Source organism: uncultured Lacinutrix sp. (genome assembly GCF_947500325.1).
In the GTDB taxonomy this organism is placed as follows: Bacteria; Bacteroidota; Bacteroidia; order Flavobacteriales; family Flavobacteriaceae; genus Lacinutrix.
Genome location: NZ_CANMRQ010000004.1, coordinates 115,344 through 173,014 on the forward strand (window position 1 = coordinate 115,344; position 57,671 = coordinate 173,014).

A 57,671-nucleotide genomic window follows, 5' to 3' on the forward strand; every position below is an offset into this window, starting at 1 on the left:
AATGATGTATATAAGTGCGAATGTTTGTGAAGCTTTTTTAAATTAAGTTTTTCTCCAATGTATTCAAAAGCACCAGCTTTTAAAATTGCAGCGTTTGGTTCGTATAAATAATTAAGTGGTTTAGAAAATTCATTAGTAGCTAATGATTCTTCATTTAAATAGAAATTAAAATGAACTTTGCTTTGCTTTAAGATGTTTACAGTTTTAATTTCAATGTTATTAATAAAATCATGTTCCAAAATCCAAAGCAGCTCTTTAACTTCATTGTTTACAGCAACTACATGAATGGCTTTTACATGTTTTAATTCTTTAATTCCTGAAGCAATATCAAGTAGAGGAGATGTTTTTACTATCACATTTTTTGAATACTTAAAATAAGCATCTAGGAATTTAGGTACATTTGGTAAACAGTCACTTAATAAAAATACTTTTCCTTTTATGTTATCTCGTCTTGAAGGATCAATATAAATCCAATCAAAAGTCTTATTAGTGTTTTTTAATACATCAATTCCATTTACTGAAATACAATTAATATTTTTAACATTAAGCTGCTTGTAGTTGTGAGCTACAATATTAGAAAGATTTTCGTTTATCTCGCAGTGAGTAACTTCTTTAATTGATTTAGAAAAATAAAAACAGTCGACTCCAAAACCACCAGTTAGATCTATCAAGCTACTCCCTGTTACTAAAGTTGCTTTGTGTTTTGCTGTAACCTCTGATGATGTTTGTTCTATATTAAGCTTGTTTGGATAGTAAATATTTTTAGCACTAAACCAAGTTGGTAATTTCTTTTTACAACGTTTTTTAGCTTCAATTTGTTCAATAATTTCTGCTGTATCAACTAAACTGTCTGGTGTTCCTTTTAAGATTAATCTGGTAATTTCAGAATTTATATTTTTATTTATAAACTCTTGATTTTTAGTATTTAAAATTAAGTTATTCAAAGTGTTACTTAAATTCCTTTTGTAAGTTTTTTTACAATTTTATTTTCAGATAAAAACTCTTTTAATATTACTTTTATTGCAGTGTAAGCTGGTATAGCAACTATCAAACCTATAACACCAAATAATACGCCAGCAATTAGGATTACTAAGAATATTTCTAACGGGTGTGATTTTACACTTTTAGAAAAAATAATTGGTTGACTAAAGAAGTTATCTACTAATTGAGCGATAACAAAACCAATCATAACATAAATTGTTTTTGGCAATATAACTTCACTAAAACTTTCTCCTAAATTACTTGTCATACTTAAAACAAGCATTAATATAGCACTTACCAATGGGCCAACATATGGTATTAAGTTCAATAGTGCACATAAAAATGCAATGACAACAGCATTTTTAATACCAAAAATTAATAAAACTACAGTGTAAATAATAAATAGAATCAATATTTGAAATATTAAACCAACAAAGTATCTAGACAATAAGTCTTTAATTTTTGTAGTAGAATTTTTCCATCTAGACTCTTTTCCATCTGGTACAAACGTCATAATACCGTTTTCAAACAATTTACTATCCTTTAAAAAGAAAAAAGATATAAATAAAACAGAAAACAAGCCTATACTAAAACTACCTAATCCACTGACCAATCCATTTAAAAAATTTGGAATAAGAGAGTAGTCTATTTTTCCAAGTAAATTTGAGTCTTTTATAGATTGTTCTACGTCAATTCTTTTAAGATCAAAATAATCAATAATTTCTTTATAAAGTCCTTCTATATTAATTTGTAGTTTATCAATATCTAAAAGAGCTAAATTTTGACCTTGCTCAACAATTAATGGTATAAATAATAACACTAAGCCAACTAAAAGCCCAATAAGAAGCACCATTGTAACTATAACCGCTAACGTGTTTCTAAACTTTAAACGACGTCGTAAAAAAAGAACAATCGGTCTTCCTATTAGAGAAATTACTGCTGCAATAGCTATATATACTATTATTGACTGTATTTTAAATAAAAAGAAAAGCACTAAAAAAGTACCAAGTAGAATACCTATAGCTTTAATAATACCAGTAGAAATAGTGTTAGAGTTCATTTAGTAAATATATAAATAAATTAAAGCATTTGTTTTGTAATTTCATAAAGCGCAATAGTCGTTGCTTGTACTACGTTCATGCTACTATTTTGTCCATACATATCTACATGAATTATAGCGTCACTTTGATTTAAAATAGCTTCAGATACTCCAAAATTTTCATCACCAATAACTAATATTATTGGTTTTTGTACGGAAAATTCATAATCATGAATAGATTCGCTTGTATCTGTTATCTCTAATGAGATAATTTGATAATCTTCTGCTTTGTATTCTGTAATAACTTCTAAGGCATTATTTGAAATTGTGTAGTCAACAACTTTATCAGTAGCTCTAGACGTTTTTGTCATTTTTCGCCCTAACGGAATAGCATTACCGCAAAATATTACTTTCTCTACACCAAAAGCATCTGCCGTACGAAACAAACTACCAATATTTGGTGCATTTGCAACATTTTCGCAAACCAAAACTATTGGGAAGTTTCTTTTTTTGAAATTTGTATTGTAATGATTGAGTTGCAAGTTTAAATTTTATTAAAAATGAACAGAGTTTTTATTTATACAATTTTGAGATAAATGAGTCTTGAATGCTCCAATATGACAATTAGGCTCATAATGATAATTATCAATACCAGTCGTATAAGTATGACTACTTATTGAATGCAACGATAGAGATACAAAAGTAAAGGCTAATATTATTGCTGTAACTTTATATTTGAGAGAAAATAGCTTCATACTAATTAATTTTCAAAAGCATATTTAACAATATTTGCTCCCATTTGTAACGCTTTTAGCCTAATATCTTCTGGATCATTATGTACTTCTTGATCTTCCCAACCATCTCCTAAATCACTTTCTACAGTTAGTAAAACAACCAAACGAGAATCATGAAATAAACCTAAGGCTTGCGGTCTTTTACCATCATGTTCATGAATTTTAGGCAAACCTTTGGCAAATTTAAATGCTGTATTAAAAATGGCATGATTTACAGGTAATTCTTTTAATTCTTGATTTGGAAATATTTTTTTAAGCTCTTTTACAACATAGTTTTTCATGCCGTAATTATCATCTATATGTAAAAAACCACCACTTTCAAGATAAGTTCTTAAGTTCTCAGACTCTTCTTCATTAAAAAACACATTGCCATGCCCAGTCATATGTAATAGTGGGTACTGAAAGATGTCTGTACTACCAACCTCAACTGTTTCAGGTTTTTCATTCATTTCGGTTTCAATACTCGCATTACAAAATTTAATCAAATTGGGCAACGCAGTAGGATTAGAATACCAATCACCACCACCTTTATATTTCAAAACTGCTAGATCTTGTGCTATTACTTTTGATGAAAGTAAACTAAATAGTATGATAAAACTTGTAAGTTTAAATGTGTTTTTAAGACTATAAATCATATCTCAAAAATAAAAATTATTGTTATGCAAAACACGCTTTTAGTAATTATTATAATGTTATTTACGTTTCAACCTTCAAAACCTGAAACTTTCGAACCTATTACTGTTTTAGAATTGTTTACATCCCAAGGTTGTTCTAGTTGCCCTAAAGCTGATGAATTATTAGGTAACGTTAAAAACAAAAGTAATAGAGTGGTGGCTTTGTCATATCATGTAGATTATTGGAATTATATTGGTTGGAATGATCCATTTAGCAATAAATATAATACTGAGAAGCAACGAGAATATGGAGAGAAATTTTACTCTAGCAGGATATATACGCCGCAACTAGTTATAAATGGTAGAGAGCACTTTGTAGGTTCTAATTCAAGAACCTTGAATGATAAATTAGAAGCTTATGAGAAGCTAAAAGCTAAAAATAGTGTAACGCTTTCCAATATAAAGCAGATAAATAAAATGATAAATTTTAACTATTCTATAAACGGATCTATTAAAGATAAAAAGATCCGTTTTATATTAGTAATCGATGAGCGTATTACAAAAGTTAAACGAGGTGAAAATAGAAATAGAGTTATCAAAAATGAAAATATTGTTGTAAATGAAATTATTGAAACAATAGAAGATGCAGAAGGAGAAATTTCAATAGAAATTCCTAAAATTGTTGAGCAGCAAGATAATCTTAGAATTGTTGCTATTATTCAAACTAAAACATTAGATATAACTGGTGCTACTCAAAAAACGTTATAATTCGTTTACAAAAGCTACAGAGTGACAAGCTACAATGGCTGCAGTTTCTGTTCTTAAACGTGTTGCTCCTAATGTTACAGGAGTAAAATTGCAATGTAATGCCTGCTCAATTTCTTTAGTACTAAAATCACCTTCAGGTCCAATTAAAATTGTAATGTCTTGCTTTGGTTTTATTTCCTTTTTTAGAGACTTTTTATTAGTTTCTTCACAATGCGCAATAAATAAATCGCCAGAAAACTCTTGTTTTATATAGTTTTTAAAAGAAATGGCTTCATTCAATTTTGGCAAATAACAGCTTAGAGATTGTTTCATTGCAGATTGCAATATTTTTTCGAGCCTATCAGTTTTTATAACCTTACGTTCACTGTGATCGCATATAATAGGAGTAACACTAGTAACACCAATTTCTGTAGCTTTTTCTAAAAACCATTCATAGCGATCATTCATTTTTGTAGGAGCTACTGCTATATGAAGGTTATACTCTAATGGTTTTTGAGTTTTTGAAGACACTATAGTTACAACACAATTTTTAATGTCTGCAATTATAATTTCAGCAGAAAACAAATCGCCTTCTCCATTGGTTATATTCAATATATCTCCAACTTTTTTACGCAATACTTTTACAATATGTTTACTTTCTTCTTTTGTAAAAGTAAATTGTGGCTGTGAATTTGTTATTTCAGGACTGTAAAATAATTGCATTAATCAATATTTTCTGAGACTTTTAAAACACTAACTTCTTTTATTTCTTGAATGCGATGTGTTTTTTTTATAATGTAATACCCGTTATCTTTTTCAGTTTTTACGTCATAAATATCATCTAAGTTATGTTTTAAGTCATTGGCTTCATTTTCAATCTCTATTGGTAATTCCCCATCCTTAACCCAACCAGAATCACCGCCTTTAAGCGCGTTATCTGCCATAGAATAACGTTTCGCTAAATCTTCAAATTTAACACCTTTATTATATTTAACCATTATTTTTTTGCGCAGGTCATAAATCTTATCAATTGATAGTTTTGCGCCATCTAAATAAATATAACTTATACGATAATGAGGCACATTAGCTTTACTAATAACTTTATAATGTGTTTTTTTAAACTGTTCTTTTTCGATTTTAGTAAATCCAGTTGGCATTTCTAATAATTCTTTTGCCAATTTAGATTTGTGTTTTTCGGTATTAAATACTAATAATTTATTTTTTCTAGATTTTTTTGATTCTAGATATTCTTCGGCTTGTGCTTCTGTTTCAATCATTTTAAGCTCTTTTTTTACAGATGTTTGAGCAGATATGAATACTGTAAAGCATAGCGATATAACAAGTAGTAGTTTGTTCATTTATATTAGGAATTATTTAGGTTTATTGAACAAAAAAACAAAAAAACAACGTTGATATTTAAATTATTGATAAGGTTATTAACAAGGATTTTAACAACTTGATTATTTATTAGCTCTCAACGAAATAAAACGTACTAAAAATACTAATCCACTATAAATTAATAATCTTTCAATTATTCCAAGAAAGAGAATAAAGACAAGGTTATATTCAACACCATCAATTTCAAAATTATTTGGTGCATAATCACGATGCCAAGACGTAATAAAAATAATATAACGTTCAAGGTTTGGACCTGAAGCTAATACAATTATAAATATTATTAATATTAATATAAAGTTTAAAAAGTTTTTTCTTTGAAACCTCTTAAACCAAAACAATTGTATTAATAAACAAAAAATGAAAGGTCTTAATAGCATTATCCAATATGCCCACCAATATGGTCCAGTTGCTCTGTTAGAAAAAAATGTATTTTCTTCTGTCGAGTAAAAATATATGGTACTAAAAAGGTAATAAAAGAAATAAAATATAGCTATTATACGAATCGTTTTTATAGAGTAATTATAAAAAGAATCATTCAATAATTTTACCTTTTTAGATTTAAATAGTGACAAAATATAGCTTAATACTGAGCTATAACAGAAACCGTATACTAGAATATTAAAAAACCATATTATTGTTTCGTTACTCACCTAATTTGTATTTAGCATGTTCAAGACCTAATTCTATATAATGTAATAATTCTAATTCTGTTTTAATACCATCTTGAGAAACATAGATATATTCTTTCATTGGTTTTTTCACAAAATCCATTGGTCTTACATGTTTTTTAGATAATTCATCATCAATTTTAGCTTCAATAACTCTAACCATTAAATCATTATTGACAGCGCCGATAGTCATTTTTCCTTTATACAAAAAGACTAAACCTCCAAACATTCTTTTTTCTGTAAGTACATCTGGGAAATAACGAAGTTGTTCTCTAATTCGCGTAGCTACTTGATCGTTGAAGGGCATAAATATTATTCGGCAAAAATAATATCTATTTTTGGAAGCATTGTTTTCATAGGTAAAATATTTAAGCTGGTATATATTGATTCAGAATCATCTAATACACCAGAACCTAGAATCTTAATGTGCTCATTTTCATATGGTAAAAAATCATAACTAGGGGAATTAAGCATCATGCCTATTGTTTGTTCAATATAAGTAACATTGTTTTGAATTCTAAGAATTGAGTATGGAGTATTTGGTTGCAAACAAATATAATCTGATAATGGAGAATAACTTATTGCATTCTGTGAAAATAAATGACTTCCTGAATACACAATAGTATTGGTTATATGATTATATATTTTTATCTCATATTGAATGTTAGGATCACTATGAAAACTTTGGTACCCAATACTACAAATTTGTTTTAATTCTGAAACTTCAAAACTGTAAGCATGCACTGGAACATCAAAAGTTGATTCTTCAATTATGGCTGAATTACTATTTAATAACTCTTCATATAAATCTTTAAAAGGGCTATTACTGTCTGTATTGCAAATTATGTCAGAAGTATCTTGACATGGTAACTCAGTAAAGGTTCTTTGCGACTCAGAATTATCATCAAATATATCATCATCTAAACATGATAAAAATAGAAGAAAAAGTAGTGAAATTGAAAGGAAAGTAGTTTTGTTTTTCATAGTCTTTATTTTTGATAACTATAAAAAAGATGCTGAAAAACCGAAATGGTTGCGTTAAAAACAGAGAATTATATCTTCAATCTTGCAGAAGCCATTACATTTTGATCTGCAAAATCACTTTCTAAATACTTTAAATAACCAACAATAGCAATCATACCTGCATTATCAGTAGTATATTCAAATTTAGGGACATATGTAGTCCATCCAAATTTTTGTTCTCCATCTTTTAAAGCTTTTCTAATACCAGAATTTGCAGAAACGCCACCGCCAATAGCAATATGACTAATACCTGTTTGTTTTGCAGCTAATTTTAACTTATCTATTAAAATTCCTATAATAGTATATTGAATTGAAGCGCAAATATCATTTAAGTTTTCCTCAATGAAATTTGCATTCTTTTTTATTTCTCGTTGAATAAAATAGAGTACAGCAGTTTTAAATCCTGAAAAGCTAAAGTTAAGACCATCAACCTTTGGTTTAGTAAAAGCAAACGCTTTGGGGTTTCCTAATTGCGCTCGTTTATCAATTTCTGGTCCGGCTGGATAACCCAATCCAAGAATTTTACCACTTTTATCATAAGCTTCACCAACGGCATCGTCAATAGTTTCTCCTATAACTTCCATTTTAAAATAATCATCAACTCTTACTATTTGTGTATGTCCTCCAGAAATAGTCATTCCTAAAAAAGGAAAAGTAGGTTGATTAAAACCTTCTTCTTTTATAAAATGAGCTAGAATATGAGCTTGCATATGGTTAACATCTATTAATGGAATACTTAAACCAAAAGCTAACGATTTCGCAAAAGAAGTACCAACTAATAATGATCCCATTAAACCTGGGCCACTTGTAAAGGCTATGGCACTTAATTGCGCTTTAGTAATATTAGCTTTTTTTAATGCTTGATGTACAACGGGAACAATGTTTTGTTGGTGTGCTCGAGAGGCCAATTCAGGTACAACACCACCAAATTCTTCATGTATTTTTTGACTGGCAACAACATTGCTTAAAATAACGTTATTACATATAACGGACGCAGATGTATCATCACAAGATGACTCAATACCAAGGATGTAAATATTTTGTGAGGACATTAATAAATATTAGGCATAATAATTGTTAATTTTGATTCCGAAATCAAATCTATCAAAAGCTTGTATTTCGTGTTTACAAAATTACTATAATTATTTTATAAGCTATTTCAATAGAAATAGTTTGTGCTGTATATTGTCATAACTTTATATTATATCAAGAAATTTCTTAAAATAGTAGGAAAACTAATAGCAATACTATTGCTAATCTTCATCATTTTGGTGTTGTTACTATCTATACCTGCTATTCAAACAAAGTTAGGAGCTTATGTTACTAATATTTTAAATGAAGATTACAAAACAAACATTAATGTAGGTAAAGTAGGTCTTCAATTTAATGGCGATGTAGAATTAAAAGAAATTTTAATAAAAGACTATAAGAATGATACACTTATAAGTGTTTTAGAATTAAATACTTCTATTCTCAATTTTAAAAACTTATATAACAGCAAACTAAATTTTGGAGATATTGATCTAGAAGACTTAATTTTTAATATCAAAACCTATAAAGGAGAAAGAGATACTAATTTAGATATTTTTGTTGCGCGTTTCGATGAAGAAAACCCAAGTGAGACAAAAAGCAATTTCCTTTTATCTTCAAGCGATGTATCTATCTATAATGGTGTTTTTAGATTAATAGATGAAAATAAAGAGACACCTCAAATTTTAGAATTCACCAATTTAGATATTAATGCTACTAATTTTCTAATTAATGGTAGTAATGTTAGTGCTAGAATAAATACTTTAGGCTTTAATGATAGTAGAGGTTTAGAAATGGAAAACCTATCTACTAATTTTGGTTACACATTAACCAAAATGACCTTTGATGATTTAAATATAAAAACGAAAAACTCTTCTTTAAAAGGTAATTTAGTGTTTTCATACGATAGAGAAGACTTTTCAGATTTTGAAAATAAAGTACAAGTCAAGGCTAGTTTTAAAAACGCAAATGTTTCTCTAAATGAATTAAATACTTTTTATGATGAGTTTGGAGCCAATCAATATGCAAAATTTAATACAGATGTAAGTGGTACTTTAAACGATTTAAATCTTGAAAATTTAAGATTAACAACTAGTAATAACACTAAAGTTTATGGTGATATTAGTTTTAAAAACTTACTTAATAGTGAAGAAAACAATTTTGCTATGCGAGGTGATTTTAAAAACTTAACATCTAACTATCGTGATTTAAAAAAATTACTACCAAATGTTTTAGGAGAAACAATACCATCCATTTTTGATAAACTTGGGAACTTTACAATTTATGGAAACACAGATATTACACCAACAAAAATTGATGCAGATTTAGATATAAACACACATCTAGGTTTTGCTAAATCAAAATTAAGCCTTTCTAACATTGATGATATAGATTATGCTTCATACACAGGTAATATTATTTTCGATGAGTTTGATATTGGTTCTTTTTTAGAAGATCCAAATCTTGGAAAAATGTCATCTAATCTTGATGTTAATGGTTTAGGCTTTAAAAAGGAAGATTTAAGTGCCAATTTAAATGGGGAAGTATATTCTATAACTTATAATGACTATAGTTATCAAGACATTGTTGTTGATGGAGAGTATAAACAAAATGTTTTTAATGGGAAATTAAAGGCGAACGATAAAAACTTAAAGTTAAACTTTAATGGTTTAGCAGATTTATCTCAAACTATTTATTCTTTTGATTTTGTGGCCGATGTTGAATATGCAAATTTAAAAGTACTTAACCTTTATACCAGAGATAAAAAATCTTTGTTTAAAGGGATTATAGATATGAAGATGAAAGGCACAACTATTGATGATGCTGCGGGAACTATTTCATTTAAAAAAACAAATTATAAAAATGAAATTGATGACTATTATTTTGAAGATTTTGCTATAACATCATCTTTTAAAGGAAAAGAACATTATATAGATGTTAATTCACCAGATATAGTAAAAGGAAGACTTAGTGGTGAATTCGAATTTAAAGACATTGCAAGTTTGTTTGAAAATTCAATTAAAAGTATATATACTAACAAGGCACCTAATGTAATTGAAACAAATCAATACATAGATTTTAATTTTAAAATATATAATAAAATAGTAGAGGTATTTTATCCAGATTTAAAACTTGGAAAAAATACATTTATAAAAGGTCGTGTTGAAACAGATGAAAAAGAGTTTAAACTTACTTTTAAATCTCCAAAAATTGAATTACTAGATTATTTTGCAAAAGATATAGAGCTTCAAGTCAATAATAAAAACCCGCTATTCAATACCTATGTAGAAATTGATAGTATTAAAACTAATTTTTATAGTGCCTCTAAATTTAACTTAATTAATGTAACATTAAATGATACGCTTTATATGCGTTCAGAATTTAAAGGCGGTAAGAATAATAGTGACGATTACAACTTAAGTTTTTATCACACTATAAATTCTGAAGACAATTCTGTTTTTGGTTTTAAAAAGAGCGAAGTTACTTTTAAAAATAATAAATGGCTTATTAATGAAAAAGGGGATAAGTATAATAAAATTGTTTTAGAAAATGGCTTTAAGGATGTAGACATTCAACAAATTATTATGAGTCATCAAGGGGAACAAATTAACCTCGGTGGTAATATGAAAGGTTCAGATTTTAAAGATATAAAACTTGACTTTAAAGATGTTGACTTACAAAAAATAACACCAAGAGTAGACAGTTTATCATTAGCAGGTAATGTAAATGGAGCTCTAGAATTACTTCAACAAGATGGTAAATATCTGCCCAGTTCAACAATTACAATTGATGACTTCACTGTAAACAGAACTAAATTTGGTTCTTTTGATGCAGTTATTGTAGGTAATGATAAATTAACTAATTATAAAGTTGTAAGTACTATAAAAGATGATGTTACACAAAGTTTTCAAGCTATTGGAGATATAAATGTTTCAGATGATAATGCTTCAATTAATTTAGATTTATCTTTCAATAAATTTAATTTAAATATACTATCTCCATTATTAGAACCTGTTTTAAGTAACGTTCGAGGTGATGTTACTGGAAAAGCAAAAGTAATAGGCAAGTTAAATCAACCAAATTTTGAAGGAGAATTAACTATAGATAATGGAGGATTAAAAGTGCCGTATCTTAATGTTGATTTTGATTTTAAAGATAATGCTTCAGTTTCATTAAATAAACAACAGTTTAAATTCAATAGTATTAATATTACAGATGTAAAACATAAAACAAAAGGAGTTTTAGACGGAACAATTAATCATGTAAACTTCTCTAATTGGCGTTTAGATTTAGACATTAACACCGATAGATTACTGGTATTAGATACTAAGTTTAATGAAGATGCATTGTATTATGGCACAGGTTATATAAGTGGGACTGCACGTATTTTTGGACCAACTGAAGCCTTAAGAATAGATGCAGAAGCATCAACAGAAAAAGGAACAGAATTTTATATTCCTTTAAGTGATGTTGAATCATTTGGAGATAACTCATTTATTCATTTTTTAACACCAGATGAAAAATTAGCAAAAAAAGAAGGTAAAGAGGTTAATCTTAATACGATATCTGGATTAGAAATGAGTTTCGATTTAGATGTAAATGAAAATGCACTTATCGAAATTGTAATGGACAGGAAATCGGGAAGTACAATTAAAGGTAGAGGATCAGGTTATTTAAACTTCAATATCAATACAAATGATAAATTTAATATGTATGGCGATTTTGTTGTTTGGGAAGGTTATTACAATTTCCTTTATGGAGGTGTAGTAGAAAAAAAGTTTTTGGTTACGCCTTATGAAAGTGTACTACGTTGGGATGGAAATCCATTAAAAGCACAAATAGATATTGAAGCGGTTTATAAAACAAGGACTAATCCTTCTCCGCTACTGGATGCAGGGATCTCACAAACTATTCCAGTTGAACTAGAAATTAAATTAACAGGAAACCTAGAAAAACCAGAACCAGAATTTGCTTTCGAATTTCCAAATATAAGTTCTACACTAAAATCAGAAATCAATTACAGACTAGATTCTAAAGAAGATAGGGATAATCAAGCTTTATATTTATTAGCAACTGGTGGATTTAATAGAGAATTTAGAGAAATTAGCTTAACAGGTACTCTAACAGAGCGTTTAAATGGTTTAATTAATGGTTTTTTTACAGATAGTGATAGTAAAATAAATATTGGATTGAATTATGAAGCTGGACAAAAACGTCTGGATTATGAGTCAGACGATAGATTAGGTGTTACACTACAAACAAAAATAACCGATCGCGTGCTTATTAACGGAAAAGTTGGTGTACCTGTTGGTGGTGCAACAGAGTCTGTAATTGCTGGTGATGTACAAATAGATTTCCTTTTAAATGAAGAAGGAACATTAACAGCTAAAGTATTTAATAGAGAAAATAGTATTAGAAACTTTGGTGACGAGATTGGTTATACTCAAGGCTTAGGTATAGCATACTCTGTAGATTTCGATACTTTTGGAGAATTACTAAGAAAAATCTTTGGTAAAAAAGAAGAAGAAAGTGCTGTTGAAGAAAAACCAAAAGAAGAAGAAAAAGATGATTCTCCTTTTTCAGACGATAATATTGGATTCAAAAAAGAGTAAAAAGTTGTCATTTTAACCTTATTTTTTCACTTCAAAAAAAATATTTTATTTTTTTTTACCAACTCAAACGTTTTAGTAAAGACAGCACTGTTAATTTTTGAAAAAACCCTAGGTTTATATGGTTTTACTTTCTTAGTTTTACTTTTCTAATTAACAAATTACATGTCGAAAACAATAAAAAAAATAGGTGTAATGACATCAGGAGGAGACTCCCCAGGAATGAATGCAGCCATTCGTTCTGTAGCTAGAACTTGTGCTTTTCATAAAATAGAATGTGTAGGAATTTATCGTGGTTATGAAGGTATGATAGAAGGTGATTTCAAGGATCTAACCGCTCGTAATGTTAAAGGCATAATTAATAAAGGAGGTACTGTTTTAAAATCTGCAAGATCTAAAGAATTTAGAACTGCTGAAGGTCGTAAGAAAGCATATGAGACTTTAAAGGCAAAAGAAATAGATGCTTTAGTTGTTATTGGTGGAGATGGTACATTTACAGGAGCTTTAATTTTTAATCAAGAATATGGCTTTCCTGTTATGGGAATACCTGGTACTATTGATAATGATATTTTTGGAACATCTCACACATTAGGTTATGATACTGCTTTAAACACAGTAGTAGATAGTATAGATAAAATACGTGATACAGCTAGTTCTCATAACAGGTTATTTTTTGTTGAAGTTATGGGGCGTGATGTAGGTCATATTGCACTTAATGTTGGTATTGGAGCTGGAGCTGAAGAAATACTTATTCCTGAAGAAGATTTAGGGTTAGACCGTTTGCTAGAGTCTTTAAGGCGAAGTAAAAAATCAGGAAAATCTTCAAGTATAGTTGTTGTTGCAGAAGGAGATAAGATTGGAAAAAACGTTTTCGAACTTAAAGATTATGTTGAAGAACATATGACTGAATATGAAGTTCGTGTTTCTGTTTTAGGTCACATGCAACGTGGCGGATCACCTTCTTGTTTCGATCGTGTGTTAGCTAGTAGAATGGGAGTGAAAGCCGTAGAAAGCCTCTTAGAAGGAGAATCTAATTATATGGTAGGGTTATTAAGCGATAAAATAGCACTTACACCTTTAGAAAAAGCAGTTAAAGGGAAGTCTAAAATAAATAAAGAATTAATACGTGTGTCAGATATTATGACCACTTAATATTGAAAATTGAATTATGTCAAAATTAAAATTAGGAATTAACGGATTTGGAAGAATAGGTCGTATTGTATTTAGAGCGACAGTAAAACGTGATAATGTAGATGTTGTTGCCATTAATGATTTGTTAGATGTAGAGCATTTAGCATACTTATTAGAATACGATTCTGTTCATGGAAAATTTGACGGTACTATAGAAGTTAAAGATGGAAACTTAGTTGTAAATGGAAAGACGATTAGAGTGACTGCAGAAAGAGATCCTAAAAACCTAAAATGGGATCAGGCTGGAGCAGAAGTTATTGCAGAATGTACAGGTATTTTTACAACATTAGAAACAGCTAATTATCATATTGAAGGAGGTGCTAAAAAAGTAGTGATTTCAGCACCTAGTAAAGATGCGCCTATGTTTGTAATGGGAGTAAATGATAATAAATTAAATGCTAATGATACAATCGTATCTAATGCTTCTTGTACTACAAACTGTTTAGCTCCATTAGCTAAAGTGATTGAAGATAATTTTGGCATTGAAGAAGCTTTAATGACAACGATTCACGCAGCTACTTCAACGCAGTATACAGTAGATTCACCATCACGTAAAAACTATCGTTTAGGTCGTAGTGCAATAAATAATATTATTCCAACATCTACAGGCGCGGCAAAAGCAGTAGGTAAAGTTATTCCAGAACTAGATGGTAAACTAACAGGTATGGCCTTTAGAGTTCCTATTGCTGATGTTTCTGTTGTAGATTTAACAGTAAAAACTAAGAAAGCAACATCATTAGAAGAGATAAAGCTAGCAATGAAAAACGCATCCGAAGGTGCAATGGAAGGAGTTATAGGTTATACAGAAGATGCTGTTGTATCTCAAGATTTTGTTAGTGAAATAAAAACAAGTGTCTTTGATGCAGATGCATCGATAGAGTTAAATTCTACGTTTTATAAATTGGTATCTTGGTACGATAATGAATTTGGATATTCAAACAAATTGGTTGACTTAGCTGAAAAAGTAAATAGTTTATAAGCTTAATATATAATACCACATTGAGCGCAGTCTAATTGTCTTTTTTAACTTTTTACTGCGCTTTTTTATTTTAATAATTAAACTAACTTTAAAACATGATATTAATAGTTGATAGTGGTTCTACAAAATGCGATTGGATTGCAGTAGATAATAATGGGAAACAAGTGCTAGAAAAAATTAGAACTAAAGGTTTAAATCCTGCTATACTTTCTGAAAAAAAATTAAAAAAAACCATTAAAAAAAGCAAAGAACTTAAAGAGAATAGAGAAAACGTTACAAATGTATTTTTTTATGGTGCTGGATGTGGTACAGAGAAACCAAGATTAATGCTAAAGGTTGTATTGCAAGAGTTTTTTTCAAAAGCAAATGTTACAGTTAATGAAGATACTATGGCTGCTGTATATTCTACTATTTCTACAAAAGACGAGGCTGCAGTCGTTTGTATTTTAGGGACTGGATCTAACTGTAGCTATTATGATGGCAAAATATTACATCAAGAAGTAGAGTCTTTAGGTTATAGTATAATGGATGATGCTTCTGGAAACTATTATGGTAAGCAATTATTACGTGATTATTATTTTAACCACATGCCAGAAACTTTAAAAATAGCTTTTGCAGACAAATACAATGTTGAAGCAGATTACATAAAATATAATCTTTATAAACAACCTAATCCTAATGCTTTTTTAGCCAGTTTTGCAGAGTTCATGATTTTAAATAAGGATTCAGAATACATGGTTAATTTAATTAAAGAAGGTATTCGGGTGTTTGCAAAAAACATGATTTTACAATTTAAAGAAGAACTAAAAACTGTACCTGTACATTTCGCAGGTTCTATTGCTTTTTTCTGCCAAGACGAAATTAAAGCAATTGGCGAGGAATTAAATTTTAAAGTTGGTAATTTTGAACGCAGACCAATTGAAGGATTAGTCTCTTTTCATATAGCAAATTTGTAAGTAACTATATAGTGATAGAAGAGTTTAGAATATATTTATTTCTTTTAAGAAAAATATAAAATATCGCTTTTATGAAAAGAATATTTGCTTTATTTTTTATTACAATCATTTTGTACAATTGTACATCTAATAAAGAAGTTCTATATAATTTTGAATCTGAAACATTAAAAATAGTACCAATAAGTAATACTATTTTTAAACATATTTCATACTTAAAAACTGATGATTTTGGTAATGTAGCATGTAATGGTATGATATATTTTAATAAAAATGAGGCTATTGTGTTTGATACGCCTACAGATGGTATTGCTTCATTAGAGCTTATAAAATGGATACATAAAGTTCAAAAAAAGAAAATTAAAGCAGTTGTAGTAACGCATTTTCATAGTGATTGTTTGGGAGGATTAGAACAATTTCATAAGATAGATACAAAATCATATGCTAATAATAAGACTATTGATTTAGCTAAACAAAATAACATAAAAACCTTACCCAAAAATGGTTTTAATAATATGATAGAAATTAAAGTGGGTAAAGAAATTATTTTTGCAAAATTCTTTGGCGAAGGTCATACTATAGATAATGTTGTTGGGTATATTCCCAATGAAAAAACATTATTTGGAGGATGTTTAATTAAAACCATGAATGCAAGTAAAGGCTATCTAGGAGATGCTAATACTAATGAATGGTCTAAAACAGTAGAAGTAATAAAAAAAGAAATTCCAGATTTAAATATTATAATCCCTGGACATGGTAAACATGGAGGAACCGAACTTTTAGATTATACAATTCGATTATTTAAAAAGCTTTAATAAGCTATTTAAATCAAACATAAATTTCCTTATATAATAATATTCTCCTAAATAAAATAAGAATTATCTTGCAAGCCTAAAATCAAACTAAATGCCAACGCAGAAGCAAGTGAATTCCATTAATAATACAAAATATGACACAATAATTATAGGCTCTGGAGTTGGTGGCTTAGCCGCAGCAATTTGTTTGTCTAGAGCAGGTAAAAAAGTATTAGTCTTAGAACAACATGATGTTCCTGGTGGTTGGTGCCATAGTTTTTATCTTAATGGAGATCGGTTTACACCCGGAGTTCACTATGTGGGATTAGTTGGTGATGGTTTATCTACAAGTGAATTATATGAAGGCTTAGGAATCGCGAATGACATGGCTTTCTATCGTCAAAACCCAGATGCTTTCGAGCACTGTTGGATTGGAGATGAACGTTTTGATTATCCAGCAGATTTTAAAACATTTGAAAACCGTTTGATTGAACGTTTTCCTCAAGAAAAGAAAAACATAATCAAATATTTAAAACTAGTTACAAATGTTGGTAAACAATTGGGCTTACTACCAAAAGTGCGAGGTTTATGGCAACAAATCACAATTCCATTTCGTACAAAGCATATGGGGAAATATGCCCCGTTTAGTTTAAAACGAGTTATTGGATGGCATATTAAAGATCCATTATTACAACGCATATTAAATATTCAATTTGGAGATCATGGCTTAGCACCTGCAAAAGCCAGCTTTGTTTTACATGCAGCTATTATGTACCACTATCATGTTGGTGGATTTTACCCAATGGGTGGTGGTGGCGCTATTGTAAAAGCGATGACTAATGCTATAAAAACAAGAGACGGCGTTATTAAAACAAGTACGCCAGTTAAGCGCATTTTAATAGAAAATGGAAAGAAAAGAAAAAAAGCAATAGGAGTAGAGTTGGCCAATGGAGATCAAATATTTGCAAAACAGATTATATCTAATGCAGATCCTGGAATTACATATCAAAAATTAATTGGTGAAGACTATTTAAGCAATAAACTGAAGAGAAAATTAGATAAAACCAAATACTCTTGTACATCGTTAATGCTATTTTTAACTGTTGATATGGATGTTAGAAAAGCGGGCTTAGACTCTGGAAATATATGGCGAATTCCTAATGAAGATATGGATTATTTGTATGATGACATGCAAAAGAAAAACATATTAGAAGGAGAAGAGTTTTCAGGTATGTTTATTAGTTGCACAACACTTAAAGACCCTATTAGTTATAATGGAAAGCATCATACTTTAGAAGCTATTACATATATTAATTATGATGCTTTTGAAGATTTTAAAGATGAAAATATAGAACGTTCTGAAAAGTATTTACAATTTAAAGAAAAAATTATCGCTAAATTTCTTGTTACTTTAGAAAAAGTAATACCAGGTATATCTAATCATATAGTGCAAATGGAATTAGGGACACCTTTAACTAATGAATATTATATTAACTCAACTAGAGGTAGTGTTTATGGTACAGAGAAGAGCTTAAAGCATATAGGACCTTTTGCTTACAAATCTAAAAGTGAAATTGAGAATTTGTATATGTGTGGAGCAAGTATTGTTTCCCATGGCGTTGCAGGAGCTAGCTACTCTGGAGTACAAACAGCAGCAGCAATTTTAGGTTGCCGTCAAGATGACCTAATAAAACCTAATCCAGATCAAAAATTACGTGTTTTTGAAGCCGAAGATGATAGTAATTACCCAGATTGGATGAGAAAAAAGATACAAATGAAACATTCAAAAGCTAAAGCAAGAATATAAGTTGGTTTCGCTTATTTTATAGCAATCATACTAATCTCAACATTAACAAACTTTGGCAGATTAGCGACTTCAACTGTCTCTCTTGCTGGTGCTGTATCATTATCAAAATACTGAGAATAAACAGCGTTTATTTCAGCGAAATTATTCATGTCACTAATAAAAATTGAAGTCTTAACTACGTTTTCAAAAGTCATATCGGCAGCAGTTAAAACTGCTTTCATATTTTCCATGACCTGTTTAGTTTCAGTAGCAATATCATCTAAAATTAATACTCCAGTTTCTGGATGTAGCGCTATTTGACCAGAGGTATATAATGTGTTACCACTTAACACGGCTTGATTGTATGGTCCAATTGGAGCAGGAGCTTTTGTAGTAGATATTATTTTTTTCATAATAACTTTTATTAGTTTTTAATTTCTGTATAAACAGAAACATATATTTATACATTATAAACGCTGGTCTGGTTGACGACGTTTTTCATATTTTAAATCTTTAAGCAGATTCGACTTAATACCTATAAAGAAATTCCATGAAGTACGTGTACTAAAAGGAATCCAACTAAAATTCATTCTCCAACTTAACAAATCGCGCTCAAAACGTAATTGAGTATAGGTAAACCCTTGATTTTTAAAGTCATAACCAGAAGAAGCACCAACTGTCCAACGCGGTGCAACTTCTAAATCTCCAGAAAACATTAGAGAATGTGAAGATATTTCATTTTGACGTGAAGAATTAGCATAATTTACAGCATAAGCTAATCGTAAACTCCAAGGTATTTTATAGTTATATAATTCACCTGGTTTTTCTTCTTCATCTTCTTCATCATTAAAACGTTGGTCTGCAAAATCCTGAGAACGCCCAAATAAATCATCATTTCGGCCACCACTTTGTAATGTTTCATTTCTACTACTTTGACTCGTATTAGATCCTTTATCACTACCATCACTACTTAAACTATAACTTAAGGTTAGATTAGCACTTGTTAATCTAAATAAACTACCTCCATTATTGATATTAAATTTATCAACACGCCTATTGTTATTATCTAAAGCATATGGATCAAGTGTTGCTCCGAAATTTACATTCATTTTATTTTTGAATAACTGAGTACCACCAGACATACGTACAGGGCTCCACTTTAAAGAGTCTCCGGCTACATTATATGATGTAGAAAAGTTTAAATTATTTAATAATATTATCTTTTTAGGTTCAACTTTTGTGCTGTCACGATCACGTACTTTGGCTTCAAAATTATTAGATAAAGACAAACCTACAGCACTTGAAAACGTTTTATTAGGAGCGCCAAATAAGCTACCATCAAAACGTGAAAATTCAACCTCTTCTATAGGATTTCCATTTATATCTGTCACTTCATAAGTATCATAATATTTATCAAAAGCAGGATTTATATTATAACTTATAGATGGCCTCATAACGTGTCGAATTTTTTGAATACGTTTGCCTTCATCATTTTTATCAAAATCGAATAAACCGTAAATAGTAGTACCAATACTAGACCCAAAACTATAGGTTCTAAATGAATCAAAGCCGTTTAAGTCCTCTGTAACTTCTTGATTAGTATCAGCGTCATAAAAGCGATTAATAGTGTTTAAAGTCCATGTTTCATCATAATTAGCAGAAGCGCTAACACTAAAATATTTAAAAACTTTAAAGTTTGTTGTTAAAGGAATACTATGACGCATACCTATTCTAGCGGCATCAAACATTTCGCTTTTAAAGAATAAAGAGTCTGTTGTTTGAATTCTATTTTCACCGCGTACATTGTATTGTACATTTATGTTGTGTATTGCACCTTTCTTAGAACCAACTTTAGGAGCAAAAGGATATATTCTACTAACACTTGCTTGGAGTGTTGGTAAAGTCATGTTTATTGCTTCCGTTTGTGTATTTTGTGAATGAGTAGCGGTTAAGCTCATATTCACTTGAGGTTCGCCTTGAAAAGTTTTAGAGTATGAAATGGATGATGATAATGTATTATTTAAAAAACTAGCAGCATTTACTTGATTTACAGATTGTTGGTAGTAGTTACTACTTCCTAAGTTAACAGAAGCAGAAAATCTAGAACTAGGATTCGATTTTGCATCCTGTTGATGAGACCATCTCAAATTATAAATAGTATTTTTTGAATAGTCTGGAAAACCTCGTTCACTATTAATTAGATTTTCGTACCTAAATCCTATATTACCACTATATCTATAACGCGTTTTATATTTAGATTCAAAACGTAAACCATAACTACCATTAGTATAATAATCACCTAAAACTGCTAAGTCAACATAATCGCTAATTGCAAAATAATACCCTCCATTTTGTAAAAAGTATCCACGATCATTTTGTTCGCCAAAACTTGGAATAATTACTCCTGAAGTTTGTTTGTTAGACATTGGTAAAAAACCAAACGGAATACCTATTGGAGTAGGAACATCATATATAAATAAGTTTGTTAAACCAGTAACAACTTTTTTACCTGGCACAAATTTAGCTTTACGCATTAAAAAGTAATATTCAGGGTCGTCTAAATTTTTAGATGTTGTATATTTTCCTCGTTTTAAAAAATAAACAGAATCATTTTCTTTTTTAGTGAGTTCTGCTTTAATAGTTCCTCCTTGTTGCTCTGTTATAGAATTCCAAATTAATGCTTTTTTAGTATTTGTATTAAAGCGAATAGAATCTGGTTCTACAATATTTTCACCTTGTTTAAAAACTGGGCGTTGAGAAAATTCTCCTGTCGAATCTTTAATTCTACCTGCATAAACTTCATTTTTACTATAATCAATTACAATAATTCCAGCTTTAATTTCCATATCTTGATATGTAATTTCAGCTTCATTGTATAAATACATTTTTTGTTCTTTCCTATTAAATATAGTATGATCTTTAGCTTTATAAGAAACTATAGCTTCTAATAATCCTTTCTTTTTAGGCTTTATAGAATCATTAACGATAGAATCTTTAGATTTCTCATCAATAACGCTTTCGTTTAAGACCTTAGGCTTTAAAAGTGAGTCTATTGAAACCTTAACTGGTTCTTCTTTTTTTTCTGCGGGAATGGTTACACTTTTATTAGGTGTATCCTGAGAGAAGCAAAAAGTGTTGATAAACACTGTAAAACTTAGGGCAAAAAGTATGTTTATTCTATTTGTATGCAATGCTTTTAAATGTATTTTTGCTAAAGTATGGCTCGGTTTTTGAATTGCCAAAATTACATATATTTTTTATGATTAATTTATTATTCTGTAAAATTTAAAAAACCACACTAAACGCTTTAAAAATGGGTTATAACAATATGCAAACGCTACTAAAATCAATTTTCGTATCTATTATAATAGTATTAACAGTTACATTTTCTGCTACCGTTAATGCTCAAATGAATAATGAAAAATTTGTTGTAGTCTTAGATGCTGGCCATGGTGGACGAGAACCAGGTAAAGTTGCAAAATCAGGACTTAAAGAAAAAGATATTACTTTAAAAATAGCTTTAGCCGTTGGAAAAGAACTTGAAAAGAATAAAGATATAAAGGTTGTCTATACTAGAAAAACAGATGTGTTTGTAGATTTATTTGTTAGAGGAAAAATAGCAAATGATGCTAATGCCGATTTATTTGTTTCTTTACATTGTAATGCTCATCATTCTCAAGCATCAGGTTCTGAAACTTATGTTTTGGGACTACATAGAAATAAAACTAATTTTGAAGTTGCAAAAAGGGAGAATTCTGTTATTTTTTCTGAAGAGAATCACGAAGAAAACTATAAAGGCTTTGATCCAAATTCACCTGAATCTTTTGTTGGGTTAACAATAATGCAAGAAGAATATCTAGACCAGAGTATTCTTTTAGCAAAAAACATACAAGATAATTTTACTAATAAGTTAAAACGTAAAAATAGAGGCGTAAAACAGGCAGGGTTTATTGTGCTTCATCAAACTGTCATGCCTAGCGTATTAGTTGAATCGGGTTTTATAACAAATAAGTATGAAGGTAAATATTTAAACTCTAAAAAAGGACAAGCAGAAATAGCAACAGCTATTTCTAACGCAATTCTTAAATATAAAAAAATGATAGATGCAAGCTTTACTGAAGATACTTATATAATTGAAGAGGACACGATTGCAACTAATGATACACCTGTTGTTTTAGAAGAAAAAATAATAAAGAACACTGTCTTTAAGGTTCAAATTGCTGCTGGCTCTAAAAAAATAGAACCCAAACCATATAATTTTAAAGGTTTAGAGGAAGTTTCTAGAGAAAAAGAAGATGATTTATATAAATATTATTACGGCTACACATCAGACATAAACAAAATAAAGAGTATGCAATTAGATGCTAAAAATAAAGGATTTAAAAGTGCGTATATTGTAGCTTATAAAGATGGGAAACGCATAAGTTTAGAAAAAGCCTTAAATGATGGCGCTAAATAGCCTTATTCTTATAAAATTTATTATATTTTTGTTACCAACCAGAACAACCTATACATGTCAAGAGAAGTAAAAACAGCCATATTAGTTATTCTAGGAATAGCATTGTTCATTTTTGGATTTAATTACCTTAAAGGAGAAAACCTTTTAGAATCTGATAATACATTTTATACATCCTTTGAGTATAATGGACTAACAACATCATCGCCTGTTACAATTAAAGGGAATAATATAGGTAGAATTTCAGATATACAATATGATTTTGAAACAGGAAAAACCAAAGTAGCCTTTCAAGTAGATGATAAATTAAAATTTCCTACAGATAGTAAAATTAGATTATATGAAATGGGATTAATGGGAGGGAATGCAATTGCTATAATTCCTGGTCAAAGTAATAAAGTGGCTAAACCTGGTGATTTCATTGAAAGTGAAGTTGAAACTGGTTTAGTATCTAATCTATCGAAAAATTTTTCTGGATTAACTGATGATTTAGATGTTACTTTAAAAGCAGCAGACTCTTTGTTGTTAAATTTAAATGCTATTGTTGAAGATGATTCAGAAAAAGGATTAAAAAGTGCAATAGGAGAACTTAATGCTACACTAAAATCATTTAAAGGATTATCTCAATCATTTAATAAAGTGATTGCAAACAATGAAGATGATTTAAAAACAGTATTAACAAACTTTAATAAAGTTAGTGAAGATCTAGCTGTTTTATCTAATGGATTAAAAGATGTAAAGATTGACGAAACTGTTAAAAGTTTAGATAAAACATTAGCAAATGTAGATGGCCTAATTACAGATTTAAACAAAGGAGAAGGCACATTAGGTCTGTTATTAAAAGATGATAAATTATATAACAATTTAGAAGTTGCATCATACCAATTAAAAGAATTATTACAGGACTTTAAACTAAATCCTAAACGTTATGTAAATGTTTCTGTATTTGGTAAAAAAGCAAAACCATACGTTGAACCAGAAGACGAAAGAGAATAAACTATCCATAAATGAACTACTTACCAAATATCATTTTTGCTATTGCACTATTTTTAGGCATTGGCTATTTTGCAAAAAATGTAAAAAAACTTATTAGAAATATAAAACTAGGACAGCCAAAAGACGTTAATGATAATAAATCGCAACGTTGGAAAAACATGGCTATGATTGCTTTAGGGCAAAGTAAAATGGTTAAACGACCTGTTTCTGGCTTTTTCCACATTATAGTCTATGTAGGTTTTGTAATTATTAATATAGAAGTTTTAGAAATTATTATAGATGGCCTTTTTGGAACTCACCGTATAGGATTAAAAGTATTACCTGAATCACTTTATGGTTTTTTAATTGGTAGTTTTGAAGTATTAGCAGCATTAGTATTTATAGCTGTAGTAATATTTTGGATAAGGAGAAATATTATTAAGATAAAACGTTTTATGAGCTCTGAAATGAAAGGATGGCCAAAAAACGATGGTAATTTTATTTTATACTTTGAAATGGTGTTGATGACACTTTTTTTAGTTATGAATGCTACAGATTCTTCGTTTCAAGACTTAGGTTCAGGAAATATAATTAGCCAATATATAGCTCCAATGTTTAGTAGTTTATCTGAAAGTACTTTACACCTTATTGAACGTGGAGCATGGTGGTTACATATTTTAGGTATTTTAGTATTCTTAAATTATTTATATTTCTCTAAACATTTACACATATTATTAGCATTTCCAAACACTTATTATGGTAAGTTAACACCTAAAGGTCAATTTGAAAACAACGATACTGTTACTAAGGAAGTTATGCTAATGATGGATCCTGACGCTGATCCATTTGCAGCACCAGCTGAAGGAGAAACTGAGGAAGCACCAGCTAAATTTGGTGCTAGTGATGTTCAAGATTTAAGTTGGGTGAATTTAATGAATGCATATACGTGTACAGAATGTGGTCGCTGTACTAGTCAATGCCCAGCAAATCTTACGGGTAAAAAATTATCTCCAAGAAAAATAATGATGGATACCAGAGACCGTTTGGAAGAGGTTGGTAAGAATATTGATAAAAATAAAGGTGTTTTTGTAGATGATGGAAAACAATTGCTAAATGATTATATTACAAAGGAAGAGTTATGGGCTTGTACCACTTGTAATGCATGTGTAGAAGCATGTCCTGTAAGTATAGATCCATTAAATATTATTATGCAAATGCGTAGCTATTTAGTAATGGAGGAATCGGCAGCTCCTATGGAACTTAATAATATGATGACAAATATAGAGAATAATGGAGCGCCATGGCCTTATAATCAAATGGATAGATTGAATTGGAAAGATGAGTAGAAAAATATTGAAACATAGTTATTTTTGCACTGTAATAATCCTATTTATTGCTCAAATATCTATTGCTCAATCATATAAAAAAGACTCTATTCAAATAAAAGCATATACAGAAATAACATATAACAATAATAAAGTAGAATCAATTAAATTAAAAAAAGTATTTTGTGATTATTGTTCTGAATTTCAATTAGAAAGCATTGGAGAAGAAGCACTATACAGAGCTAATGCTGAAAAATATTTACCTGAAAATAAATTAAAAAAAGGAAAAAAACGATTAGCTATATATATAAGGATATCTAAAGTAGATTTTGCTGCTATAAAAAATCCAGAGTTAATAGAAGATCAAAAGCTAATAAAGAATAAAAAAACGGGGCAATTAAATCATTCTCATACTGATGACAAATAAATTAATAACAGTACAAGTTTCAAAAATTTTAACGTTATGCTTTTTAGTTTTTGGATTTATATCCAAAAGCTACTCACAAGACGTTAAAAATAAAGAGTTAGATAGTTTGGCTGTTAAAATGTTTAAGACTATTAATGATAAAGACTATAATTCTATTTTAGAAATGACTCATCCAAAGGTTTTTGATATAGTACCAAAGGAAACAATGGCTACTGTTCTAAAATCAACATTTGAAGGCAATGAGGAGTTTTCAATTGATATGCCAAAAGAAATACCTCAATACAAAATATCCTCAGTTTATAAAGACATAGATAATAATTCAGATTATGCATTTTTATCATACGACTTAAAAATGACTATGTCTTTTAATAATCAAGAATTTGATGAAGAGAGCAAGGAAATGATGAAAAACATGATGTTAATGAAAGGTATGGAGGCAGAGTTTATTTCTAATAATACTTTAAAAGTCCTTATGCTAAATAGGTTAACCATTTTAGTTAAAGATAAAGCAACAAATAATAAATGGGTTATGGTAAATTATGACCCTGATTCACCATTGTTTTTTAAAATATTATCAGTTAATATTATAGAAAAAGCGAAGGAATACAATCAAGGTTTAATGATAGAGAGTAAAAAGGAGCAAAAAAACTAAAATAAAATGAGTGAACAACTTATAGTGCCTACAATGGCAGAATTTATGGCAGAAGGAAAAGAACCAGATATTTTATTTTGGGTAGGATCTGCAGGTAGTTATGATGATAGAGCAAAAAAAATAACAAAAGCTTTTGTTAAAATTCTAAATAAAGCTCAAGTAAACTTTGCAGTTTTAGGAAGTGAAGAAAGCTCTACAGGAGATGTAGCTAAAAGAGCAGGTAATGAGTTTCTTTTCCAAATGCAAGCTGTAACTAATATCGAAATATTAAATGCATATAATATAAAACGTATTGTAACTTGTGATCCACATTCTTTTAATTGTTTAAAAAATGAATATCCAGGTTTAGGTGGTAATTATGAGGTAATTCATCACACACAATTTATTAATCAATTAATTGATTCTGGAAAACTTAAAACCGGAAACACTAATTTTAATGGAAAGCGTATTACTTTTCATGACCCATGTTACTTAGGGAGAGCCAATAAAGTATACGATTCACCAAGAAATGTGTTATCTAATTTAAATGCGAATTTAGTAGAAATGAAACGTAGTAGATCTACGGCTCTATGTTGTGGAGCTGGTGGAGCTCAAATGTTTAAAGAACCAGAACAAGGAGATTTAGATATTAACATTTTGCGAACACAAGATGCTTTAGAAACTAAACCAGATATCATTGCTACAGCTTGTCCATACTGCAATACTATGATGACTGATGGTGTAAAAGGAAAAGAAAAAGAGAATGAAGTTGCTGTAATGGATATAGCAGAATTAATTGCAAGTGCTCAGGGATTATAATTATGGGGATAGGTAAAAAATTAAAAGTAAGAATTATATTTGGTGTAGTTTCTGGATTGTTTTTTGCAATAACAATGTGGTTATTAGATTCTTATTATGATGATGAAACTTTCAACATTAATAAGTTTCTTTTTCATTTCATTTTTTTCGGCATATTTCAAGGTATAATTTCAGGTTTTTATATTAAAAAAGATAAACCAGAATAGAACTTTAGTAAATTATATACTGGAGCAGTAAACTTAAAAACAAAGTATGTTTACTAATAATCAAATAGATATCAATTCAATTCCTAAATTAGAAGATATATCTTTAAATCCCATTTCTAAAAAATATTTAAATATTTTGTATTTAAATATTTTGCTACTTTACTCATCCTTTATAGGAATCATAGTAATAATTAATGTTTTAGTAAAAAAAGACTGGGCCAAAGATTATTTTTGGCATGCCCTTTTCTTTTTGTTAATTTCCTTTTTGTTTCAATGCGTTATTACTTATTTAGGATTTAATAAACGAGCTTATGCATTAAGAACGCAAGATGTTATTCACACTAAGGGCTTATTAGTACATCAAAGAACCACAGTGCCTTTTATAAGAATTCAGCATTTAGAAACAAAACAATCATTTGTCGCAAAAAAACTAAAATTAGCGTCCTTATATGTATATACCGCAGGTGAAGCTGGTGGAGATTTATCTATAAAAGGACTACCAATAGATGAAGCAAATAGAATCAACGAGTTTCTAAATAATAAAATTAATGAGCGACTTTAATTTTATAGAACCATCTAGACAATCTACAAGAGGTATAGCTGTCTTATTTGGGGTTAATGCTTATAAGTTTATAAAAAAACTATTTATACTTATACTAACGTTTTCATATGCTATTATAAAAAAAGGAGAGGTTTTTGGTTTATCGTTAACAAAGATGTTATTAATAGTATTTACTATTATAGTATTAATCGTTTTGCGCTCTATTCTACAGTATTTAAATTTTAAATTTCATATAGTTGGAGAAGATTTTATGCTATCAAAAGGTATTCTTAATAAAGAAAAAATTACAGTATCAAAATCCAAAATTCAAAATATTTATATAAAACAGAATATTCTTCAACAAATTATTAACGTTGTACAGTTAGATATAGAAACTGCTGGAGACGCAAACGCAGAAGTAAACATTACTGCATTAAGTAGAGCAAAAGCATTAGCTTTAAAAGAAGAATTATTATCTCATATAAATCAGACAGAAAAAAACATTAATAAAAGCGCAATTGATGAAAACAATATCTATTACAAAGCGTCAGTAAAAAAACTTTTATTAGAAGGTTTTAGTCAAAATCATGGTAGAAGTTTCCTCTTAATTGCTGGTTTTTTTGGCGGTTTATATTCATCATACAATGATTTATTAGGGGAACTAAAAATAGGAGATAAGATAGATGATTTTATGATTGAAAATCAAGATTCCATTGGTTTTTTAATTCTACTATTTTTCGGCATTTTTATATTTACATTACTGTTTTCTGTAATTTTTTCATTAATTAACACATTCTTACTTAATTACAATTTACAGGTTATAGAACATAAAAAAACAATAGAAATACAAAAAGGGTTATTAAATAAAGTGGCAATACATTTATCCCCATCAAGGATTCAAAATATTGTAATTTCAAATAATAGGTTGAAACGTTATTTCGGATTAAATACATTAGTAATAAAACAAGCAATGGTAGATAAAAGGTTATTAAAACATTTTTCTATTGTTGGTTTAGGAAAGGAACAAGTAACATATTTAACAAAAAAACTAATCAAGAAATTCAAGGTAATTTCTAAAAAAGAGAAACCAGAAAAATATTATATTAGAATTCTTATATATAAATCTTTCTTATCTATTATTTTCTTTAACACTATTAGCTATTTTGTTTTAGAAAATTATTTTTTATTAATTAATATAATACTATTACCCGTAATATCAATTTTAATTCATTGGAGGTATAAAAAAGCATATTATAGTATAAATGACGAAATTTTATTAGTTGGAAGTGGTTCTGTATCAACAATTACACAATTATTAGAAATACATAAAATTCAGGCAGTAGCTACCAAACAAAGTATATTTCAAAAAATCAGAAAAATAACAACCGTTAAAGTGTTTACAGCCTCTAAAGAAACTACTATCTTATATATAAAAGAGGATAAAGCGAATACAATTATAAATTTCTTATTATTTCAAATAGAGTCTGGACGTAAAGATTGGATGTAAAACCGTATTTTTGTAACTTATTTTATATATAGATAGATAATGTTAGTAGATTTTAAAACACTTCCTGAAGAATCAAGAATATGGATATATCAAGCCAATCGTTCATTTTCAGAAACTGAATTAGAAGAGATAAAGGAAAAATTGAATACTTTTATTACAAATTGGACTGCTCATGGAAGTGATTTACAGTCAGGTTACGAGATTAGATACAAACGATTTATCATATTAGCAGTTAATCAAAACTCACAAGCAGCAACTGGTTGTAGTATTGATGCTTCTGTTCATTTTATTCAACAATTAGAGAAGGAATATAATGTAGATTTAATGGATAAGATGAATGTTTCTTATAAGCAAGGAGAATACGTAGCCTACAAAACACTGTCAGATTTTAGAACTATGGCTAAACAAAAAGCCGTTTCAAAAAATACAATTGTCTTTAATAATTTAGTTACAAATATTGCAGAGTTTAATGAAAATTGGGAAGTCCCAGCTAGCGATAGTTGGCATAATAGATTCCTTAATTAGAAACTCTAGACTTATATTGTTTTAGATTTTAAATAATTTACAGATTTATTAAATTATAACTGTAATTATTACACATATTGAACTAATAATAATTTCTATATTTCAATAAAAAAAGCCACTTTTACAAATCATTTATTGTAACGTAAATTTATACAAGTGGCTACAGACATTTTCTTACTCAATATTTCAGGACAGGATAAACCTGGTTTAACATCTGCACTTACAAATGTATTATCAGAATATGAAGCTAAAGTGTTAGATATAGGTCAAGCTAATATTCATGACACTTTATCTTTAGGTATATTGTTTGAAATAAAATCTGGTAAAAAATCTGCTTCGGTATTAAAAGATTTACTTTTCAAATCTTATGAGTTAGGTATTAACGCAAAGTTTACGCCTATTACACTTGATGATTATGAAAATTGGGTTACGCTTCAAGGGAAAGACAGATATATTGTTACCATTTTAGGAGAAAAACTAACAGCAAAGCAAATTTCAGAAGTTACTAAAGTAATTTCTGAAAAAGATTTAAATATAGATTCTATAAAGAGGCTAACAGGGCGCACATCGCTTATTAAGGAGGAAGAAGACCCAAAAGCTTCAATTCAATTATCTATTAGAGGTAAAATAAAAAGCAAAGTAGAATTTACAGAAAAATTCATGCAAATTTCTAGAGATTTAGATGTTGATATTGCTTTTCAAGAAGATAATATTTACAGAAGAAATAGAAGATTAGTCTGTTTTGATATGGATTCTACCTTAATTCAAACAGAGGTTATAGATGAATTAGCAGAATTAGCTGTTGTAGGTAAAGAGGTAAAAGCAATTACAGAGATGGCAATGCAGGGTGAAATTGATTTTAATGAAAGTTTTATAAGGAGAATGAAACTTTTAAAAGGATTAAGTGAAGAAGTTCTCCATGGTGTTGCAGTAAACCTACCTATTACAAAAGGAGCAAGAAGACTAATTACTACTTTAAAAAAATATGGATTTAAAACTGCAATTCTATCTGGAGGCTTTACATACTTTGGTAATTATTTACAAAAAGAACTAGGTATAGACTATGTGTATGCTAACCAACTTGAAATTAAAAATGGTGCTTTAACAGGAGGTTATCTTGGGGAGATTGTAGATGGTAATAAAAAAGCTGAATATCTTAAAGAAATTGCACAAAAAGAAGGTTTACATATTAGTCAAACCATAGCTGTTGGAGATGGAGCTAATGATTTAGCAATGCTAAATCTTGCGGGTTTAGGTATAGCTTTTCATGCAAAACCAAAAGTTAAAGATAATGCTCAAAGCTCTATTTCTAGTATTGGATTAGATGGCGTGTTGTATTTATTAGGCTATCATGACAAACATATAGATTTGTTAGAATAGTATTCCTTTAAATTGTTATTAAAAAGGTTAATTATTTCTTTATAAATCTATCCTAAAACCTTTAATAAGAATTGGAAAAATAATAACTTGGCATAGTTTTTAGTTGTTATATAATTACGGCGACTATAATACCTTAAAATCTATGCGTAAATTACTTTTTTTACTTACTTTTATATTAGTTTCAACTTCATTGCATGCTCAGGAAACTACAAATCCTCTATTAGCAAAAAACGTTGTATCACAAAAAAAATGGGTAGATAGTATATATAATTCTTTGACTTTAAAAGATAAAATTGCACAGCTATACATGGTGCAAGTCTTTTCTAATCAAACAGCAAAAGAAAAAGAAAAAGTAACGCGCTTGATTAAAGAGCATCATATTGGTGGTATCATATACTCTAAAGGTGGGCCAGTTAGACAAGCAAAACTTAATAACGAATTACAATCAGCCTCTAAAATACCTTTGTTAATAGGTATGGATGCAGAATGGGGATTAAGTATGCGCTTAGACTCTACATATTCTTTTCCTTGGAATATGACTCTTGGAGCTATTAAAAATGAACAACTCATTGAGCAAACAGGGAGGCAATTAGGTGAACATTGTAAGCGCTTAGGTGTTCATTTCAATTTTGCGCCAGTTGTTGATATAAATACAAATCCAAATAATCCTATTATTGGTAATCGCTCTTTTGGTGAAGATAGAGATAATGTTACCAATAAAGCTTCAGCTTTTATGAGAGGTATGCAAAGTGCAGGCGTTTTGGCAAATGCAAAACATTTTCCTGGTCATGGAGACACAGAAGACGACTCACACTTGACTTTACCAACTGTTTCATTTAATGAAAAAAGAATTGATTCTATAGAATTATACCCATATAAGAAACTAATAAAAGAAGGTCTATCAAGTGTTATGGTAGCTCACTTAAATATTCCAAGTTTAGAACCTCGTCAAGATTATCCTTCTTCGCTTTCTAAAAATATTGTTACAACCATTCTAAAAGAACGTTTAGGTTTTAAAGGACTAATATTTACTGATGCATTAACAATGAAAGGTGCAGCAAATTTCAAATTTGAAGAGCTTGATGGTAGTACAAATAGTAGTAAAAACACTGTAGGTAATATTGATTTAGCAGCTTTTATGGCTGGAAACGATGTTATGCTAATGTCAGAAAATGTAGCAGAAGGTATCTCAAAACTTGAAAAAGCATATTATAAGAAATTAATTACTGAAGAACGATTAGCGCATTCTGTAAAAAAGGTTTTGCAAGCTAAATATAAAGTAGGTCTATCAAAATACAAGCCAATTAGCACTTATAACTTAGTTAATGATTTAAATCGTATGCGAGATGATACTTTGTATGAAGAGCTTATGGAAGAAGCTATAACTATTGCTCATGATTCTACAAATTTATTACCATTACGTCATTTAGAAACAAAAAAAATAGCTTACGTAAAATTAGGAGACGATGATGGTAAACCATTTTATAACACATTAAAAAAGTATGCAGAAGTACATGAAATTAAAGCGAATACTTTAGATGATTTAATTAAAAAACTACAAAATTACAATACAGTTATTGTTGGCTTTCACAAGTCGAATGCAAGTCCTTGGAAAAGCTACAAATTTAAAGACAAAGAATTGACATGGTTATATGAAATAGCTAGAACAAACACTGTGATTTTAGACGTTTTTGCTAAACCATATACTTTATTAGATATTAAATCTATGACTAATATTGAAAGTGTAGTGGTAAGCTATCAAAATAGTAAAATAGCTCAAGAAACATCTGCAGAGATTATTTTTGGTGCATTAGGAGCTAAAGGAAAATTACCTGTTTCTGCTGGCCCATTTTTTAATTTGGGTGTTGGAAAACAAACACATACTTTAGATCGTTTAGGTTATAGTTTCCCAGAACGTGTTGGGTTAAGCTCCTATAGATTAGAAAAAATAGACTCTATAGCAAACCATGCAGTAAATGCAGGTATGACACCTGGAATACAGCTAATAGTTGCAAGAAAAGGAAAAGTAGTTTATAATAAAAACTTTGGAAAACATACTTATAATGGTAAAGAAAAAGTAAAAGAAGAAGATATATATGATGTAGCTTCTTTAACAAAAATTGTAGCTACACTTCCTTTATTAATGGAATTAGAGGAGCAAGGTATAGTATCATTAGATTCTAAATTATCTGAGTTAATTCCAGAATATAAAAAATCTAATAAAAAGAATGTAACTATTAAAAAAATGCTATCACATTACGCACAATTAAAACCTTGGATTCCTTTTTATTATGCAACTTTAGATTCTGTAACAAAACAACCTTCATCAAAATACTATCGTAAATCGAAAACAGATAAGTTTAGCATTAAAGTAGCTAATAACTTATGGATGCGCAAAGACTATAAAGATTCTATACCAAAACTTATTGAAGAAACAGACTTGCTTTCACGATTGAGATATCGTTACAGTGATTTACCTTATTATATTTTAAAACAGTATATAGAAGACCATTATGGCAAACCATTAAATGAATTGGTGCAAGACCACTTTTATAAATCATTGGGTGCAAATCATACTATTTACAATCCATATAAAACAATTAGTAATAGAAACATTGTTCCTACAGAGGAAGATGATTATTTCCGTTACCAAAAAATACATGGTTACGTTCATGATATGGGAGCAGCAATGCAAGATGGTGTTGGAGGACATGCTGGTGTTTTTAGTAATGCCAATGATATTGCTAAAATTATGCAAATGTATTTACAAAAGGGATATTATGGAGGCGTACAATATTTAAAACCCGAAACAGTAGATAAATTTAATACTTGTTATTATTGCCATAAAAAAGTACGAAGAGGTATTGGTTTCGATAAACCTCAATTAGGAGAATCTGGACCAACCTGTGGTTGTTTGTCTATGAAAAGTTTTGGACACTCAGGATTTACAGGCACCTATACTTGGGCAGATCCAGATGAAGAATTAGTTTATGTTTTTCTAGCTAATAGAACATATCCTACATCTAAAGGAAAAAACATGTTATTACGTGAAAATATTAGAACTAATATTCAAGAAGCAATTTACGAAGCAATTATAAGGTAATCAATCAAAAATAAAGTGTTATTTGAGTAAGTAGCTATTTGCTAATTCGACTTTAAACACTTAAAACCAAAAGAATGAGAATAGGCATAGTATGCTACCCAACATTTGGAGGTAGTGGAGTAGTGGCAACAGAGTTAGGATTAGAGTTATCTAAGCGCGGACACAATATTCACTTTATAACTTATAACCAACCTGTTAGATTAGAATTATTAGGTAATAATGTACACTACCATGAAGTAAACGTACCTGAGTATCCCTTATTTCACTATCAACCATACGAATTAGCTTTATCTAGTAAATTGGTAGATATGGTTAAACTGCATAAAATAGAATTGTTACATGTACACTATGCTATACCGCATGCCTATGCTGCTTATATGGCACAAAAAATGTTAAGAGAAGAAGATATTTACGTTCCTATTGTTACAACTCTACATGGTACAGATATTACACTTGTAGGTAACCATCCTTTTTACAAACCAGCAGTAACGTTTAGTATAAATAAATCAGATGCTGTAACTGCAGTCTCTCAAAGTTTAAAAGAAGATACGCTACGTTTATTTGACATAAAAAAAGAAATTAATGTTATCACTAATTTTATTGACATAAAGAAGTTTAAACATGACTTCACCGATTGTCAACGTGATATGATGGCCACTCAAGATGAAAAAATCATTACTCATATTAGTAACATGAGATCTGTAAAACGCATACCAGATGTAATTAAAACATTCTATAACGTTCAAAAAGAAATACCAGCAAAGTTAATGATGGTTGGAGAAGGACCAGAGCGAGAACCTGCAGAACGATTATGTCGTGAGCTTGGTATTTCAGAAAAAGTAGTGTTTTTTGGGAATAGTAATGAAATTGATCGTATACTTTGCTTTAGCGATTTGTTCTTACTACCAAGTGAGACAGAAAGCTTTGGGTTATCTGCATTAGAAGCTATGGCTTCTAACGTTCCTGTTATATCAAGTAATACTGGAGGTATACCAGAAGTTAATTTAGAAGGGTTTTCTGGCTATTTAAGTAATGTTGGTGATGTAGAATCTATGAGCAATAATGCTTTAGCTATATTAAGAAACGAAAGAAAACTTAATGAATTTAAATTAAATGCTAAAATACAAGCAAGCAAATTTGCTATTGAAAATATAGTACCTAAGTACGAAGCATTATATGAAGAAACATTAAAAACGTGCTTGTTTTCAGAAAAATTATAATCATGCCTACTGAATATTTTTTTTAAAAAGTATTTTTGATATAATATTTTTTAACTTTCTTTTCTAAATAATAAAATATCATGAATAGAAAGTCTTTTTTAAAATTAACTGCCCGAGCTGGATTGTTTTTAGGTATCACACCTTCTTTAATTAGTTGTAATACAGAAAATAAAGTTGATGCAAATGAATTGGATTCACTGCTAACATCAAGAAAAGCCTCTGGTACTGCTGTTAATTTAAAATGTAAACCTATAAGTAAAGTAAGAGTTGGTATGATAGGTATGGGAAATCGCGGAAGTGTTCTCATTCAAATGTTTGAATATTTAATAAAAAACAATCATGCAGAAATTATAGGACTTTCAGATTTAAGTGAAAAAAAACTTCAAAAAAACAATGACTACTTAAAAACTATTCAAAAAAATGATGCCAGCTTATATTTTGGACATAAAGATGAATGGAAAAAATTAGCCAATCGAGATGATATAGACTTATTAATTATTGCCACTCCATGGGAATACCATACAGAAATGTCTATTTATGGCATGGAACACGGGAAACATGTTGCTTGTGAACAACCTATGGCTATGACATTAAAAGATTGCTGGAAACTTATTGAGGTAGCAGAACGTACAAAGAAACACTGTATGTATATGGAGAATTGCTGTTTTAATGGAGAAGAATTATGGGTGTTAAACATGATTAATCAAGGTGTTTTTGGAGATTTAAATCATGCTGAAGGTGCGTATATCCATGATTTAAGAAAACACATGATGGATGAAACTTATTATGAAGATCAATGGCGAATAAAACATCATCAAACTAAAAATGAAAATCTTTATACAGGTCATGGTTTAGGACCTGTGAGTTTTTATATGGATATTGGCAGAGGTGATAATTATGATCATTTGGTAAGTATGAGTTCAAGAGAACAAAGCTTAAGTGATGCAGCTAGAAAGGAAAATTTTTGGACAAATAAATTTACTTGTGGTGATATGAACACTACGCTTATAAAAACTAAAAATGGAAAGACTATTATGTTGCAATTCGACACTCATACTGGTAGACCATATTCACGCTTAAATACAATAACAGGAACCAAAGCAGTGCATCAAGGCTATCCATCTCGCCTATATATAGGGCATGAAAATTTGCAATGGGGTCATAGTTGGTTAAATAAAGATGATTATAAAACTTATAGGGACAAATATGATCACCCGCTTTGGAAAAAGTTAAAAGAACAGATTGATGCAAATGCAGTAGGTCACGGAGGAATGGATTTTGTCATGATTTATAGGCTAATACGTTGTCTAAATCAAGGATTACCATTAGATATTAATTTATACGATAGTGTGCTTTGGAGCGCAATAACACCTTTGTCAGGACTGTCTGTTGCTAATAATAGTAAGAGCATTAATATTCCCGATTTTACAGGAGGCACCTGGCAAAAGCATCGAGAAAACGAATTATTAAGAGATATTATTTAATTTAAAAGCTGTTTTAGTAATCTGTTTAATACTATCGTAGTTATTAATAACACTTTTTAATAAATAAAATTGATTATTTGCGCGAACTAGATTATGGTTTTCATAATTGGTTTTATAGTATATATCGTTATTTAAATAATCTGTTAAAAAACGTAATCCCATTATAAATACTATGGTTTTAACACCTAAAGGCAAATATTCTATTTCTTTATCTGTAAATAATTTTGAGGTATAAAATGCATACCCTTTACAAAACGCTTCGTAGTAATCTAATTGTATTTCTATAGATTCATATTCATTACTATCTTCTTCTTTATTTGTGCAAATAGAACGAATAGAGTCTCCAAAATCAAAATGAACTATTCCTGGCATTACAGTATCTAAATCTATCACTGCAAGTCCTTTTTGATCTTTATCAAATAAGACATTTGCTAATTTAGCATCATTATGAGTAATTCTAATAGGAAACGTATTTTTAGATTTTAATTCTGCAAGCCTACACATTTCTTTTTTATGTTCTAATACAAATTTAATAGCATTGTCTGCATTTAATTTCCTGTCGTTAGACGCTAAACTTAAAGCTTTTTCAAATTGGTTAATTCTTATGGGAATATTGTGAAAATTTGGAAGCGTTTCTTTTATTTTATTCTTAACTATATTCTTTGTAAGCATCATAAAGCTACCATATAATTTCCCAGCTTCAAAAACAACTTTAGCATTTGGAGCTTTATCATAAGTAATAGAATTTGCTATATAATTTTGCATATTCCAATACTGTTCATTTTTATCTTTATAATAATAATATCCAGTATTAGTTTTGTAAAAACGAGTACATTTTACAGGTGTATTTAAAGCTTCAACTTGAGCTTCTATATATTGACTACTATATACTTTATTGTTTATTATATCAATAGTATTTTTAAATACAAAACCATTTAATTTTTGTAATACGTAATGTTGATTAGTATTTGTATTAACTAAATAAGTGTCATTTATATGTCCTGAATTTAAATTGTTTATTTCAAGAATAGTACCTTCAATATTGAATTGATTAGCTATTACTATTATATTTTCTACCATAATATTTCTGGATAAACATTCAAATTAATTAAACGCTTAATTTCTTTACTTATGTCTTCTGCATCAGCAAAATAAGTAATTCCGTACCATTTAGAATTTGTTGGAAGCATTTTATATTGCATTAATTTTTTATTAATGCTATAATCAACAATAGAAGTAATGTAGAACTCATTATTAATTATGTTTTCTTCTTTTTTCAAAAATTTTTCAAACTCAGATTCAGCTACTTTAAAAACTTCGGTTGTAAACCCCCAGAAATTCATTGAAACAATGGTGTTTTTATTAATCCTTGTTTTTTTATTTTCTTCTTTATTGTAAAATATTACCCCATGTTCTTTTGCGATTTGAGTTCTTTCAATAATTTTTTTTAACCAGCTATCACTATCTATATAACATTCCCCTCTTGAAACAGTGCCGTTTTTGGATAAAGTGTTTTCTAGTTGATACCCAATAAAATAATTACTATTATTAATATTAGTATACAAATTGTTATACATAAGTTTGAAAGCTTTTTGGCCATAAAAATCATCTGCATTTATAAGCGCAAAATTACCTTTTACTATCTCTTTTAATGATAATAAAGCGCTTCCTGTTCCAAAAGGTTTGTTTCTTAAAGGATATAGTCCCTTATCGTCCTGTATTACAAACTTTACCGTTATCTTTTTTGGTAATTGATTTTTATAACGCTTTTTAAATACAGACAATGTCTCTTGCCGAACAATAAAGACGATAGTATTAAACCCAACACTCATGGCATCATATATTGAAAAATCCATAATAGAATAATTGCTGGAATTTATAGTGTGTAGTTGTTTTAAACTTCCAAATCTAGTTCCTAAACCTGCAGCCATTATTGCTATTACTTTTGCTTCATCCATAATTTTGATTAATAAATAAACAAAAAAAACAGTTCTAATGAACTGTTTTAACCTTATTTTTCTGTTTAAAATAAGCTTTAGGAATTTATTTCTATCGTTTTTTTTAAAACTGATATCGAACACTTAATGCAACATCAAAGTCTAAATCGTATGTAGAGTCACCAAAAGAAACTTCTGGTCTTACATCTAATGATACCAATAATGGAATTTCAAAATTATACTCTACACCTATATCTCCTGTCGCTAAAATGAATGTTTCTGTATAATCTCTTCTAAAATCATCTCTAAAATAACCATCATCATATCTAAACGAAGCAGCACCAGCACCAGCGCCAGCATACCAATTAAATCCACCATCAATATTCCATACCCATTGATATAAACCTACTAATTTTACACCATTAAAGTTTCTTCCAGAGCGAAGGCCCAAATCAAATTCTAATCTGTTATTATTTTTAATAGCTCTTTGATATGATACTTCGGCTCCAAATCCGTTACCATCACCTAATCTTAGACCAATAGCATTCTTAGATATTTCTTGAGCAGAAATAGTAAATAAAAACCCAAACGTAGCGATTAATAAAAAAACTGTTTTTTTCATATAAAGTCATTTAATTTAAATATTAATTTAATATACGTACGATTTTAAAATAATGGATATGTTGGTAATATAATTATACTCAAAATCATATCGTATTGTATTATTCTGTTAATACTAAAACTAATAAAATAACTATTTATTTTAAATGCAAAAGGCCAGTAGTAAAATTACTACCGACCTTTAAACTAACTAAACAACCAATTCTATATAATATTATTTTGCAATAGAAACATCAATTCTTCTGTTTTTTGCTCTACCTTCTGGTGTTGCATTATCAGCGATTGGTTCTATTGAGCCCATACCTTTTGTTTCTAATCTTGAAGCTTCGATTCCTTTTCCTACTAATTTTGCTTTAATAGAAAAAGCTCTATCTGCAGATAACTTATTATTCCCTTCTGCAGATCCTGTATTATCTGTATGTCCTCTTAAAAGTACTTTTACATCTGGATATGCTTTCATGATTGCTGCAACATTTTCAATCTGATTAATCGATTTATCACTTAATGATGCAGAACCAGTATTAAAATATAGTCTATCAAAAGCATAAAACTTTCCTGTTTCAAGTTTACCTTCTTTTATATAATTTAAAAATTTATCTTCAAAACCACCTTCAGGGATATTTAATTTTGTTCCATTAGGTAAAGCCCATTCAAAAAAGCTACCAATTGCTTCTCCAAAAGCATTTACTATATTTCCAGAAGAATCAACTATACCACCAGCTACATTACTAATAGCATTACCAGTAGCATCAACTGCATTTCCTGCAGCGTCAACAGTTTTATCTATAACATTGCCAGCCGCATCTACTGCGTTCCCTGCTGCATCAACAGTAGAATTTGCAGCATCTTTTACTGTTCCTGTTGTTTGGCTAGCAGCATCTTTTACATTATCTAAAACACTTTTATCACTATCACATCCTTTTATTAAAAAGAAAGCAAATAATAGCGCTAATAATCCTATAGCCCATGGTAATATTCTTTTAATTAAAGAACCACCTGCATTTACAGCTCCAGAAGCAACATCTGCAGCAGCTCCTGCTACTTTTCCTGCACCATCATAAGCTGCTTTTCCAGTATCACTTGCTAGCCCTGCTGCACTATCAACTACTTTGCTAGCACCATCATAAGCCGCTTTACCAGTATCACCAGCAAAACCTAATGCTCCACTAGCTAAATCTCCTAATTTATTTGAAATTCCTGAAAAAGAACCTAGTCCTAATAAGGATGCCAAACCTGCAGGCGCAAATTTATCTAAGACACTACCTTGATTAGATAATAAGCCAACAAAAGAACCTAAATCTAATCCAGATGCTTTTTGTTTTCCTAAAACACCTCCAATAATAGAACCTGCAACACTTAATAAAGAAGAAGAAGAATTTTTTCCAATTCCAGAAACAGAACTAACCATATCTATAACTCCGGCTGCCTTGTCACCTAAAACCATTTTTACTAAATCTAAACCTTTAGATAAGAAACCAACAGATTCATCACCTCCAGCACTTAAATTAGCTAAACTTGCTAATTCGCTTCCATCACCAAGCATATTGAATATAGATGAAGCACCTTCGTTTGATGAAGCTTTATCCATTATTCCGCCTAATAATGCAGGAGCAGCAGCCATTAAACCTTTTTGAACTGAACTTGAGTCATCTCCTCCAAGTAATCCAGAAACATTGTTTAATACACCATCTGTTAATTGATCTTTAAATAAATCTAGTAAATTAATTGCCATTTTATATAATATAATTTGAGTTAATAAGTGACAAATGTATTTATTGTGTTAATTTTTAAGGTTTTATACAAATTTCTCAAATTAGATATTCTATGAAATGTATCTTTTTATCGATTAAATACAGTTTTTATTAACAAATAATAATGCCTATGTATGTCTAAAAATCGCAAAAAAACCCATGATGCAAGAAAAAAACACAAAAAAACACCTAAAATGAGGTGTTTTTTTGTTTAATAATAAAGAATTTTAACAATGTAAAAATTGTAAATATTATTAATTACAATTTAACGTCTGTGCTTTCAAAAATCTTATCAGCAGAATTTGCTATAAAACCTTTAAATAATGTTCCTTCTTTTAGATATCTGTATGCAAATTCATAATAGCATGATGGGATATTTTTGTTTCCTTCTTCGAACTCAATATCTATTTTGTCTGCAAGAATACTAGATTGTTCTAAATATAGTTCAGGATTACCTTTTATTTCGCCTCCAGAAGTATTCATTTTAAAATTATTTGCTTTTAAAAATGTATTAACTTCTTTAAGTGAGTTAAAAGAATTTAAAGCATTAACATTTATTGTAAAATGATTGGCACAAAACCCATTTACATATAACCAAGCTGCATATTCAGATTCTCCCAATAAGGACGTATATAATTCATATGATGGTAAATTCCATAAACGGCCAGAAAATATAAGTGATTCTGGATTAATATTTTCAAAATTCACACTATTTAAAGTGTTTTTAATAATTGATTGTGTTTTTATAGAAAATTCACTAGTTATTAATTGACTTATAAATACTAGTGGCGCATCTTTATTAGTTTTATGCTCATAATGTTTGGCATATAATTTCTTTTTAGGAAAATGGTAATCGTTTTTATACTCATATCCATTATTAATAAAAGCAGTTGCTAAAACATCAATATTTACTCTAGGATCATCAAAAGTTCTAAATGCAACATGGTCATTAGAAATAGTATCTCCTAGAGATTCAAATAAATGTTTAACTTTTTTTGCAGAAGGCGTACGTTCTACGTATTCATTCCATAATTTTTCAAATAAAGCATTGGTTGTCATAATATTGATTTTAAATAAGACAAAATTAAATCAATTTAACCTTGTAATTAACATAAAACAATTACTTTTGTTTTAATTGAAGCGATATTTTTAAAAACAAACTGATATTCGTTTTTAAAATAATTAATTTGATTTTTTCAATCAAAATTTCTATAAAAAATGAGTCAACTTGATTATATAGACCAACAAATAATATCTGCATTAAAAGCAGACGCAAGAAAAGCCTATTCTAAAATAGCTGAAGATTTAAAAATTTCTAACTCTTTAGTGCATCAGCGCATAAAAAAAATGAAAGACGATGGTGTTATTGAGAAAGCTGACTTAGTTTTAAATGAGAAAAAAATAGGATATAGCACTAAATCCTATGTTGGTATTCGTTTAAAAGAAGCTCGTATGGCTGCAGAAGTAGTCTCTTTATTAGAAAATATAGCAGAAATAAAAGAATGTAATTATGTGTCTGGAAAATATGCCATTTTCGTTTTAATTTATGCAAAAGACAATGATCATTTAAGACAAATTTTATATAATCAAGTACATGAAATTGATGGTGTTGCTGGTACAGATTCCTTTATCTGCTTTACAACCAATTTTAATAGATCTATACCGGTAATTTCTAATGCAAAGTAATGGATATTAAAAAGCTCAAAGCATTACACCAAACCTTAGAGGGTACGTTACATTATAACGAACTAATGAAAACCCTATATGCTACAGATGCTTCTGTATATAGAATGCTCCCAACAGCAGTGGCATATCCAAAAAATAAACAAGACTTAAAAGCACTTATTGTTTTTGCTAAAGAAAATAGAACCTCATTAATACCTAGAACAGCAGGAACATCGTTAGCTGGCCAATGTGTTGGCAAAGGTATTGTTGTAGATGTTTCAAAATATTTTACAAATATTATTGAGGTAAATGAATCTAAACAAACAGTTGTTGTACAACCTGGAGTAGTAAGAGATGAGCTTAATAATTACTTAAAACCATTTGGTTTATTTTTTGGCCCAAACACATCTACTTCTAATAGATGTATGATTGGAGGTATGGTAGGCAATAACTCTTCAGGAACAACTTCAATACAATTTGGAGTTACTAGAGATAAAGTTATAGAATTACAAACTATTCTTAGTGATGGTAGTGAGGCAGTGTTTTCTGACCTAACTGCAGAAGCGCTTCAATACAAGAAGAAATTAAATACTTTAGAAGGACAGATATATAATTCTATTTTTAAAGAATTGTCTTCTGAAACTAATCAGAAAAACATTCGAGATCATTTTCCAAAACAAGAAATACATAGAAGAAATACAGGTTATGCGGTTGATGAATTACTAAATACTAATATTTTTTCTGACACTCATAAAGACGCATTTAATATATCTAAATTATTAACAGGTAGTGAAGGTACACTAGCTTTCACTACACAAATCACACTTAAGTTAGATAAGTTACCTCCAGAAGAAGGCGTAATGGTCGCAACTCATTTTGAAAGTATAGAAAACTGCTTAAAAGCTGTTGAACCCGCTATGAAGCACAATTTATTTACTTGTGAAATGATGGACAAAACTATTTTAGATTGCACTAAAAGAAATAAAACACAAGAAGACAACAGGGCATTTATTGTAGGTGATCCTGAAGCTATTTTAATGTGTGAAGTTAGAGCTGAAACATTAGAAAAAGCCAAAACAAAAGCCAAAGCACTAATACAAACTATTGAGGATTCAGAATTAAGTTACGCTAATCCCATTCTTATAGGAAATGCTATAAACAAAGCTAACAACTTGCGAAGTGCAGGCTTAGGTTTACTTGGTAATATTATTGGAGATAAAAAAGCAGTTGCATGTATAGAAGACACAGCAGTTGCATTACCCGATTTGGCAAATTATATTTCTGAGTTCACACAATTAATGAAAGACTATAACCAGAATGCTGTTTATTATGCACATGCTGGTGCTGGAGAGCTACATCTACGCCCAATATTAGATCTAAAACAAAAAGAAGACGTTGCTTTGTTTAGAAAAATTACAACAGATGTTGCAAAACTAGTTAAGAAATATGATGGTTCTTTTAGTGGAGAACATGGTGATGGAATTGTACGTGCAGAGTTTATTCCATATATGATTGGTAATGATAATTACGAATTGTTAAAACGAATTAAATCTACTTTTGATCCAAATAACGTCTTTAATCCAGGAAAAATTATAGATGCCTACCCAATGGATGAGAATCTTAGGTATTTACCAAACAGAGAAGAGCCAGAGATTAAAACATTTATGGATTTTTCTGCTTCTGAAGGGATTTTGAGAGAAGCAGAAAAATGCAATGGAGCAGGAGATTGTAGAAAGTTACCTGAATTTGGAGGCACAATGTGTCCTAGCTATCGGGCTACTAGAAATGAAAAGGACACTACTAGAGCAAGAGCAAATACACTTCGAGAATTTTTAACACAATCTGAGAAGTCTAATAAATTTAACCACAAAGAATTAAAAGATGTTTTCGATTTATGCTTAAGTTGTAAGGCTTGTGCTACAGAATGTCCTAGTAGTGTTGATGTTGCAACCTTAAAAGCAGAGTTCCAATACCAATATCAAAAAGAAAATGGAGTATCTATAAGAACAAAACTGTTTGCATACAATAATACTCTTAATAATTTAGGTAGTAATTTTCCTTGGTTAACTAATTTCATATTTTCTAATCCATTAACATCAAAAATTATAAAGAAAAGCTTAGGCGTTGCTAAAGAAAGATCACTACCTTTAATCTCAAGAAAAAGTTTAAACAAAGAACTCAAACTAATTAATAATCAAACAATTAAAAACAAACACATAAAGACTGTGTATTTGTTTAACGATGAGTTTACAAATCATTTAGACACTCAAATAGGAGTAGATACTATTCATCTATTAAGTGTGTTGAATTATGATGTAAAACTTATTAAAAATAGTGAATCTGGTCGTGCCTTTTTATCTAAAGGACTTCTTAGGCAAGCTAAAAAAGTGGCAAATAAAAACATTGCACTATATAAAGATATTGTTTCAGAAGACACACCACTTATTGGTATTGAACCATCAGCTATATTAACTTTTAAGGACGAGTACATCAAACTAGCTAATGATATTGTTTCTGCCAAAAAAATAGCAAAAAACACCTTTTTAATTGATGAATTCTTAAGTAATGAAATAGCTATTGGTAATATTAAAGCGTCTCAATTTACTTCTAATATAAAAACAATTAAATTTCATGGACATTGCCATCAAAAAGCAATGAGCAATCAAATTCATAGTTTTAATATCTTAAACTTACCAAAAAACTATAAAGTTACTATTATTCCTAGTGGTTGTTGCGGAATGGCAGGTAGTTTTGGTTATGAAAAAGAGCACTACAAAATAAGTATGAAAGTAGGAGAGCAGGCTTTATTTCCTGCAATTCGAAAAGCAACAAATGACACTATAATATCTGCTACAGGCACAAGTTGTAGACATCAAATTAAAGACGGTACTAGTAGAGAAGCTTTACATCCAGTAAGTATTTTAAGGGATGCGTTATTGTGATTCCCTAATATCGTTAGGGTCTATTATAGTTATTGCTGCTATTAAATCTTTAATTTCCATTGCTTTGATATCGCTATCTGCAAAAAATGGAGCACGTTTATCTTGACTGTAATTGTATATTTTCCAACGTTTAAACTGGTATTCTAATGCTGTAAAATTCTCAATCCAATCACCAGAATTTAAATAGGTCGTTTGGCCATATTTATTTTTCTTGATTAATATTTTAGGTTGATGTATATGTCCGCACACAACATAATCATAACCGTTTTCTATTGCTAATTCTACTGCTACATTTTCAAAATTACTTATATATTTAACAGCACTTTTAACGCTATTCTTAATTTTTTTAGATAAAGAATATTTCTCTCTACCAAGCATTACTAAAAACCAATTAAACAAACGGTTAATTAAAATTAAAAAATCATAACCATAACCACCTAATTTGGCTATCCATTTTGCATTCTGTATAGAAGCATCAAAGACATCTCCATGAAAAAACCAAGCTTTTTTACCATCAAGATTTAACACTAGTTTATTAACTATAGAAATATTACCTATTGTTGTATCGGTAAATTTTCGCAGCATTTCATCGTGATTACCAGTAATATAAATAACTTCAACGCCATTAGCAGCGAAGTTCATAATTTTCTTTATTACTCTCAAATGCGATTTTGGAAAATAACGCTTGTTAAATTGCCAAATATCGATGATATCTCCATTAAGAATTAAGGTCTTTGGATTTATGCTATCTAAATAGGTAAGCAACTGTTTTGCATGACATCCATAAGTTCCCAGATGAATATCTGAGATAACAACAACTTCGATTTTTCTTTTAATTTTCAAAACCTGCTAAATTTTTAACAAATATTGAAATCTATTATTAATTGGATATTATCAAGTTATTATATTAATAATAGCATTATGTTATGTCAATGTAATGTATGTAGGTTTTATGTTAGTTTAATATTATTCATTTACCATATAATCATTTAATGATTGACCATTTATTTCATAAACTTCTGTTGAAATTATTGAAGATATTAAAAATCCATTGTCTTCAAGAATAGATATTGTATCTGGGTTAATTTGATATTCAATAAGAGCAGAACTAATGTATAAACCCAAATCTTTTAAAAAATAACTAGTAATTACCATAGTGTCTTGCGGTGCTAAAACTTCAATATCACCACTTCCATCAGGATGTGGAGTTTTAATACTAAGGTTCATTGTTATTTCAGAAATAAGGACATTATTTAGTAACTCTCCATTTATGGTGGTTGATTCTAAAACATCGGTTACTTTACTTGTAATAGTATAATCAATTGTAAAGTTTGCAGTAAAATTGTTTTGTGTTAATGTGCTAGATACCACAGATAACTCGCTATTTATATCTGCATTTAAATCATATAGAGCAAAATCATTTAAAGGAATTTCTAGGCCTAAAAACATATTTTGCATATGTCTTGGAGGATCTATCTTTCCATTTAAATGTAAAGTAGATTCAGTTTTTTTTAAATCTCCACTAGTAAGTAACTTATTCACTACACCATGAAGTATCGTTTCATTGGAATTTACATTAATTATTGAAGCTTCTGAATTAGAAATAAATATCGATTCTAATGGGTGAATTATAATATAATTAGAAGGTATCGTTCCGCTGTTTGAAGGCGAGTATCTCCAATAGTTATCAAGTTCTGACGGAAAGTAATCTCCAGTTATTTGGGGAGTTATTGTTTGGTCAGGATCATTACTAGAACATGAACTTATAATGGAAATAATAAATAAAACAAATAATGTGTTTTTAAAAATAGTCATATAATTTTAGTTTGTACTAAATAGATGCTAAATTCAAAAAAAGGTTGCGTTTAAGTTTGAAAAAATATAATTTGTCATGTTATATAAAACAAATAACATATTTATAGATTGTCTTTTTTACTCTGTAACCATGTGATTTGTAAGTACTTGACTATTAGAAGACGAACTGGATTCTGGAATATCTATAGTAACTCCAGCTGCTTCTAAAGCTGTAATAGCAGCAGCACTTATTTCGTACATTGTATTCGTTTGAGAATTAACTAAACCAATATCTTTTGCAAAATAATTATTAGACACTAATACATCTTGAGCATCAAGAATACTAACATCTACACTAATTGGTCCAACAGGGATTGATGTAGATACACTAAGATTTAATTTTAATTGTGTAGATGTTACATCATTATAATTTTGTCCATTAAGATTTAATGTTTCAGAAAAACCCTGAGCAATTGTAGACAAAGTGTAATTTATAGTAATTGGAAATCCATTAAAATCTTGCTGTAAAGTATTGGCGACTGTAGATAACACATCTCCAGTATTTGCATTTACATTATACAAAATCACATTATCTAAATTAATTTCAAAATCGGTAATATCACTAATACCTTGAGGCAACTGCAAAACTCCATTTAATACCAAAGTAGCATCTGTTCTTGTTAACTCTCCACTAGTTAGCAAACCATTCATAGCTCCATTCGCAATCATGTTATCGTTTACACCCAAAGTAAAATTAGAAGCCGTTTGTGTTGCTACATATAAGCTATCATTGGCTACTATAGTCTCACCAGTTGCATCATCAATATTTTCCACTGTATATTTCCAATAATCATTTACTGTAGATGGAAAATAATTACCAGTAACGTTTGTTCCTGGAGCGTTTTCATCTTGAATTATAGACTCATCTGAACATGATACTATAGCAATGACACAAAATATTGACGCAAAAGTGTTTTTTATAAATTTCATGGGTATTCTTTTTTTTGTAAATGTAAAAGATTTGAAAGAAAATCTAATAAAGTATTACACAATTTTTGTTTCTATTATATTACATTTACATTAGCAATTAAAATAGATTTTATGGCTGGAAATTCTTTCGGAAAATTATTTAATCTCACAACATTCGGGGAATCACATGGTATGGCAATTGGAGGCGTAATAGATGGTTGTCCACCAAATATAGCATTAGATTTTGAAGCAATTCAAAATGAAATGAATAGGCGCAAACCTGGTCAGTCTTCAATAGTAACACAACGTAAAGAACCAGACGAAGTTAAATTTTTATCTGGAATTTTTGAAGGTAAGACTACTGGAACTCCTATTGGTTTTGTTATTGAGAATGCAAATCAGAAATCTAAAGATTATTCTCATATAAAAGATTCTTATCGTCCAAGTCATGCCGATTATGTTTATGATAAAAAATATGGGCATCGAGATTATCGTGGTGGCGGAAGAAGTTCTGCACGAGAAACCGCTAGTAGAGTAGTAGCAGGAGCTATTGCTAAACAAGTATTAGCCACTATTAAAATAAATGCTTTCACCTCTTCGGTAGGTGATATATTTATAGATAAACCGTATCAAGATTTAGATTTTTCAAAAATTGAATCTAATGCTATACGTTGTCCAGATACTGCAACAGCAGAAAAAATGATCACCCGCGTTAAAGAAATACGTAAAGCAGGAGATACCATTGGCGGTACTATAACTTGTGTTATTCAAAATGTCCCTATTGGACTTGGCGAACCTGTTTTTGATAAATTACACGCCGATTTAGGCAAAGCCATGCTATCCATTAACGCCGTGAAAGGTTTTGAATACGGTAGTGGCTTTTGTGGTGCTAAAATGATAGGAAGTGAACATAATGATTTATACAATGAAGATGGCACTACTAAAACTAACTTATCTGGAGGAATTCAAGGCGGTATAAGTAATGGCATGGATATCTATTTTAGAGTGGCATTTAAACCTGTCGCAACAATTATGCAATCTCAGGACACTATAGATAAAGATGGAAATATAGTTGAAATGCAAGGCAAAGGGCGTCACGACCCTTGTGTTGTCCCTAGAGCTGTACCTATTGTAGAAGCAATGGCTGCTTTGGTTTTAGCAGATTTTTATCTTTTGAATAAAACATACTAACAAACAACAAGTTTTCAATGAAAAAACTAGCATTACACTGGAAAATAATAATAGGAATGGTATTAGGTATCATCTTTGGCTTCATAATGAATACAGTAGATGGTGGAAAAGGTTTTGTTATCGATTGGATAGCGCCTTTTGGTAAAATCTTTATAAACCTTTTAAAGCTAATTGCAGTACCATTAATATTAGCTTCTTTAATTAAAGGAATCTCAGATTTAAAAGATATTTCTAAAATTAAAACCATGGGGTTACGAACTATTATTATCTATGTTGGTACTACTTTGGTTGCTATAATTATAGGATTGACTATTGTAAATTTTGTTGGACCTGGAAAAGGAATGCCACAAGAAACCATTGAAAAAATAAAACTTAAATACGAGAATGATGCTGGTGTGGTTGACAAATTAGCTAAAGCTTCTGCTCAACAAGATGCCGGTCCATTACAAGCACTAGTGGATATATTTCCTAGTAACATATTTACGTCTTTAGGAGAAGCAAAAATGTTACAAGTTATTTTCTTTGCCTTATTTGTTGGTATTTGTCTATTATTAATTCCCGAAAAGAAAGCAAAACCTTTAGTTGACTTCTTCGACTCACTTAATGAAGTAGTCATGAAAATGGTTGATTTAATTATGTTATTTGCACCATACGCAGTATTTGCATTAATGGCAAACGTTATTATTGCTTTTGATGACACAACCATTCTTGTTAAATTATTAAAATATGCAGGTTGTGTCGTTTCTGGTTTAGCTTTAATGATTGGTTTCTATCTATTTTTAATAAAAGTATACACAAAAAAATCACCACAATGGTTTTTAAATAAAATTTCTCCTGCGCAATTACTGGCATTTTCAACCAGCTCAAGTGCTGCTACTTTACCAGTAACCATGGAACGTGTTGAAGAGCATTTAGGTGTAGATAAAGAAGTTTCTGGTTTTGTTTTACCAGTAGGAGCTACAGTAAATATGGATGGCACAAGTTTATATCAAGGTATCGCTGCTGTATTTATTATGCAAGTAATCTGGCCAGAAGGCTTAACATTCACTAATCAGTTAGTAATTATAGCCACGGCGTTATTGGCATCTATAGGAAGTGCTGCAGTACCAAGTGCAGGTATGGTAATGTTAGTTATCGTATTAGAATCTATAGGTTTCCCAGCTGAGTTATTGCCAATTGGATTAGCATTAATTTTTGCCGTAGACAGACCTTTAGACATGTGTAGAACAGTTGTAAATGTTACTGGAGATGCTACTGTATCGATGATGGTGGCAAAATCATTAAACAAACTGCATGAACCAAAACCTAAAGAATGGGACGATCATTATGAAGCAGTAAAATAATTTAGATATTATATTTTTTCTTATTAACTTTATTTACTAACAAACCATAAAATTAAACCGCATGAATGTATGCTTTTTAATGTATCCTTGGGAAGAAATAGATCCTGAAAACGATACAAGTTTAGCCTTGATAAAAGAATGTGTTAAGCGAGGTCATGGTGTCGCTATATGTACGCCAGCAAATTTAACTATTAGAAATAGTGTAACAAATGCTTTTTGCACCGTTATTGGTCGTATGGAAAAGGTGCCAACAACCTTAAAAGCGTTTTATAAAAAAGCGACTCTACGAGAAGAAATGTTGCCTTTGGCTGGTTTCGACACTATTTTCTTTAGAGCAAATCCTCCGTTAGACCCTATTATGCTTAACTTTTTGGATTCTGTAAAAGATGATGTCTTTATTGTAAACTCTTTACAAGGTATGCGAGAAGCAAACAATAAGTTATATACAGCTGCTTTTGGAGATGCACATAGTAATATTATTCCTAATACACATGTGTCAAAAAACAAAAAATATTTAGTACAGCAAATCAAAGAATCCACTGCAGATAAAATGATATTAAAGCCATTAAATGGTTTTGGAGGCTCTGGAGTTATATTAATAGAAAAATCAGCAATGAGTAATATTAATTCATTGTTAGACTTCTATATAAGTGGAAAAGACGGTACGTCAAACTATGTAATTTTACAAGATTATATAGATGGAGCAGAGCATGGAGATGTTCGTATTTTATTGCTTAATGGAGAAATTGTAGGAGCTATGAAACGTGTTCCTGGAAGTGATGATCACCGTTCTAATGTATCTGCCGGAGGCAGCATACAGAAACACACATTAACAAAAACAGAAAAAGCTTTATGTAAACAAATAGGACCAAAATTAGTTAAAGATGGGTTGTATTTTGTTGGTTTGGATGTTATTGGAGGCAAACTAGTAGAAGTTAATGTTATGTCTCCTGGAGGTATTACATATATCAATAAAGTATATAAAAACAAACGAAAAGTAGAAGAAAAAGTGATTGACTTTTTAGAAAGCAAAGTACTTGATAATGTACAGGCTTTCAATCGTCGTTCAAGACTTCGCAAAACTGTCGAAGAGGCATAGAACAGAATTATTCACTAAGTAATTATGGCTAATGTATCAATCACAGAAAATAGTGTTTCGGCAGAATGGTTACATGATCATTTAACTGCTGAAAACTTAATTATTTTCGATGCTAGTATTCCAAAGGTTGTTGGTAATGCTTCTGAATTATCTAGCAAACAAATACCAAACGCTCGTTTTTTTGATATTAAAAAGCAATTTAGTGATACGCAAGCACCTTTTCCCAATACAATTCCTTCAGCTCAAGCATTTGAAACAGCATCGAGGAGTTTAGGTGTAAATCAAAATTCTGCAATAGTAATTTATGATGATCTAGGCTTGTATTCTAGCCCAAGAGCATGGTGGTTATTTAAAACATTTGGTTTCAATAATGTAGCTGTTCTAAATGGCGGTATGCCGGCATGGTTATTAAAAAAATATAGAACAGAATCTAAGACTGTAAAACATGTAAATGGCAAAGGTGATTTTAAAGCTGTCTACAACCCTAATAATGTCGTTTATTTTAAATCTTTAGAAACAATATCAAAAGATGCTAATTATAAAATTATTGATGCGCGTTCTAGCGATCGATTTAATTGTGTTGTTGCCGAACCTAGAAAAGGATTACGAAGTGGTATAATTCCAAATTCTGTAAACTTACCATATAATCAAGTTTTAGACGGCAATATACTTAAGTCTAAAAACCAATTAGAATCTATTTTTAAAGAGCTAGCAGAAGACAAGCAACACTTAGTATTCACATGCGGTTCAGGAATTACAGCTTCAATTTTATCACTAGCGGCAACTATAGCTAATTATAGTAATAGCGTTTACGATGGCTCATGGACAGAGTATGGTTCACTAACTACAAAGCAATGGAGTAAAGAAGAATTAGTTGCATACATATTATTATATATAGCAAATTCAGATTTGCATGAAACTAATGACGAAAAAGATTTTATTATGTCTAAAGTAGACAGAATAACATTTGCAAACATTCATGCAGAGTTTGATAATGACAATGATTATCAATGTCTACAAAAAATGATTAAAGGCGTTGAAGCTAACAATTATTCTAAAGATGATTTTAACGCATTATTTACTGATATTAAATTAATGCTATATGCAGATGGAGAAGCTGTAGATATGGAAGAAGCCACCTTTATGTATTTACGTAAAATTTTAAAATAATTTTTTCAGAAATGGAAAGACTAACCATTCAAGACATAATAAAGAAAATAGAAGCAGAAGAAACTTTTAATGCGGTCTCAAGCGATTATTCATTTACATTAAAAATAAGTCAATACACGCACTATGTTTGTGGTGCTATACATGATGGACATCAGTTTAGAAAAGAGTTATGGGATAATTGCTTGCATACGGAATACGAGCGTTGGTATGAAGAAGATCCTGAAACTAAAAACATGATAGCTTCACATCCAATTGTAATTGCTGGAATGGATTCTCGTTTTGAATATGATTTAAACCGAGCTCCAGAAGTTGCTATTTATGATGATGCTTGGGGTAAGCAACTATGGAAAACCCCTTTATCTATAGAAGAAAAAAATAAATCTTTAGCAAAACATGATGCTTTTTATAAAGTTGTACAAGCCTTAATTAACAAAATAGAATCTAAATTTGGTGTTTGTATTGTTTACGACATGCATAGTTATAATTGGAAACGTTGGAATAGAGAAGTACCAACCTGGAATTTAGGTACTGCAAATGTAGACAACAATCGTTTTATCAATGCTATAAAATCTTGGAGTAGTAGTTTAAGTGAATTACAATTGCCAAATGGTATAAAATCTACCTCAAAAATTAACGATACATTTCAAGGTAATGGTTATTTTTTGAAATTTATTTCGAAAAACTTTAATAATACCTTAGTTTTGGCAACCGAAATCGCAAAAGTATACTGTGATGAGTATAACTATATAATGTTTCCAGAAGTAGTAGCTGCAGTAGAGTTACAACTTAGACAAAAATTAGTTAATCATGCTAATGCTTTTTACGAAAATCATAAATAATGACATTGCCTGTAAATATAGCTAAATCCTATTCAGATTTAATAAATATAGATTCCAATTTACATCACTTAGTTCAAAAAATTGAATTACTTAATTATATCAATCCTTTAAATATAGAAAGTGAGAAGAAGCTATTTTTTTCTTCGAAATATAATTATGAACCCAAATTTAAATATCCCAAAATAAGGTTTAATGGCTATGAACTTCATAGAAAGTTTTTCTCACAAAAAATAAAGAACATAAAGGATGACCATATAAAAAGTCTTTACAAAGATATTATATATGAGTATTCTGGATTAATAGAATGTATTGAAACTATAGGTTTAGGTAAAAAATTCTACTACAACAGTTTAAAGAATTTTGGCACACCAACTGAGCGAGATATAGAAAACGCAAAATTTATTTTGCGTTTTGATGATAACGATTTTAAAGAAGATTTACTACCATTATATAATGCAGATGATGCTATAGATTATTTCAAAGAATTTTCTAAACGCTATGATTTTGAGTTTAACATAAAAAAGTCATCTAATATTGCTGCAGCTGCCATGGTTCAAAACAATACGAAAACATTATTATTGCGTAAAAACCATAAGTATAGCAAAAACCAATTAAAAGTATTAGCAAACCATGAGATTGGAGTGCATGTAGTTACTACGTTTAATGCTTTAAATCAACCATTGCATGTGTTTTCAAATGGTTTCCCTAATAATGTAGAGACACAAGAAGGCTTAGCTGTATATTCAGAATACAAATCTGGCTGCCTAACTATTACTCGTTTAAAAGAATTAGCATATCGTGTTATTGCAGCAGATTCTCTGGCTAAAGGTTATAATTTCTCAGACACATTTAACTTACTACATAATCAATACAAGTTAAATAGAGACAAAGCATTTTCAATTACTTTACGTGTACATCGTGGTGGTGGTTTTACAAAAGACTTCTTGTACTTAACAGGTCTAAAAAAAGTATATGACTTTGCCAAAAACGGAAATAATCTAGATGTATTACTTACAGGGAAAGTAACTTTAGAATACAAAGATACAATCGAAAAAATGCAATCACTTGGCTTAGCTACAACCTCGAAATATTATACAGATTCTTTTAAAAACACTGCTGCATCAGATAAAAATTTCGAATTTATATTAAATAGCTTAAAATAGATATTATAAAAAAGCCTCAAAGCTACCTGTAATCCATTCACTAACCATTAACTGAAGCTTTTAAAGCGTGACTAAAAACTTTAAAAGAACTTATTCATTCCTAGCTAACAGAAGCTAGGGTAAGCTAATTCCAAATAGGCTTTGAGACTTTAGGTGATTCTCAAATCATACTTAAATGTATAAACTATAGGAAACATTTTAAAGTTTAGTTGAGTGAAACAGTCGTTTCAATGAGTGAAACAGTCTTTTTAATTAGGGAACAAGAAAAACAATGTATTTCGTCGATTTTTTTTACTTTAAACAGTAGTAAATCAAATACTTTGGTCGTTTACCGATTTTTTTGCATCTCATAAAACATCCCATTTATATTAGCAGTGTAAATGTAACTAATGCCCCGAAATGATGAAATTACTAACTACGCTACTTATGTTCGTGTTCTTTTCTTACGCTTCTGCTCAAGAAAATCAAACAACTACAAAAAAAGTCAATACTGTTAATACTATAAAAAGTAATACCATTACTATTGATTCTAAAAAAGCTATTGTTATTAGTGTTAAAGGAATTAAAACAATGGATGAAATAGATATTGAAAATTATAATAAAGCATCGTTATTAAACCTAATCGCTACAATCAAGCAAAAACCTAAAATGTGCTAATAACATTCAAAATCCGCTAATCTAAATAGAATGTGTTAGTTAAAGTCTGAATTTATATTCAGACTTTTTTATTGCTAATTATTATATATTACCTAAAAACTTAGCTTTTAAATCTGGTGTTGGCAACCAGCATGATTCTTCTTTACCATACCATTTATATCTGTTTTTCGCTATATAATCGTACACCAAATTTCTAATAACATTTGGAATGATAAAAAAGACAGACATTAAATTCCTTGGAAACCCTAATCCTTTTGCAATATGTAATGCAGCAGAAGATTTAGATTTCACGCCATTATCTTCTGAATAGAGCAGAATTGAATCTGTTTTAGTAGTATCAATATTGTAATGATTAATTATTTGTTGCCCTACATCACTTTGTAATGCGGCAAACATAAATACGTTTTTCTTATCATGTTCAATAACATATTGCACTGAGGCGTTACAGAGGTTGCATACACCATCAAATAAGATTAGTTTTTTATGTTTTGGAAGGTTCTTAATCACAATACAAAGATATTACACCAGACTATAAAGTGTTTAAAAATTCTGTTAAATCGGCTTCTTTTTCTAATTGTAATTTTTTCTTTAATCTATATTTTGATTTCAACACACTATCTGGCAAAACATTAAGCATAGAGGCAATTTCTTTTGTTGATAAGTTCATTCTTAAGAATGATGCTAATCGTATTTCTTTTTCAGAAACATCGGTCGCAATAGCTTTTATCTTATTATCAAAATTATTATGAACTTCAGAGAAATACGTTTTAAACACCTGCCAATCTTTGTCCTCTGCATTTTCCTTTTTAAGCAACATTATAAGTCGTTTAAATTCAATTTTAAATAAGTCTGGAGACTGTTTGATTTTTTCTAAGTTACTTTTTAGTTCTTGTATAAATGTGCTTTTTTGAACTAAATGTAAAGTCTGTGAAGCTAATTCTTTCTTTTTAAATGCGATCTCTTGTTTATAAATCTCTTCTTGTTTTTCACGCGCTATTTTATTTTTCTTAATACGCTGTTTAAAAGCAAAATAGAGTAGTGTCGCAATTGATAAAAATGAAAACATACCAATGCCGTATAGTGTTTTCGTTAAACTATCACTTTTAGATTTTTCGTTTAATGTTTTAATTTCTTCTTTTTGTAAAGCTAAAGCGGCTTCTTTTTTTGCTGTTTGGTATTGAATTTCTAGCTGATTTATTTTTTCTATATTATTTTGCTTATTTATAGAATCATATAGTTTAAAATGAAGATCTCTATATTCGAAAGCTTTTTTGTAATTCTTTAATAACTCGTATGATTCAGATAAATTATAGTAATTTTGAGCA

Annotated in this window: 53 protein-coding genes (2 of these 53 cut by a window edge); 30 read left to right on the forward strand and 23 right to left on the reverse strand. The window is 29.5% G+C overall.

Translation table 11 applies throughout. The annotated features are described in order from the left end of the window. The 5 genes in view from Q0997_RS06990 to Q0997_RS07010 are tightly spaced (at most 20 nt apart) and all read right to left on the reverse strand, a layout consistent with a single transcriptional unit that may run on beyond the window. On the reverse strand, positions 1-944 hold the 5' portion of the coding sequence (locus Q0997_RS06990; RefSeq protein WP_299886592.1) for a class I SAM-dependent methyltransferase. It extends 247 nt beyond the left edge of the window; only the first 944 of its 1,191 coding nucleotides appear in the window; the start codon lies at positions 942-944; the stop codon falls past the left edge of the window. A gap of 8 nt (positions 945-952) precedes the next feature. Further along, positions 953-2,041, reverse strand: coding sequence for an AI-2E family transporter (locus Q0997_RS06995; RefSeq protein WP_299886594.1), 1,089 nt, complete (start codon positions 2,039-2,041; stop codon positions 953-955). A 20-nt stretch (positions 2,042-2,061) separates the two neighbouring features. Next, entirely contained in the window at positions 2,062-2,562 is a 501-nt protein-coding gene (locus Q0997_RS07000; protein WP_299886597.1) for a TrmH family RNA methyltransferase, read from the reverse strand. Between the two features lie 12 nt (positions 2,563-2,574). After that, positions 2,575-2,775, reverse strand: a complete 201-nt coding sequence (locus Q0997_RS07005) for a hypothetical protein (protein WP_299886599.1) — start codon at positions 2,773-2,775, stop codon at positions 2,575-2,577. Between the two features lie 5 nt (positions 2,776-2,780). After that, complete coding sequence (locus tag Q0997_RS07010; protein ID WP_299886602.1) at positions 2,781-3,449, reverse strand: DUF4159 domain-containing protein; 669 nt, start codon at positions 3,447-3,449, stop codon at positions 2,781-2,783. 24 nt (positions 3,450-3,473) lie between these two features. On the opposite strand from Q0997_RS07010, the gene Q0997_RS07015 reads away from it, so the two are divergent. After that, positions 3,474-4,196: a thioredoxin family protein gene (locus Q0997_RS07015; protein ID WP_299886604.1), complete on the forward strand. Its 723-nt coding sequence runs from the start codon at positions 3,474-3,476 to the stop codon at positions 4,194-4,196. Here Q0997_RS07015 and Q0997_RS07020 read toward each other — a convergent pair. From Q0997_RS07020 to tsaD, 6 genes are all read right to left on the reverse strand, one after another. After that, a complete protein-coding gene (locus Q0997_RS07020) occupies positions 4,191-4,898 on the reverse strand; it encodes a 16S rRNA (uracil(1498)-N(3))-methyltransferase (RefSeq protein ID WP_299886607.1) in 708 nt (235 codons plus the stop codon). The two genes, Q0997_RS07015 and Q0997_RS07020, sit on opposite strands and share 6 nt — an antisense overlap. Next, the gene (locus tag Q0997_RS07025) at positions 4,898-5,533 is read right to left on the reverse strand and encodes a peptidylprolyl isomerase (protein ID WP_299886609.1); all 636 of its coding nucleotides are present in this window, start codon (positions 5,531-5,533) and stop codon (positions 4,898-4,900) included. Before Q0997_RS07025 ends, Q0997_RS07020 begins: the two co-directional genes overlap by 1 nt. A 102-nt stretch (positions 5,534-5,635) precedes the next feature. Further along, on the reverse strand, positions 5,636-6,223 hold the full coding sequence (locus Q0997_RS07030; protein WP_299886612.1) for a hypothetical protein: 588 nt from the start codon (positions 6,221-6,223) through the stop codon (positions 5,636-5,638). Beyond that, entirely contained in the window at positions 6,216-6,548 is a 333-nt protein-coding gene (locus Q0997_RS07035) for a TfoX/Sxy family protein (RefSeq protein ID WP_299886615.1), read from the reverse strand. Before Q0997_RS07035 ends, Q0997_RS07030 begins: the two co-directional genes overlap by 8 nt. 5 nt (positions 6,549-6,553) lie before the next feature. Then, the gene (locus Q0997_RS07040) at positions 6,554-7,225 is read right to left on the reverse strand and encodes a hypothetical protein (protein WP_299886618.1); all 672 of its coding nucleotides are present in this window, start codon (positions 7,223-7,225) and stop codon (positions 6,554-6,556) included. Between the two features lie 68 nt (positions 7,226-7,293). Beyond that, positions 7,294-8,316, reverse strand: a complete 1,023-nt coding sequence (gene tsaD, locus Q0997_RS07045) for a tRNA (adenosine(37)-N6)-threonylcarbamoyltransferase complex transferase subunit TsaD (RefSeq protein ID WP_299886621.1) — start codon at positions 8,314-8,316, stop codon at positions 7,294-7,296. A gap of 198 nt (positions 8,317-8,514) precedes the next feature. Here tsaD and Q0997_RS07050 point away from each other — a divergent pair, with 198 nt between their 5' ends. The 6 genes from Q0997_RS07050 to Q0997_RS07075 all read left to right on the forward strand — a co-directional run bounded on the left by Q0997_RS07050 (position 8,515) and on the right by Q0997_RS07075 (position 18,627). Next, the gene (locus tag Q0997_RS07050) at positions 8,515-12,906 is read left to right on the forward strand and encodes a translocation/assembly module TamB domain-containing protein (protein ID WP_299886624.1); all 4,392 of its coding nucleotides are present in this window, start codon (positions 8,515-8,517) and stop codon (positions 12,904-12,906) included. A 162-nt stretch (positions 12,907-13,068) separates the two neighbouring features. After that, positions 13,069-14,055, forward strand: a complete 987-nt coding sequence (gene pfkA / locus Q0997_RS07055; protein ID WP_299886627.1) for a 6-phosphofructokinase — start codon at positions 13,069-13,071, stop codon at positions 14,053-14,055. A gap of 16 nt (positions 14,056-14,071) precedes the next feature. Beyond that, complete coding sequence (gene gap, locus Q0997_RS07060; protein ID WP_299886630.1) at positions 14,072-15,073, forward strand: type I glyceraldehyde-3-phosphate dehydrogenase; 1,002 nt, start codon at positions 14,072-14,074, stop codon at positions 15,071-15,073. 95 nt (positions 15,074-15,168) lie between these two features. Then, positions 15,169-16,029: a BadF/BadG/BcrA/BcrD ATPase family protein gene (locus Q0997_RS07065; RefSeq protein ID WP_299886632.1), complete on the forward strand. Its 861-nt coding sequence runs from the start codon at positions 15,169-15,171 to the stop codon at positions 16,027-16,029. A gap of 71 nt (positions 16,030-16,100) precedes the next feature. Beyond that, the gene (gene bla, locus Q0997_RS07070) at positions 16,101-16,841 is read left to right on the forward strand and encodes a subclass B1 metallo-beta-lactamase (RefSeq protein ID WP_299886635.1); all 741 of its coding nucleotides are present in this window, start codon (positions 16,101-16,103) and stop codon (positions 16,839-16,841) included. Between the two features lie 91 nt (positions 16,842-16,932). Continuing rightward, positions 16,933-18,627, forward strand: coding sequence for an NAD(P)/FAD-dependent oxidoreductase (locus tag Q0997_RS07075; RefSeq protein WP_299886638.1), 1,695 nt, complete (start codon positions 16,933-16,935; stop codon positions 18,625-18,627). Positions 18,628-18,638: 11 nt separating this feature from the next. On the opposite strand, the gene Q0997_RS07080 is transcribed toward Q0997_RS07075, so the two are convergent. Together Q0997_RS07080 and Q0997_RS07085 are read right to left on the reverse strand one after the other, a co-directional pair. Continuing rightward, on the reverse strand, positions 18,639-19,019 hold the full coding sequence (locus tag Q0997_RS07080; protein WP_299886641.1) for a Rid family detoxifying hydrolase: 381 nt from the start codon (positions 19,017-19,019) through the stop codon (positions 18,639-18,641). Positions 19,020-19,073: 54 nt separating this feature from the next. Next, entirely contained in the window at positions 19,074-21,848 is a 2,775-nt protein-coding gene (locus Q0997_RS07085) for a putative LPS assembly protein LptD (protein WP_299886644.1), read from the reverse strand. An 86-nt stretch (positions 21,849-21,934) separates the two neighbouring features. Between Q0997_RS07085 and Q0997_RS07090 the strand changes: the two genes are divergently transcribed. The 14 genes from Q0997_RS07090 to Q0997_RS07155 all read left to right on the forward strand — a co-directional run bounded on the left by Q0997_RS07090 (position 21,935) and on the right by Q0997_RS07155 (position 37,205). Continuing rightward, positions 21,935-23,065 (forward strand): N-acetylmuramoyl-L-alanine amidase, encoded by a 1,131-nt coding sequence (locus Q0997_RS07090; RefSeq protein WP_299886647.1) that lies wholly within the window; start codon positions 21,935-21,937, stop codon positions 23,063-23,065. 54 nt (positions 23,066-23,119) lie between these two features. Further along, positions 23,120-24,058: an MlaD family protein gene (locus Q0997_RS07095; protein WP_299886650.1), complete on the forward strand. Its 939-nt coding sequence runs from the start codon at positions 23,120-23,122 to the stop codon at positions 24,056-24,058. 11 nt (positions 24,059-24,069) lie between these two features. Then, positions 24,070-25,383, forward strand: coding sequence for a (Fe-S)-binding protein (locus Q0997_RS07100; RefSeq protein WP_299886652.1), 1,314 nt, complete (start codon positions 24,070-24,072; stop codon positions 25,381-25,383). Next, a complete protein-coding gene (locus Q0997_RS07105; protein ID WP_299886653.1) occupies positions 25,376-25,789 on the forward strand; it encodes a hypothetical protein in 414 nt (137 codons plus the stop codon). The genes Q0997_RS07100 and Q0997_RS07105 overlap by 8 nt, the downstream gene beginning before the upstream one ends. Further along, a complete protein-coding gene (locus tag Q0997_RS07110) occupies positions 25,779-26,441 on the forward strand; it encodes a hypothetical protein (RefSeq protein ID WP_299886655.1) in 663 nt (220 codons plus the stop codon). The genes Q0997_RS07105 and Q0997_RS07110 overlap by 11 nt, the downstream gene beginning before the upstream one ends. A gap of 6 nt (positions 26,442-26,447) precedes the next feature. After that, complete coding sequence (locus Q0997_RS07115) at positions 26,448-27,239, forward strand: (Fe-S)-binding protein (protein WP_299886657.1); 792 nt, start codon at positions 26,448-26,450, stop codon at positions 27,237-27,239. A 2-nt stretch (positions 27,240-27,241) separates the two neighbouring features. Further along, positions 27,242-27,445 (forward strand): hypothetical protein, encoded by a 204-nt coding sequence (locus Q0997_RS07120; RefSeq protein WP_299886659.1) that lies wholly within the window; start codon positions 27,242-27,244, stop codon positions 27,443-27,445. Between the two features lie 46 nt (positions 27,446-27,491). After that, positions 27,492-28,007: a PH domain-containing protein gene (locus Q0997_RS07125; RefSeq protein ID WP_299886661.1), complete on the forward strand. Its 516-nt coding sequence runs from the start codon at positions 27,492-27,494 to the stop codon at positions 28,005-28,007. Then, a complete protein-coding gene (locus Q0997_RS07130) occupies positions 27,994-29,493 on the forward strand; it encodes a PH domain-containing protein (protein ID WP_299886663.1) in 1,500 nt (499 codons plus the stop codon). The genes Q0997_RS07125 and Q0997_RS07130 overlap by 14 nt, the downstream gene beginning before the upstream one ends. Before the next feature lie 39 nt (positions 29,494-29,532). Beyond that, positions 29,533-30,018, forward strand: coding sequence for an ABC transporter ATPase (locus Q0997_RS07135; RefSeq protein ID WP_299886665.1), 486 nt, complete (start codon positions 29,533-29,535; stop codon positions 30,016-30,018). A gap of 156 nt (positions 30,019-30,174) precedes the next feature. Further along, positions 30,175-31,398: a phosphoserine phosphatase SerB gene (serB, locus tag Q0997_RS07140; protein WP_299886667.1), complete on the forward strand. Its 1,224-nt coding sequence runs from the start codon at positions 30,175-30,177 to the stop codon at positions 31,396-31,398. Between the two features lie 142 nt (positions 31,399-31,540). Then, on the forward strand, positions 31,541-34,501 hold the full coding sequence (locus Q0997_RS07145; protein ID WP_299886669.1) for a glycoside hydrolase family 3 N-terminal domain-containing protein: 2,961 nt from the start codon (positions 31,541-31,543) through the stop codon (positions 34,499-34,501). A gap of 74 nt (positions 34,502-34,575) precedes the next feature. Further along, on the forward strand, positions 34,576-35,721 hold the full coding sequence (bshA, locus tag Q0997_RS07150; protein ID WP_299886671.1) for an N-acetyl-alpha-D-glucosaminyl L-malate synthase BshA: 1,146 nt from the start codon (positions 34,576-34,578) through the stop codon (positions 35,719-35,721). Between the two features lie 80 nt (positions 35,722-35,801). Further along, positions 35,802-37,205, forward strand: a complete 1,404-nt coding sequence (locus tag Q0997_RS07155; RefSeq protein ID WP_299886673.1) for a Gfo/Idh/MocA family oxidoreductase — start codon at positions 35,802-35,804, stop codon at positions 37,203-37,205. Here Q0997_RS07155 and Q0997_RS07160 read toward each other — a convergent pair. The 5 genes from Q0997_RS07160 to Q0997_RS07180 all read right to left on the reverse strand — a co-directional run bounded on the left by Q0997_RS07160 (position 37,188) and on the right by Q0997_RS07180 (position 42,573). After that, entirely contained in the window at positions 37,188-38,285 is a 1,098-nt protein-coding gene (locus tag Q0997_RS07160) for an aminoglycoside phosphotransferase family protein (protein WP_299886675.1), read from the reverse strand. The genes Q0997_RS07155 and Q0997_RS07160 overlap by 18 nt on opposite strands. After that, positions 38,279-39,163, reverse strand: coding sequence for a sugar phosphate nucleotidyltransferase (locus tag Q0997_RS07165; protein WP_299886677.1), 885 nt, complete (start codon positions 39,161-39,163; stop codon positions 38,279-38,281). The genes Q0997_RS07160 and Q0997_RS07165 overlap by 7 nt, the downstream gene beginning before the upstream one ends. 103 nt (positions 39,164-39,266) lie before the next feature. Next, the gene (locus Q0997_RS07170) at positions 39,267-39,764 is read right to left on the reverse strand and encodes a hypothetical protein (RefSeq protein ID WP_299886679.1); all 498 of its coding nucleotides are present in this window, start codon (positions 39,762-39,764) and stop codon (positions 39,267-39,269) included. A 213-nt stretch (positions 39,765-39,977) separates the two neighbouring features. Next, on the reverse strand, positions 39,978-41,495 hold the full coding sequence (locus Q0997_RS07175; RefSeq protein ID WP_299886681.1) for an OmpA family protein: 1,518 nt from the start codon (positions 41,493-41,495) through the stop codon (positions 39,978-39,980). A 277-nt stretch (positions 41,496-41,772) separates the two neighbouring features. Next, positions 41,773-42,573 carry a DUF1338 domain-containing protein gene (locus tag Q0997_RS07180; RefSeq protein ID WP_299886683.1) on the reverse strand — a complete coding sequence of 267 codons (801 nt, stop codon included), beginning with the start codon at positions 42,571-42,573 and terminating at the stop codon, positions 41,773-41,775. 159 nt (positions 42,574-42,732) lie between these two features. Between Q0997_RS07180 and Q0997_RS07185 the strand changes: the two genes are divergently transcribed. Next, entirely contained in the window at positions 42,733-43,200 is a 468-nt protein-coding gene (locus Q0997_RS07185; RefSeq protein WP_299886685.1) for an Lrp/AsnC ligand binding domain-containing protein, read from the forward strand. After that, positions 43,200-46,121 (forward strand): FAD-binding and (Fe-S)-binding domain-containing protein, encoded by a 2,922-nt coding sequence (locus Q0997_RS07190; protein WP_299886687.1) that lies wholly within the window; start codon positions 43,200-43,202, stop codon positions 46,119-46,121. The genes Q0997_RS07185 and Q0997_RS07190 overlap by 1 nt, the downstream gene beginning before the upstream one ends. Here the strand turns inward: Q0997_RS07190 and Q0997_RS07195 are convergent. From Q0997_RS07195 to Q0997_RS07205, 3 genes are all read right to left on the reverse strand, one after another. Then, positions 46,113-46,964 carry a UDP-2,3-diacylglucosamine diphosphatase gene (locus Q0997_RS07195; RefSeq protein WP_299886689.1) on the reverse strand — a complete coding sequence of 284 codons (852 nt, stop codon included), beginning with the start codon at positions 46,962-46,964 and terminating at the stop codon, positions 46,113-46,115. The two genes, Q0997_RS07190 and Q0997_RS07195, sit on opposite strands and share 9 nt — an antisense overlap. Positions 46,965-47,087: 123 nt before the next feature. Then, entirely contained in the window at positions 47,088-47,936 is an 849-nt protein-coding gene (locus Q0997_RS07200) for a hypothetical protein (RefSeq protein ID WP_299886691.1), read from the reverse strand. A 117-nt stretch (positions 47,937-48,053) separates the two neighbouring features. Continuing rightward, on the reverse strand, positions 48,054-48,905 hold the full coding sequence (locus Q0997_RS07205) for a hypothetical protein (RefSeq protein WP_299886693.1): 852 nt from the start codon (positions 48,903-48,905) through the stop codon (positions 48,054-48,056). Positions 48,906-49,016: 111 nt separating this feature from the next. Between Q0997_RS07205 and aroC the strand changes: the two genes are divergently transcribed. From aroC to Q0997_RS07240, 7 genes are all read left to right on the forward strand, one after another. Continuing rightward, the gene (gene aroC / locus Q0997_RS07210) at positions 49,017-50,075 is read left to right on the forward strand and encodes a chorismate synthase (RefSeq protein WP_299886695.1); all 1,059 of its coding nucleotides are present in this window, start codon (positions 49,017-49,019) and stop codon (positions 50,073-50,075) included. Between the two features lie 17 nt (positions 50,076-50,092). Next, a complete protein-coding gene (locus Q0997_RS07215; RefSeq protein ID WP_299886697.1) occupies positions 50,093-51,418 on the forward strand; it encodes a dicarboxylate/amino acid:cation symporter in 1,326 nt (441 codons plus the stop codon). Positions 51,419-51,479: 61 nt separating this feature from the next. Then, entirely contained in the window at positions 51,480-52,517 is a 1,038-nt protein-coding gene (gene gshB, locus Q0997_RS07220) for a glutathione synthase (protein ID WP_299886699.1), read from the forward strand. Between the two features lie 24 nt (positions 52,518-52,541). Continuing rightward, positions 52,542-53,687: a sulfurtransferase gene (locus Q0997_RS07225; RefSeq protein ID WP_299886701.1), complete on the forward strand. Its 1,146-nt coding sequence runs from the start codon at positions 52,542-52,544 to the stop codon at positions 53,685-53,687. 11 nt (positions 53,688-53,698) lie between these two features. Continuing rightward, a complete protein-coding gene (locus Q0997_RS07230; protein WP_299886702.1) occupies positions 53,699-54,526 on the forward strand; it encodes an N-formylglutamate amidohydrolase in 828 nt (275 codons plus the stop codon). After that, on the forward strand, positions 54,526-55,689 hold the full coding sequence (locus Q0997_RS07235; protein WP_299886704.1) for a flavohemoglobin expression-modulating QEGLA motif protein: 1,164 nt from the start codon (positions 54,526-54,528) through the stop codon (positions 55,687-55,689). The genes Q0997_RS07230 and Q0997_RS07235 overlap by 1 nt, the downstream gene beginning before the upstream one ends. A gap of 399 nt (positions 55,690-56,088) precedes the next feature. After that, a complete protein-coding gene (locus Q0997_RS07240; protein WP_299886707.1) occupies positions 56,089-56,346 on the forward strand; it encodes a hypothetical protein in 258 nt (85 codons plus the stop codon). An 81-nt stretch (positions 56,347-56,427) separates the two neighbouring features. Here Q0997_RS07240 and Q0997_RS07245 read toward each other — a convergent pair whose 3' ends face one another. Continuing rightward, positions 56,428-56,853: a thiol-disulfide oxidoreductase DCC family protein gene (locus Q0997_RS07245; protein ID WP_299886710.1), complete on the reverse strand. Its 426-nt coding sequence runs from the start codon at positions 56,851-56,853 to the stop codon at positions 56,428-56,430. Between the two features lie 22 nt (positions 56,854-56,875). Beyond that, positions 56,876-57,671, reverse strand: partial view of a tetratricopeptide repeat protein gene (locus Q0997_RS07250; RefSeq protein ID WP_299886713.1) — the end only. It continues 953 nt past the right edge of the window; 796 of the gene's 1,749 nt are visible here — the last part of the coding sequence; the start codon falls outside the window, past its right edge — the gene reads right to left on this strand; its stop codon occupies positions 56,876-56,878.

What these genes read in the sequence shown, in the direction of transcription:
- Q0997_RS06995 (WP_299886594.1), bottom strand. Translation starts at nt 2,041, where the DNA reads ATGAACTCTAACACTATTTCTACTGGTATTATTAAAGCTATAGGTATT.
- Q0997_RS07005 (WP_299886599.1), bottom strand. Translation starts at nt 2,775, where the DNA reads ATGAAGCTATTTTCTCTCAAATATAAAGTTACAGCAATAATATTAGCC.
- Q0997_RS07010 (WP_299886602.1), bottom strand. Translation starts at nt 3,449, where the DNA reads ATGATTTATAGTCTTAAAAACACATTTAAACTTACAAGTTTTATCATA.
- Q0997_RS07015 (WP_299886604.1), top strand. Translation starts at nt 3,474, where the DNA reads ATGCAAAACACGCTTTTAGTAATTATTATAATGTTATTTACGTTTCAA.
- Q0997_RS07020 (WP_299886607.1), bottom strand. Translation starts at nt 4,898, where the DNA reads ATGCAATTATTTTACAGTCCTGAAATAACAAATTCACAGCCACAATTT.
- Q0997_RS07025 (WP_299886609.1), bottom strand. Translation starts at nt 5,533, where the DNA reads ATGAACAAACTACTACTTGTTATATCGCTATGCTTTACAGTATTCATA.
- Q0997_RS07035 (WP_299886615.1), bottom strand. Translation starts at nt 6,548, where the DNA reads ATGCCCTTCAACGATCAAGTAGCTACGCGAATTAGAGAACAACTTCGT.
- Q0997_RS07040 (WP_299886618.1), bottom strand. Translation starts at nt 7,225, where the DNA reads ATGAAAAACAAAACTACTTTCCTTTCAATTTCACTACTTTTTCTTCTA.
- tsaD (WP_299886621.1), bottom strand. Translation starts at nt 8,316, where the DNA reads ATGTCCTCACAAAATATTTACATCCTTGGTATTGAGTCATCTTGTGAT.
- pfkA (WP_299886627.1), top strand. Translation starts at nt 13,069, where the DNA reads ATGTCGAAAACAATAAAAAAAATAGGTGTAATGACATCAGGAGGAGAC.
- gap (WP_299886630.1), top strand. Translation starts at nt 14,072, where the DNA reads ATGTCAAAATTAAAATTAGGAATTAACGGATTTGGAAGAATAGGTCGT.
- Q0997_RS07065 (WP_299886632.1), top strand. Translation starts at nt 15,169, where the DNA reads ATGATATTAATAGTTGATAGTGGTTCTACAAAATGCGATTGGATTGCA.
- bla (WP_299886635.1), top strand. Translation starts at nt 16,101, where the DNA reads ATGAAAAGAATATTTGCTTTATTTTTTATTACAATCATTTTGTACAAT.
- Q0997_RS07075 (WP_299886638.1), top strand. Translation starts at nt 16,933, where the DNA reads ATGCCAACGCAGAAGCAAGTGAATTCCATTAATAATACAAAATATGAC.
- Q0997_RS07080 (WP_299886641.1), bottom strand. Translation starts at nt 19,019, where the DNA reads ATGAAAAAAATAATATCTACTACAAAAGCTCCTGCTCCAATTGGACCA.
- Q0997_RS07090 (WP_299886647.1), top strand. Translation starts at nt 21,935, where the DNA reads ATGCAAACGCTACTAAAATCAATTTTCGTATCTATTATAATAGTATTA.
- Q0997_RS07095 (WP_299886650.1), top strand. Translation starts at nt 23,120, where the DNA reads ATGTCAAGAGAAGTAAAAACAGCCATATTAGTTATTCTAGGAATAGCA.
- Q0997_RS07100 (WP_299886652.1), top strand. Translation starts at nt 24,070, where the DNA reads ATGAACTACTTACCAAATATCATTTTTGCTATTGCACTATTTTTAGGC.
- Q0997_RS07105 (WP_299886653.1), top strand. Translation starts at nt 25,376, where the DNA reads ATGAGTAGAAAAATATTGAAACATAGTTATTTTTGCACTGTAATAATC.
- Q0997_RS07110 (WP_299886655.1), top strand. Translation starts at nt 25,779, where the DNA reads ATGACAAATAAATTAATAACAGTACAAGTTTCAAAAATTTTAACGTTA.
- Q0997_RS07115 (WP_299886657.1), top strand. Translation starts at nt 26,448, where the DNA reads ATGAGTGAACAACTTATAGTGCCTACAATGGCAGAATTTATGGCAGAA.
- Q0997_RS07120 (WP_299886659.1), top strand. Translation starts at nt 27,242, where the DNA reads ATGGGGATAGGTAAAAAATTAAAAGTAAGAATTATATTTGGTGTAGTT.
- Q0997_RS07125 (WP_299886661.1), top strand. Translation starts at nt 27,492, where the DNA reads ATGTTTACTAATAATCAAATAGATATCAATTCAATTCCTAAATTAGAA.
- Q0997_RS07130 (WP_299886663.1), top strand. Translation starts at nt 27,994, where the DNA reads ATGAGCGACTTTAATTTTATAGAACCATCTAGACAATCTACAAGAGGT.
- Q0997_RS07135 (WP_299886665.1), top strand. Translation starts at nt 29,533, where the DNA reads ATGTTAGTAGATTTTAAAACACTTCCTGAAGAATCAAGAATATGGATA.
- Q0997_RS07145 (WP_299886669.1), top strand. Translation starts at nt 31,541, where the DNA reads ATGCGTAAATTACTTTTTTTACTTACTTTTATATTAGTTTCAACTTCA.
- bshA (WP_299886671.1), top strand. Translation starts at nt 34,576, where the DNA reads ATGAGAATAGGCATAGTATGCTACCCAACATTTGGAGGTAGTGGAGTA.
- Q0997_RS07155 (WP_299886673.1), top strand. Translation starts at nt 35,802, where the DNA reads ATGAATAGAAAGTCTTTTTTAAAATTAACTGCCCGAGCTGGATTGTTT.
- Q0997_RS07160 (WP_299886675.1), bottom strand. Translation starts at nt 38,285, where the DNA reads ATGGTAGAAAATATAATAGTAATAGCTAATCAATTCAATATTGAAGGT.
- Q0997_RS07165 (WP_299886677.1), bottom strand. Translation starts at nt 39,163, where the DNA reads ATGGATGAAGCAAAAGTAATAGCAATAATGGCTGCAGGTTTAGGAACT.
- Q0997_RS07170 (WP_299886679.1), bottom strand. Translation starts at nt 39,764, where the DNA reads ATGAAAAAAACAGTTTTTTTATTAATCGCTACGTTTGGGTTTTTATTT.
- Q0997_RS07175 (WP_299886681.1), bottom strand. Translation starts at nt 41,495, where the DNA reads ATGGCAATTAATTTACTAGATTTATTTAAAGATCAATTAACAGATGGT.
- Q0997_RS07180 (WP_299886683.1), bottom strand. Translation starts at nt 42,573, where the DNA reads ATGACAACCAATGCTTTATTTGAAAAATTATGGAATGAATACGTAGAA.
- Q0997_RS07185 (WP_299886685.1), top strand. Translation starts at nt 42,733, where the DNA reads ATGAGTCAACTTGATTATATAGACCAACAAATAATATCTGCATTAAAA.
- Q0997_RS07190 (WP_299886687.1), top strand. Translation starts at nt 43,200, where the DNA reads ATGGATATTAAAAAGCTCAAAGCATTACACCAAACCTTAGAGGGTACG.
- Q0997_RS07200 (WP_299886691.1), bottom strand. Translation starts at nt 47,936, where the DNA reads ATGACTATTTTTAAAAACACATTATTTGTTTTATTTATTATTTCCATT.
- Q0997_RS07205 (WP_299886693.1), bottom strand. Translation starts at nt 48,905, where the DNA reads ATGAAATTTATAAAAAACACTTTTGCGTCAATATTTTGTGTCATTGCT.
- aroC (WP_299886695.1), top strand. Translation starts at nt 49,017, where the DNA reads ATGGCTGGAAATTCTTTCGGAAAATTATTTAATCTCACAACATTCGGG.
- Q0997_RS07215 (WP_299886697.1), top strand. Translation starts at nt 50,093, where the DNA reads ATGAAAAAACTAGCATTACACTGGAAAATAATAATAGGAATGGTATTA.
- gshB (WP_299886699.1), top strand. Translation starts at nt 51,480, where the DNA reads ATGAATGTATGCTTTTTAATGTATCCTTGGGAAGAAATAGATCCTGAA.
- Q0997_RS07225 (WP_299886701.1), top strand. Translation starts at nt 52,542, where the DNA reads ATGGCTAATGTATCAATCACAGAAAATAGTGTTTCGGCAGAATGGTTA.
- Q0997_RS07230 (WP_299886702.1), top strand. Translation starts at nt 53,699, where the DNA reads ATGGAAAGACTAACCATTCAAGACATAATAAAGAAAATAGAAGCAGAA.
- Q0997_RS07235 (WP_299886704.1), top strand. Translation starts at nt 54,526, where the DNA reads ATGACATTGCCTGTAAATATAGCTAAATCCTATTCAGATTTAATAAAT.
- Q0997_RS07240 (WP_299886707.1), top strand. Translation starts at nt 56,089, where the DNA reads ATGATGAAATTACTAACTACGCTACTTATGTTCGTGTTCTTTTCTTAC.